Origin of the sequence: Serratia plymuthica NBRC 102599 (assembly GCF_001590925.1) — a bacterium.
GTDB lineage: Bacteria > Pseudomonadota > Gammaproteobacteria > Enterobacterales > Enterobacteriaceae > Serratia > Serratia plymuthica.
Genome location: NZ_BCTU01000027.1, coordinates 1 through 56835 on the forward strand (window position 1 = coordinate 1; position 56835 = coordinate 56835).

The 56835-nt window shown below is 50.3% G+C and carries 55 protein-coding genes and 3 pseudogenes (1 of these 58 only partly in view); 41 read left to right on the plus strand and 17 right to left on the minus strand.

The window, feature by feature from the left end; genetic code table 11:
- Positions 1–780: 780 nt before the first annotated feature.
- From hxsD to SPL01S_RS18555, 7 genes are all read left to right on the plus strand, one after another.
- Positions 781–1056, plus strand: a complete 276-nt coding sequence (gene hxsD, locus SPL01S_RS24800) for a His-Xaa-Ser system protein HxsD (RefSeq protein WP_073972072.1) — start codon at positions 781–783, stop codon at positions 1054–1056.
- Positions 1053–2447: a His-Xaa-Ser system radical SAM maturase HxsB gene (hxsB, locus tag SPL01S_RS18535; protein WP_063202050.1), complete on the plus strand. Its 1395-nt coding sequence runs from the start codon at positions 1053–1055 to the stop codon at positions 2445–2447. The genes hxsD and hxsB overlap by 4 nt, the downstream gene beginning before the upstream one ends.
- The gene (hxsC, locus tag SPL01S_RS18540) at positions 2440–3552 is read left to right on the plus strand and encodes a His-Xaa-Ser system radical SAM maturase HxsC (protein ID WP_063202053.1); all 1113 of its coding nucleotides are present in this window, start codon (positions 2440–2442) and stop codon (positions 3550–3552) included. The genes hxsB and hxsC overlap by 8 nt, the downstream gene beginning before the upstream one ends.
- Positions 3549–4181, plus strand: a complete 633-nt coding sequence (gene hxsA, locus SPL01S_RS24805) for a His-Xaa-Ser repeat protein HxsA (protein ID WP_073972073.1) — start codon at positions 3549–3551, stop codon at positions 4179–4181. The genes hxsC and hxsA overlap by 4 nt, the downstream gene beginning before the upstream one ends.
- A 67-nt stretch (positions 4182–4248) precedes the next feature.
- Positions 4249–5898, plus strand: coding sequence for a DUF6119 family protein (locus SPL01S_RS18545; RefSeq protein WP_063202056.1), 1650 nt, complete (start codon positions 4249–4251; stop codon positions 5896–5898).
- 298 nt (positions 5899–6196) lie between these two features.
- Positions 6197–7042, plus strand: a complete 846-nt coding sequence (locus tag SPL01S_RS18550) for a ParA family protein (RefSeq protein WP_063202059.1) — start codon at positions 6197–6199, stop codon at positions 7040–7042.
- Between the two features lie 2 nt (positions 7043–7044).
- Complete coding sequence (locus SPL01S_RS18555; RefSeq protein WP_063202061.1) at positions 7045–7434, plus strand: hypothetical protein; 390 nt, start codon at positions 7045–7047, stop codon at positions 7432–7434.
- A 180-nt stretch (positions 7435–7614) separates the two neighbouring features.
- Here SPL01S_RS18555 and SPL01S_RS18560 read toward each other — a convergent pair whose 3' ends face one another.
- On the minus strand, positions 7615–8748 hold the full coding sequence (locus SPL01S_RS18560) for a beta family protein (RefSeq protein WP_063202064.1): 1134 nt from the start codon (positions 8746–8748) through the stop codon (positions 7615–7617).
- A 13-nt stretch (positions 8749–8761) separates the two neighbouring features.
- Positions 8762–9991, minus strand: a complete 1230-nt coding sequence (locus SPL01S_RS18565; protein ID WP_063202067.1) for an ImmA/IrrE family metallo-endopeptidase — start codon at positions 9989–9991, stop codon at positions 8762–8764.
- 847 nt (positions 9992–10838) lie between these two features.
- Between SPL01S_RS18565 and SPL01S_RS24810 the strand changes: the two are divergent.
- The 16 genes and pseudogenes from SPL01S_RS24810 to SPL01S_RS18640 form a co-directional block, all read left to right on the plus strand.
- Positions 10839–11146 (plus strand): annotated as a pseudogene (locus SPL01S_RS24810) (tyrosine-type recombinase/integrase); the annotation flags it as partial.
- 194 nt (positions 11147–11340) lie between these two features.
- Positions 11341–11589: a CopG family ribbon-helix-helix protein gene (locus SPL01S_RS18575; protein WP_063202252.1), complete on the plus strand. Its 249-nt coding sequence runs from the start codon at positions 11341–11343 to the stop codon at positions 11587–11589.
- A 3-nt stretch (positions 11590–11592) separates the two neighbouring features.
- The gene (locus tag SPL01S_RS18580; protein WP_063202072.1) at positions 11593–11868 is read left to right on the plus strand and encodes a type II toxin-antitoxin system RelE/ParE family toxin; all 276 of its coding nucleotides are present in this window, start codon (positions 11593–11595) and stop codon (positions 11866–11868) included.
- 213 nt (positions 11869–12081) lie between these two features.
- On the plus strand, positions 12082–12717 hold the full coding sequence (locus SPL01S_RS18585; protein WP_013811336.1) for a carbonic anhydrase: 636 nt from the start codon (positions 12082–12084) through the stop codon (positions 12715–12717).
- 303 nt (positions 12718–13020) lie between these two features.
- Positions 13021–13107: pseudogene (locus SPL01S_RS25880) on the plus strand (RNase A-like domain-containing protein); the annotation flags it as partial.
- A gap of 47 nt (positions 13108–13154) precedes the next feature.
- Entirely contained in the window at positions 13155–13475 is a 321-nt protein-coding gene (locus SPL01S_RS18590; RefSeq protein WP_063202076.1) for a contact-dependent growth inhibition system immunity protein, read from the plus strand.
- A 338-nt stretch (positions 13476–13813) separates the two neighbouring features.
- Positions 13814–14335 carry a hypothetical protein gene (locus SPL01S_RS18595; RefSeq protein ID WP_063202080.1) on the plus strand — a complete coding sequence of 174 codons (522 nt, stop codon included), beginning with the start codon at positions 13814–13816 and terminating at the stop codon, positions 14333–14335.
- Complete coding sequence (locus SPL01S_RS18600) at positions 14332–14712, plus strand: putative T6SS immunity periplasmic lipoprotein (protein ID WP_063202083.1); 381 nt, start codon at positions 14332–14334, stop codon at positions 14710–14712. Before SPL01S_RS18595 ends, SPL01S_RS18600 begins: the two co-directional genes overlap by 4 nt.
- A gap of 181 nt (positions 14713–14893) precedes the next feature.
- Positions 14894–15274 carry a putative T6SS immunity periplasmic lipoprotein gene (locus SPL01S_RS18605; protein ID WP_073972074.1) on the plus strand — a complete coding sequence of 127 codons (381 nt, stop codon included), beginning with the start codon at positions 14894–14896 and terminating at the stop codon, positions 15272–15274.
- A gap of 14 nt (positions 15275–15288) precedes the next feature.
- Positions 15289–15708, plus strand: a complete 420-nt coding sequence (locus SPL01S_RS18610) for a putative T6SS immunity periplasmic lipoprotein (protein WP_063202090.1) — start codon at positions 15289–15291, stop codon at positions 15706–15708.
- A gap of 71 nt (positions 15709–15779) precedes the next feature.
- Positions 15780–16160, plus strand: a complete 381-nt coding sequence (locus SPL01S_RS18615; protein WP_073972075.1) for a putative T6SS immunity periplasmic lipoprotein — start codon at positions 15780–15782, stop codon at positions 16158–16160.
- Positions 16161–16215: 55 nt separating this feature from the next.
- Positions 16216–16917: a hypothetical protein gene (locus SPL01S_RS18620; protein WP_063202097.1), complete on the plus strand. Its 702-nt coding sequence runs from the start codon at positions 16216–16218 to the stop codon at positions 16915–16917.
- A 206-nt stretch (positions 16918–17123) separates the two neighbouring features.
- A complete protein-coding gene (locus SPL01S_RS18625; RefSeq protein WP_004953056.1) occupies positions 17124–17372 on the plus strand; it encodes a helix-turn-helix domain-containing protein in 249 nt (82 codons plus the stop codon).
- A 2-nt stretch (positions 17373–17374) separates the two neighbouring features.
- Positions 17375–18673: a type II toxin-antitoxin system HipA family toxin gene (locus SPL01S_RS18630; RefSeq protein ID WP_063202100.1), complete on the plus strand. Its 1299-nt coding sequence runs from the start codon at positions 17375–17377 to the stop codon at positions 18671–18673.
- 812 nt (positions 18674–19485) lie between these two features.
- Entirely contained in the window at positions 19486–20757 is a 1272-nt protein-coding gene (locus SPL01S_RS18635; RefSeq protein ID WP_232246035.1) for a DNA cytosine methyltransferase, read from the plus strand.
- Positions 20757–21737, plus strand: coding sequence for a DUF4928 family protein (locus tag SPL01S_RS18640; protein WP_063202103.1), 981 nt, complete (start codon positions 20757–20759; stop codon positions 21735–21737). The genes SPL01S_RS18635 and SPL01S_RS18640 overlap by 1 nt, the downstream gene beginning before the upstream one ends.
- Positions 21738–21910: 173 nt before the next feature.
- On the opposite strand, the gene SPL01S_RS18645 is transcribed toward SPL01S_RS18640, so the two are convergent.
- A complete protein-coding gene (locus SPL01S_RS18645; RefSeq protein ID WP_063202107.1) occupies positions 21911–22228 on the minus strand; it encodes a hypothetical protein in 318 nt (105 codons plus the stop codon).
- 84 nt (positions 22229–22312) lie between these two features.
- Positions 22313–22363: pseudogene (locus tag SPL01S_RS25855) on the minus strand (hypothetical protein); the annotation flags it as partial.
- A 313-nt stretch (positions 22364–22676) separates the two neighbouring features.
- On the opposite strand from SPL01S_RS25855, the gene SPL01S_RS18655 reads away from it, so the two are divergent.
- The gene (locus SPL01S_RS18655) at positions 22677–23489 is read left to right on the plus strand and encodes an HNH endonuclease (protein WP_063202113.1); all 813 of its coding nucleotides are present in this window, start codon (positions 22677–22679) and stop codon (positions 23487–23489) included.
- 128 nt (positions 23490–23617) lie between these two features.
- On the opposite strand, the gene SPL01S_RS18660 is transcribed toward SPL01S_RS18655, so the two are convergent.
- Together SPL01S_RS18660 and ascF are read right to left on the minus strand one after the other, a co-directional pair.
- Positions 23618–25048, minus strand: coding sequence for a 6-phospho-beta-glucosidase (locus SPL01S_RS18660; RefSeq protein ID WP_063202117.1), 1431 nt, complete (start codon positions 25046–25048; stop codon positions 23618–23620).
- A gap of 16 nt (positions 25049–25064) precedes the next feature.
- On the minus strand, positions 25065–26510 hold the full coding sequence (gene ascF / locus SPL01S_RS18665; RefSeq protein ID WP_063202120.1) for a PTS cellobiose/arbutin/salicin transporter subunit IIBC: 1446 nt from the start codon (positions 26508–26510) through the stop codon (positions 25065–25067).
- A 285-nt stretch (positions 26511–26795) separates the two neighbouring features.
- Here ascF and SPL01S_RS18670 point away from each other — a divergent pair, with 285 nt between their 5' ends.
- On the plus strand, positions 26796–27818 hold the full coding sequence (locus tag SPL01S_RS18670) for a LacI family DNA-binding transcriptional regulator (protein ID WP_147424924.1): 1023 nt from the start codon (positions 26796–26798) through the stop codon (positions 27816–27818).
- 23 nt (positions 27819–27841) lie between these two features.
- Here the strand turns inward: SPL01S_RS18670 and yjiA are convergent, their stop codons facing one another.
- The 3 genes from yjiA to SPL01S_RS18685 form a co-directional block, all read right to left on the minus strand.
- Complete coding sequence (gene yjiA / locus SPL01S_RS18675; RefSeq protein ID WP_063202126.1) at positions 27842–28804, minus strand: GTPase; 963 nt, start codon at positions 28802–28804, stop codon at positions 27842–27844.
- Positions 28805–28826: 22 nt separating this feature from the next.
- Positions 28827–29030: a YbdD/YjiX family protein gene (locus SPL01S_RS18680; RefSeq protein ID WP_004953088.1), complete on the minus strand. Its 204-nt coding sequence runs from the start codon at positions 29028–29030 to the stop codon at positions 28827–28829.
- A 190-nt stretch (positions 29031–29220) separates the two neighbouring features.
- Complete coding sequence (locus tag SPL01S_RS18685; protein WP_013811350.1) at positions 29221–31401, minus strand: carbon starvation CstA family protein; 2181 nt, start codon at positions 31399–31401, stop codon at positions 29221–29223.
- A 461-nt stretch (positions 31402–31862) separates the two neighbouring features.
- On the opposite strand from SPL01S_RS18685, the gene sfnG reads away from it, so the two are divergent.
- Positions 31863–32954 carry a dimethylsulfone monooxygenase SfnG gene (sfnG, locus tag SPL01S_RS18690; RefSeq protein WP_063202129.1) on the plus strand — a complete coding sequence of 364 codons (1092 nt, stop codon included), beginning with the start codon at positions 31863–31865 and terminating at the stop codon, positions 32952–32954.
- A gap of 1 nt (position 32955) precedes the next feature.
- Here sfnG and SPL01S_RS18695 read toward each other — a convergent pair whose 3' ends face one another.
- Genes SPL01S_RS18695 through SPL01S_RS18705 form a run of 3 tightly spaced genes read right to left on the minus strand, consistent with a single transcriptional unit; the run spans position 32956 to position 35648 of the window.
- Positions 32956–33657, minus strand: coding sequence for a trehalose-6-phosphate synthase (locus tag SPL01S_RS18695; protein ID WP_063202132.1), 702 nt, complete (start codon positions 33655–33657; stop codon positions 32956–32958).
- Positions 33658–33671: 14 nt separating this feature from the next.
- Entirely contained in the window at positions 33672–34211 is a 540-nt protein-coding gene (locus tag SPL01S_RS18700; RefSeq protein WP_063202135.1) for a GNAT family N-acetyltransferase, read from the minus strand.
- 57 nt (positions 34212–34268) lie between these two features.
- Positions 34269–35648, minus strand: a complete 1380-nt coding sequence (locus SPL01S_RS18705) for a glutamine synthetase family protein (RefSeq protein ID WP_063202138.1) — start codon at positions 35646–35648, stop codon at positions 34269–34271.
- Positions 35649–36081: 433 nt separating this feature from the next.
- Here SPL01S_RS18705 and SPL01S_RS18710 point away from each other — a divergent pair, with 433 nt between their 5' ends.
- A complete protein-coding gene (locus SPL01S_RS18710; RefSeq protein ID WP_063202141.1) occupies positions 36082–38502 on the plus strand; it encodes a patatin-like phospholipase family protein in 2421 nt (806 codons plus the stop codon).
- Positions 38503–38559: 57 nt separating this feature from the next.
- Positions 38560–38877, plus strand: coding sequence for a hypothetical protein (locus tag SPL01S_RS18715; RefSeq protein WP_063202144.1), 318 nt, complete (start codon positions 38560–38562; stop codon positions 38875–38877).
- 31 nt (positions 38878–38908) lie between these two features.
- On the opposite strand, the gene yncE is transcribed toward SPL01S_RS18715, so the two are convergent.
- Positions 38909–39985: a 7-bladed beta-propeller protein YncE gene (gene yncE, locus SPL01S_RS18720; RefSeq protein ID WP_063202147.1), complete on the minus strand. Its 1077-nt coding sequence runs from the start codon at positions 39983–39985 to the stop codon at positions 38909–38911.
- Positions 39986–40400: 415 nt separating this feature from the next.
- On the opposite strand from yncE, the gene SPL01S_RS18725 reads away from it, so the two are divergent.
- Entirely contained in the window at positions 40401–40604 is a 204-nt protein-coding gene (locus SPL01S_RS18725) for a hypothetical protein (RefSeq protein WP_063202151.1), read from the plus strand.
- Between the two features lie 62 nt (positions 40605–40666).
- Positions 40667–41287 carry a hypothetical protein gene (locus SPL01S_RS18730; RefSeq protein WP_063202152.1) on the plus strand — a complete coding sequence of 207 codons (621 nt, stop codon included), beginning with the start codon at positions 40667–40669 and terminating at the stop codon, positions 41285–41287.
- Positions 41288–41425: 138 nt separating this feature from the next.
- Here SPL01S_RS18730 and SPL01S_RS18735 read toward each other — a convergent pair whose 3' ends face one another.
- Complete coding sequence (locus SPL01S_RS18735) at positions 41426–42244, minus strand: AraC family transcriptional regulator (RefSeq protein WP_174523965.1); 819 nt, start codon at positions 42242–42244, stop codon at positions 41426–41428.
- Positions 42245–42358: 114 nt separating this feature from the next.
- Between SPL01S_RS18735 and SPL01S_RS18740 the strand changes: the two genes are divergently transcribed.
- From SPL01S_RS18740 to SPL01S_RS18780, 9 genes are all read left to right on the plus strand, one after another.
- Entirely contained in the window at positions 42359–43237 is an 879-nt protein-coding gene (locus SPL01S_RS18740; protein ID WP_004949813.1) for a helix-turn-helix domain-containing protein, read from the plus strand.
- Positions 43238–43411: 174 nt separating this feature from the next.
- Entirely contained in the window at positions 43412–44332 is a 921-nt protein-coding gene (locus SPL01S_RS18745; protein ID WP_063202158.1) for a L,D-transpeptidase family protein, read from the plus strand.
- 291 nt (positions 44333–44623) lie between these two features.
- Positions 44624–46051 carry a non-oxidative hydroxyarylic acid decarboxylases subunit C gene (locus SPL01S_RS18750; RefSeq protein ID WP_063202161.1) on the plus strand — a complete coding sequence of 476 codons (1428 nt, stop codon included), beginning with the start codon at positions 44624–44626 and terminating at the stop codon, positions 46049–46051.
- A gap of 9 nt (positions 46052–46060) precedes the next feature.
- Positions 46061–46288, plus strand: a complete 228-nt coding sequence (locus SPL01S_RS18755; protein WP_063202164.1) for a non-oxidative hydroxyarylic acid decarboxylases subunit D — start codon at positions 46061–46063, stop codon at positions 46286–46288.
- A gap of 286 nt (positions 46289–46574) precedes the next feature.
- Positions 46575–46982: an ExbD/TolR family protein gene (locus SPL01S_RS18760; RefSeq protein WP_004949818.1), complete on the plus strand. Its 408-nt coding sequence runs from the start codon at positions 46575–46577 to the stop codon at positions 46980–46982.
- A 1-nt stretch (position 46983) separates the two neighbouring features.
- On the plus strand, positions 46984–47724 hold the full coding sequence (locus SPL01S_RS18765) for an energy transducer TonB (protein WP_063202167.1): 741 nt from the start codon (positions 46984–46986) through the stop codon (positions 47722–47724).
- A 41-nt stretch (positions 47725–47765) separates the two neighbouring features.
- The gene (locus tag SPL01S_RS18770; RefSeq protein WP_006323436.1) at positions 47766–50009 is read left to right on the plus strand and encodes a TonB-dependent receptor family protein; all 2244 of its coding nucleotides are present in this window, start codon (positions 47766–47768) and stop codon (positions 50007–50009) included.
- A gap of 19 nt (positions 50010–50028) precedes the next feature.
- A complete protein-coding gene (locus tag SPL01S_RS18775) occupies positions 50029–50679 on the plus strand; it encodes a MotA/TolQ/ExbB proton channel family protein (protein WP_004949824.1) in 651 nt (216 codons plus the stop codon).
- The gene (locus SPL01S_RS18780) at positions 50672–51922 is read left to right on the plus strand and encodes a phospholipase D-like domain-containing protein (RefSeq protein WP_063202170.1); all 1251 of its coding nucleotides are present in this window, start codon (positions 50672–50674) and stop codon (positions 51920–51922) included. The genes SPL01S_RS18775 and SPL01S_RS18780 overlap by 8 nt, the downstream gene beginning before the upstream one ends.
- 76 nt (positions 51923–51998) lie before the next feature.
- Here SPL01S_RS18780 and aptA read toward each other — a convergent pair whose 3' ends face one another.
- Entirely contained in the window at positions 51999–53339 is a 1341-nt protein-coding gene (gene aptA / locus SPL01S_RS18785; protein WP_063202173.1) for an omega-aminotransferase AptA, read from the minus strand.
- Positions 53340–53596: 257 nt separating this feature from the next.
- Between aptA and SPL01S_RS18790 the strand changes: the two genes are divergently transcribed.
- The gene (locus SPL01S_RS18790) at positions 53597–54526 is read left to right on the plus strand and encodes a LysR family transcriptional regulator (protein WP_063202176.1); all 930 of its coding nucleotides are present in this window, start codon (positions 53597–53599) and stop codon (positions 54524–54526) included.
- 4 nt (positions 54527–54530) lie between these two features.
- On the opposite strand, the gene SPL01S_RS18795 is transcribed toward SPL01S_RS18790, so the two are convergent.
- On the minus strand, positions 54531–55355 hold the full coding sequence (locus SPL01S_RS18795) for a nucleotidyl transferase AbiEii/AbiGii toxin family protein (protein ID WP_063202179.1): 825 nt from the start codon (positions 55353–55355) through the stop codon (positions 54531–54533).
- Complete coding sequence (locus SPL01S_RS18800) at positions 55309–56328, minus strand: type IV toxin-antitoxin system AbiEi family antitoxin (RefSeq protein WP_063202182.1); 1020 nt, start codon at positions 56326–56328, stop codon at positions 55309–55311. Before SPL01S_RS18800 ends, SPL01S_RS18795 begins: the two co-directional genes overlap by 47 nt.
- Before the next feature lie 100 nt (positions 56329–56428).
- Here SPL01S_RS18800 and SPL01S_RS18805 point away from each other — a divergent pair, with 100 nt between their 5' ends.
- On the plus strand, positions 56429–56835 hold the 5' portion of the coding sequence (locus SPL01S_RS18805) for a metallophosphoesterase (RefSeq protein WP_063202185.1). The gene runs 343 nt beyond the window's last position; only the first 407 of its 750 coding nucleotides appear in the window; it begins with the start codon at positions 56429–56431; the stop codon falls past the right edge of the window.

Here is a 56835-nt window from a genome sequence, read left to right on the forward strand (position 1 = left end):
GTCAGCTGACTCGGCAAACATTTTGACGGATAAAAGCTTCGAGTTCTCTCTACATCCTCTTTTTGTGCTTTAAACCATCGTGATTATGGTTCTATCTTCGTCATAGAACCACATATTACCGAGAATAGACATGTGTTGTATTCCATATGTCGTTGTAAATCCACATAAATAGTGTATCTATTGAATGATGGTGAGTAAACAACCGAATGCGTAGTTTTTTTGCTCTAAGGGGAGTTTGTTATCTGCTTCTATCAAACCGCGTCCACACTACCCAGAATGTATCCCATCAGTAAACAAGAACATGCTTTGTAGTTTCTTTATTTATATATTTCAATGTATTGTAACCATTTAAAAAGTACTGCTGCATCATCTCTGTCTGTGAGTTATGACATACGAAAAGTATGCTGGCAATGGCAACATGTAACCCAATGACCCTTCTAAAGAATTTTAGCGTTTGAAGCTCACATCAGCAAACAAATCAGTTTTTAAAGGCCTAATAGCTGATTACGTCTCACATGTGCGTCTACAGCTCTGCTACCAGCCCGTTCTTTCGGCTAATCACAAAATGTAAAAAAAATTTACAAATTACCCTTTCAAGAGGTAATGTTATTGTATATGGGATAAGTCTTGATTGTGATTCATGTAACTAACTGAATTTAAATAGGTTAAATTTTATTACAGTCACAGAGTCTTACGTCATCTATCCGGAAGGCTTAGAAGATGCTTACAAAAACATAAGCCATTCTAATGGTTATGTTTTATTAACTCTTTGAGACATTTATGTGGAATAAAACGATAAGCAAAACAGCATGTTCTGAATGGGTTTTACGAAACAGTCTTTACTGGATGACTGCCTATACACGGTGGCGATTGGAAGATGACGATGTAAATTGGCATGTCTCTTTTGATACGTGTAGTGAGGAAATACAGTTCGAATTTGAACGGTTGAGAAACGATTTCCAGCTAAGGGAATCTCTTGATAGCCATACGGGAAGAGTTAGAGCAGCGATTATCAGCAATGTCCTGAAGAGTATTGATGAGAGACTCGCTGGATGAAGCTCATGCCGTTTAACTTCGATAGATTAAATGATGGCAAGGTTTTCATCAGTAATCTGGCTGGTTTCCACCACTTCATTGAGGTTGCAGAGCTTTTCCAGCTATCACGCAACCAATTTCCGATAGAGCGGAATGTATCGGGTAGCCTTGAAAGTAAGCTTTTTATTGCTAATGATGACGCAGTTTCACTGGCTTCTTCTGCGTTAAGTTCTGGTTTAGCTAAAAGAATCATGAATGATTTAGCCATCAGGCCAATCTTCATGATAGTTCCTACACTGAGATGTGATCATACCTGCAAGTATTGTCAGGTTAGCAGAGCAGCAGTTGGAGCAAGTGGCTACGATCTTGACCCGAAACTCATACCTGAAATTGTCAGCGCTATAAAGAAATTGGGAACACCGCCATACAAAATCGAAGTTCAGGGGGGAGAACCACTCCTCAGATTCGATCTTGTGCAAATGATTTATAACGAATGTCAGGTTTCACTCGGCTCCGAAGCTTTTGAAATGGTGATTGCTACAAGTCTGTCGCTCTTAGATGCTTCTGTCATCGAGTGGGTGAGAAGTAGGAACATTACTTTCTCTGTATCTCTTGACGGCAATGAACATATCCACAATAAGAATCGAATCTTCCCTGGAGCAAAAGCTCACTCGAGAGCTATCGCTGGTATGCAACTCATACGTGATGAATTGGGTTCTAATCGTGTTGCTACAGTAACTACCGTAACAAAAGAACTTACCAAAAATCCTGTTTCGATAGTGGAGGCTCATTTGGGCTTAGGTCTTACGGATATGTTTATTAGACCTGTCAGCCCATACGGATTTGCCCAAAAGCAAAGCTTTACCTTTTCGATGCCGGAGTATTTCGAATTTTACAAAAAGTTGATGGAAGAAGTGTTACTTCAGAATCAGAAGGGCATACCTGTCGTTGAGCATTCGGCTGCTATCCATATTAAGAGAATCTTTAATCCTGGCTTCAGTGGCTATGCAGACCTGAAATCGCCAAGCGGAGTGGTTCTGAACTGTATCCTCTTCAATTATGACGGTAAGGTTTACGGTAGCGACGAAAGCCGTATGCTACAGAAAGTGAATCCCGAAGCAGATTTTAGTGCTGGTAACTTTTCTTCCCTGTCGTTCAGTAATAGTGAGTTCTACCGGTCGTCATTAACATCTTCATTTAACTTCGCTATGCCTGGTTGTGACACATGTGCCTATCAGCCTTTCTGTGGTGCAGATCCTTGCCAAAATATCAGTGTTCACGGCGAACCAGTCGGTGACAAGAGCCGGTCTACATTCTGCCAATATCACAAAGGTATGTTCCGTTACCTTCTGAACGAGATATCTCAGGATGGGCCTATGGCCGAGATGCTTAAAGGATGGGCTTATGTCTGAGGTGTTGAGAAACGATATTTTCCGGTTTTCGTCTGAATTGCCAGTTCAGCAGGGATTCTATCGCTTGTGCAAGTTTAAGCCAGAAAACCCCCAGTTCTTCCTCCCAAATTTGCTTGTCACTAAGGCAAAGAGCGATTCACAGCTACCTGCATATTTTACTGACAATATTTTAAGCAAAGAGCTTTTCGATTCGATAGAAGATGGTGACATCGGGATCGTCAATAACGGCAACATGCTCAGGGTGATTTTGTCCCGAAGAGCAAATCATAATACGGTTCTGGTAACTGAAAGGTGCAACAACAGTTGCCTGTTTTGTTCGCAGCCTCCTAAGACTGGAAACGATGATTGGCTACTCAGTCAGTCAGCACTTGCCATTGCCTCTTTCTCTTTGAATGGTGTAGTAGGAGTGAGCGGGGGAGAGCCTCTACTGTATGGTGACGATTTCCTGCACTTTATAGATTTCATCATCGAAAACTCGCCAGGCACTTCTTTGCATGTTTTAACAAATGGTCGGAAGTTTTCAGATGTCAGTTTTACTCGTCAGATGAAAGAACGAAGCGATAAGATAAAAATTACTTTTGGTATCCCACTTTATTCTTCAAGGTCATCAGTTCACGACTATCTGGTTGGAAGTGAGGGGGCATTTGATGAGACAGTCAGAGGGTTAATCAATGCAGGTAACTCAGGGATCAACATTGAACTGAGAGTCATCCCTACACAGGCTAACTATACAGAACTTGATGACATCGTTGAGTTCACTGGCCGCGTGTTCTCCAATATAAACCAAATTTCACTGATGGGGCTGGAATCGATTGGATGGGCCCGCAAGAACTGGTCATCAATCTTCGTTGAGCACGACAGCTATAGCGAGAAAATCCTTTCTGCAGTAGACACTGCTCGCAGGTCAGGAATTCCTCTTACAATCTTTAATTATCCATTGTGCCACCTTCCTAAAAGAGCTTGGGAATTTGCTACGCAGTCCATTTCCGACTGGAAAAATTACTATCCAAAAGAATGTGATGAATGCACTCAGAAGTCTTCCTGTGCTGGATATTTCAGTTCATCAAAAGGCCGTTTTCATCAACCTCCGAGACCTATCAAATGAAAAAATTTAACTTCGCAGCATTACTTCCTGGATTTCTTGCTTTGAATAACTCTGTATGGGCTAGTGACTCAGATATAGGCGCAAGTGATATGCCTGCAATGTCTCTCAACGAGCATGATATGGTAATAGCCCCTCTAAACACAGAGGTGCCATTTTATATAGCGGGTCATCGCAGTCACAGTTCACATCGTAGTCATAGCTCTCATAGATCATCTTCTGGTGGTGGATACTATGGGGGAACCTCTACTCCCTACTATCCGAAAACTTACAGCATACCAAGCTCTTCTTCCCCTTCCAGTTCAGGGAGCAGTTCTCCATCTTCGTCTGTCCGTTCACTTCGCTCTAATGACACTGATACCTCCGCCACTACAAACTCAGCAGGAACCACAGGAGCCAATCGTGCCAGTAATGGGTTGACTTCGGATACAGAAAAACGTAAGCGGTTGATCATGCGAGTGCAGTTCGCGTTACTCGATAAGGGGTTCTATAACGGCAATATAGATGGAAGCATGGGACCTGCGACACGAACTGCTATCAAGAATTATAGAATTGCAAACGGACTCCCCACACCGGCAAGGGAAACCTTGGATACACAGTTGCTAAATTCATTGAATATATTGGCTCGGTAAGACATTTTTATGAACTTGCACACTTACGATTTCACTCTTCCACAATAAAAATACAAAAGGCTATATAATGTCAGTGAGTTATAATATTTACAGAATGCCATGGAAGCTCTTGGCTGAGTTGACTAAGAAAATAACTAAAGAAGGACTTGTTGAGCAAAAAACTATATCGCATAAGGCTTATCAACTTAAGTTTTATTTCTCTGATAAATTAAAAGGGAATGAAGTTTGGTGGTGGGAAGTTTTTAGTGATTTTTTTAACGAAAAAAGTGAAAAGCCACATAATATATTTTATTTTGGTCTGCTAATAGGGTTTAAAGAAAAAGACCCTGAAAATTGTTACCTTATTAGTCTTGGTAAATCGCATTTTTATCTTAGCAAATTTATAGAAGCAGATTTCGGATTAAATGTAGCAATGCGTATAGCTAATGATGAGAACATCTTGCTTAAGAAAAGTAGATTCTTTTGTGGAGGCAAGAGTCAGGAGGCGTCATCATATTCAAAATTTGTGCAAGGATCATATTTTCCTGGTGAATCAATTGAACATCTTAAAACGAAGGCGAAAGAGACTGATAAGTGGGGAAGTAATAACATTACTTTTTCAGACTCAATCCAACTAAGTTTAGATGGAGATCCCACTGCATTGGTTGATGTCTTCGACGATATAGATTCGTCTTTAGCAACTAAGGAAATAATTGAATTTCCTAAATCCGAAAAAATAACTGACGAATTAAAAATAGAAGAGCTTGATAAGTGTCTTCTGAAATCAATTCTCACAGGTGACGCGAATGTTATTATAGATGAAATTCAGTCTTTTGGTGCCTCTATTATAATAAATAACGCTTTGACACACTTTAAGTTGCACACAAAAATTGAGGGGAGTAGTAAGTATGATCAATCAGCAAATAAAGTAAATGATATAAAAATAATAGAGGTAAAGGAATTTTTTGATAAAAACGCCATAAATGATATCAATAAAGTTTATGTTAAAATAACCAATGATGCTAATAATGGTCACACTGCATCATTGAAAGAAATTCTTAGCATTACTTACACTGAAGGAAGCGAGCACTACTTCCTTAAACGAGGGGATTGGAATAAATTTAATGCTGCTTTTATGAAATATCTCTCTAATTCCTTAAAAAATATAACCTTTGAAATTAAAAATGATCTCAAGGAAGTTGAATTCAATACATGGCAATCAATTAAAGCACAGCAAATCGCCCAGGGTAGTTCTAAAGATAAATTGGAATACAGGGAGTATTGGTTCAATGAGAAGATGGCCAATGAAGAAGGCTATAAGCTATTAGACAGACAGCTTACAAAAATCACTTCAATAAGTGAGATAGGTAAAGATTATAATGTCGAAGTTGCAGATCTCTATAAAAATGGGGAGTTAATTGCCGTAAAAATATCTGATAAACCTCATGATCTTATTTATAATATTCAGCAGTCTATAACAACCATACAAACTATACAAAGAGGTTCAATAGAATTTAAAAGCTCCATTACCGATGTTGTGTTATGGATTTCCACTACAAAAAAAATTAAAAATTTAATAGATATTAATTCTATTCAATTTTTATTGGCTATACAAACTTGGAAAGAGATTGTTGAAGGGTTTAATTTAAATCCAAAAATATATTACTCCCATCACGAAAAACCTAAAACCCCAAAAAAAACACAAAAAGCAAAGAAAAAGACAGGAAAAAAAGCGTAGGTTCAAAACTTATTTGTCAGATACTCAGGGGGGGCATTGTAAGTGCTATTTTCTTTAACTATTTATAATAGTTACATACCTATATAAAGAAATATTAAAAGTTAATGTAATAATTGAGTGCAATGTTTAACTTTTCATATCTGACCATTGCTCTATGTAAAAATACTCTGGTATAGTGTAATAGTGATAGAGTTGAATATTTATGATAAGTTAATTCCTTGTCACCTCCGCTTCTATGAAGTTCAGATCTTGACATCTTGTTAAGATTAGCTTTTATTTTTCATCAAAAGGAAATGCTATGACAAAAATAGTAAGTTTCATTAATTTAAAAGGTGGTGTGGGTAAAACTACAACATCGGTGAATATTTCGGCCGTTCTTGCAAAGAAGGGATATAAGGTATTGGTCATTGATTTAGATCCCCAAACGAATGCTACCGTTTCTTTAGTCGATCAAAATAAATGGCAAGAGGTTCATGATGCAGGACAAACGTTATATCATCTTTTCAATGATCGATTGAATGGCACAAATGATTTTGATATTGATACGGCAATATTAAAAAACGTTGGTGGGGTTAAAGGATTAGACCTTTTACCATCCAGCATACACTTCGTTGAAATACAGGATAACATACCTGATATGGATACTAAAGCATATGTTAGTCACGTTGATGTGCTTGGTAATACAATTGAACCCATAAAAGAAGAATACGATTACATTATAATTGATTGCCCTCCTAACTTGGGTGCAATTACATTAAATGGGATATCTATTAGTGATTTTTATATAGTCCCGACAGTTCCTGATATCTTGTCTAAAATCGGTATTAGTTTAATCCTTAACCGGATAGATAATTTTGTCTCTAAAAAAACCGCTTGTAAAATTGTGCTTGGTGGTATTATTTTCACTAAAGTTGATTACCGAACTAACTTGCATAAATCTACAATGCAGGAATTGAGATCTGGTAAATTGGGTAACAGTGTATTTGATAATGAATTCCCACAAAGAATCTCAGTTGCAGAAGCACCTACTGACTCCAGACCGTTTATAACTTCAGCTATTGCTCAGAAAAAACAGGACTTTTATGAGACAAAAGCAATTATTGAAGCAATAACGAATGAATTTATCGAATGTGTTGAGGATTGAATATGGCTCAAATTTCTAAAAAAGATATTATAGCTTTTAGCCGGGTTCTTTCTGAACTTGCCGATTATATTGGTAGAGAACCTGAAGTTCTTTTAGATCTTTTAGCTAAAAGAAATGCTGATAAGCGTCTACAAAATACATCCTTAAAGAAAAATGAATTACAAAAAATAAGTGAAAAAGCTGAATTAATAAACTTGTTTGATGATTTTAAAGGAAAAAGCAAAGAGGCTATTTTTGAAATTTTAACTGAATTTTCAAAGGATGATTTATTGTTTTTAATTAAAAAATTCAATTTGGGGTATACTAGATTCAAATCACAGGAGACAATAGCTGATTATATTGCAGATATAATTAGTAAGCGGAACACTGATGTTTTTATCAACCAAAAATGATGATGCCCTCCTCTTTTTTAAAGAGGAGGGGTGAGAATAAATTCATCATCTCGTTTCAATCAAACCCAATAAATATAAAATCATTAGTGCCAAGCATTAATCTACTTGATTTGTTAGCTAGTCAGGAATATCCGGTAAATTAATTAAAAATACCCACAAAGTTAACATGGATATTTATTTTTAATTTTGATGCTCTCTTTGATTCTGGATAATTAATTCGAACTCTCTAATTTCTGCCACAACATGAGTCATATGATGAGTTGTATCAATGGATACCCAATTCGTCGTATTACCGATAAATTCTTCAAGGGCGCATTCGTTAATTTTTTTGTCACCCCAACTAAATTTAGTTCCTTTATAATGTGGGGACGCAACTAAGATTTTGCTCAAATCTTGCATTTGAGCTCCCTTTTTACCGGTGGCTCGAGAGTAACCTCTTACAACGAAAAGACTGTCATCTATAGTGTATCTAATCTTACCGTTAGTATCAGGTGCAATGATATCATCCCCAATGGAAGGATTTACAATACCATAGTCGCCAAATATTAAATTCAATTCAGGATGGAATTTTTTGAATGCTTTCCATACCTTAACTTCCTTACGGATTACGATACCTTCTGAATTGTGAGTGGGAACCATCCCATTAATGTCACTTGTTATAGAACTTCCAACAATTGATATGAATTTAAAATTATATTTATTCAATGCATCTAAGGCTCTTTGCACTTTTTCATTTAAATCAACAATTGATACTTTTGTTATATCCTCGAAATCTATTACTACTGAGCAATTTTCTGGCATTGCACCCAGAGAGGCCAGGATGTCATCTATTGTTTCAAAGAATGGATCTTCTTCTATCATATCTTCAAAAGCAAATGAGTTTAGCCGAATTATAAAATTAGTTTGGCTTGCTCCTAATTGCTGCAAAGTAGTTGCATACTCATCATCTTCCCATCGGTCATAACCGACAACAGGGATGACATTACACCCAGTATTACTTAGGGCGCTAATAATGTGACTTAAAATATGTTCGCCCGACTCAAGCGAAGAATTAGGCGGCCATCTGCTTATGTCTATTCCCATCGGGAATTTTTGCATTTTTTCTGATAATTTTTTAATGCTGTTATTGAGAAAGAATTCAACAGGGTTTCCGATGCTAGAATATTTTTTTGCTAACTTTTGCTTTTTAGAAAGATATGGTATTTCAAAGATTGGAAGCATATCCTTCATTACTTGAGGATAAGGGAGCATAGACTCGATGGCATCTAACTCGCCTTTCTTAGCTTTTAAAATCGGCATATATTTAGGATACATATAGACACCTCGTCTACCAAATATGATTAGGGAAATGCTTTCTTACTTCACCTTGACCTACCAACTCAGAAAATTGATTGTATTTTCCAGTTTCTCTCCTAATTCTTCCTGCGATTATAGCGGGATGAATTCTTAGCTCTCTTGATAGTTCATCAATCGTTACAGTGCAGGGGTTTAAGTAAGCTGAACTTCGCTTCCAAATGACACGAGGGATGAGAGTATCTCTAGCTATTCGATTCGCTTCGGCCTCCATCTTATCCGTGCTATTTTTGAGTGTTTCAAGATCATCAACAAATGTATTATTAGAGTCTGCATGTTTCCAGATATGGACCACCTCATGCAAGAGCGTAAACCAGAAATTATCCAAGCGATCCTGTCTGAGGGTGAGGGCAATAATTGGTCTACCGTCAATATCCTTCAGCGCAGCCCCATCGACAGCCGTGCCTATTAGACATGGTTCAATAACTACACAAATCCCATTTTTTTCCAGGAATTCTACCGCCAACAAAGGCCCATACTCAGACCAACTTAAATGTGCGATTTCTTTCAAAAAATCTTTGGTTATACAATCTTTTTGAAAGGTAATTTTGAGATTTTTTTCTCTGGCTTTCTGAACGACTCTTGCAATCCATGCATGTAATTTATAAACAGTCGTTGGTGAGTAAGCCTCACCATTGAGTGTGCGCTTAAAGGCTGCTGTAGAATAATTTGCCCCCAAACGTTCAATGAAGTTTTTAACTTTTTCTTCAGTGCTTATCTTCGTTTGAGATGCCATGTTTTCTATCCAACCTTTGGAAAGCATTTCTTTTATAGGAAACTTTGACCAATTTACTTCTTCAACTGGCGAGCGATCTGCATATCCAGTTTCTGTTTCTAAGCCTAATAACGTCTGAGGAGACATTCCTAACCCTATTGATAAGGCTTTAATCATGGCAACAGTTAAAGGTCGTTTCCCGGATAACACCTCAGATACACGGCTTTTAGTTCCAAAATATGGGGTTAAATCTGCCTGACGTAAACCCTGTTCCTCCATTCTGAATTTGATGGCGTCGATAGGATCAACAGGGGTTATTGGATAATTGGCGTTTTCATAATTCTCAATAACAACTGTGAGTAAATCAAGCCGTTCTGATTCTTCAGAACCAGCAGGAAGCTCCAATCTGAGTAATCTCTCAACTTCTGAAAGAGACGCATGATATTGTTCTTCAGTTCGAATCACTCGAACTTCAGTAATTTTACTCATTTAGATACCACTTGGTTAATCACAGCAATGCTCCTTTCAAACTGGAACGTAACTTTTATGCCCTGCGATTTAATGCCACGGACAAAAAACACATAGCATAAATTATCAATCTGTTGTGCTCTGGGGAAAGCATCTAGAACGCACTTAGCATCTTTCCAGTAAGCATTTGTTAGCTCTGTAATCCAAGCGGAAAGCCAAACATCCGTTTCCGAGCTAGTGCCGCTTAGTACTTGAAGCCGTTGCTTGCCGATTAGTCGCATCGATGTTCTCCATTTGGGAACCAGAATAAGTGTGGTGATTCTGAATGTCAATACAATGTTCCCATATGTGGAACTTTGCGATTTCAGCTCTTATATCTTTATGGCTGCTGAAGTTATAGAATCAATGAAAATTTTATTAATTCGAACAAAAAGATGATTTAGATCAAAAGCATGTAGTTGTGCCGCAAAATCATGAGTGAGTAATAAATATCTTATTATCAGTTGTTTATGTTACTTGATTTTTGACAGTTTCCAGTTGGAAAGATAGGTATTTTTTGCGCATAATAGGTTTGTTGTTATGCCGTGAGAACCGACATATCAAGTTGGGATTAGATAGGAATCTGATACATCTTTCACACAAGATAAGTTCTGAATTTGCAATGTTCGATAATAACCAATCGGGACTGATGGTATCAATGATGGTATCCTTCCTGATGTTTTTTACATTAATCCAATGGGATCATAAGGATAGTTGCGATGTTCGAGTCCGGCCTTCGCACCATTAGTACAGCGCGAACAAGAAGCCACCGAAAGGTGGTTTTTTTGTGCCTGCGATTTGGCGCTGCGGGTATTTGTGGCTTAAAGCCAGCCCGATTAGGGCCTTTGATGCTAGCGGTAGCACGTCACCGTGCAGCGACTGCAACAGCGTATTACTGCCATCATGCGTTATGCTGTTCAGAACGATTATATTGATTCTAATCCTGCCAGCGACATGGCTTGGGCATTGGCAATGACCAAAGCCCGGCACTCTCCAGCATCATCCCACATCGGTTTCCTGAGTTCTTTGACCGTCTTGCCGCTTATCGTGATCGTCTGATAACGCGCATTGCAGTAGGACTTTCCTTACTCACCTTTACGTTCTTGTGAACTGTGCTTTGCTCGCTGGCGCAGCTACCGACTTTAACGGTCTTAAAGTCCATCAAACAACTCCTTACCGCCCTACGACATACAGGTTCTGTCCCGAAAGCGATATCGTGGCGCATCACTATCTTGGGATGCTGCCGGCAAAATGAGAGGCGATGTTTTTATAAGCAGGGCCATGCTAAAATTAATAGGAGTTATTAAATGTTATTGAACGAGGTAATCCCTATGGGTTCGCTTACTAAACAGACCATCAGCGCACAGATACCCGTTGAGTTGGCTGCTGCTGTCGAAAATCTGGCTATTGAGTTGGATCGTTCTAAAAGCTGGATTATCAAGGAAGCCTTGACCCGTATGCTGGCCGAAAGTGAACGGCGTCACCAGAGCATCCAGACCGGTCTTGCTGATGTGGATGCCGGTCGTGTAGTGAGTCATTCGGACATGGTGGATTTTGCCAATCGTTTAAAGAAAACCTGATAAATGGAAATATACTGGACGCTTAAAGCTCAGGATGACCTGGAGCGTATCTACCGTTTTGCCCTGCAGTACAGCCGCCAGCATGCCGATGACGTTTTAGACCGTTTGATAATCGGCAGCGCCGGTCTTACGATGCACCCGGCAATCGGTATACAGCAGACTCGATATGAACCTCGGGAAGTTCGAAAAGTGTTATTCGATGACTACGAGGTTCACTACGAACTCCGCGACAATGCCATCTACATCGTGGATCTCTGGCATACAAAAGAAGAACGATGAAGAGATAATTTTTCGTTAACGAGTATGCCTGCATTCTGCCCGCGAGTTTTCCTCATTTTACCCAGACTTATCTTCATCAACGGATTGCTGAACTTCTTAACTTGGTTGGCTTGCCCCCAGGCCCTTGAAATGCCCCTTTTTCCTACGAGGTGCTGGACTAACGAGAAGTGATGCTTATCATGTTATCGAGACTACAGACCCAGAGAGCGTGTTATGCAACATATCATTGAAGGTTTCCTCAGCTTCCAGAAAGAGATTTTCCCTCAGCGTCAGGAGCTCTTCCGCAGCCTTGCCTCCAGCCAGAACCCTAAAGCGCTTTTTATTTCGTGTTCTGACAGCCGCCTGGTACCTGAGCTTGTGACTCAGCAAGAGCCGGGGCAGCTTTTCGTTATCCGTAACGCAGGTAACATCGTTCCTTCCTTTGGCCCGGAACCGGGAGGGGTGTCGGCGACCATCGAATACGCGGTTGTGGCACTGGGCGTTACGGATATCGTGATTTGCGGCCACTCGAACTGCGGCGCCATGAAGGCTATAGCTTCTTGCCAGTGCCTTGACCCGATGCCTGCGGTTGCCCACTGGCTGCACTATGCGGACGCGGCAAAAGCGGTGGTAGAGAAGAAAACGTGGGATAACGAGACCGACAAAGTTAACGCTATGGTTGAAGAGAACGTTATAGCCCAGCTAAATAATATTAAGACTCACCCGTCCGTTGCCGTGGGTCTGCGTAACAACGGCCTGCGTCTGCACGGCTGGGTGTACGACATCGAAAGTGGCGAGATCCGCACGCTGGATAAAAATACGAAGAATTTCGTTTCGCTGGCGGATAACCCCGACGTTTGCTTCGAATAACGTGATGCCTGGCCTTGGCGATGAAATTGAATCCACGCTCCGGCGTGGATTTTTTTTAGGGGTAGAATATATCCGCACTGGATATCTGCAATGAATCCCGGCAGATTTCGCAGTGTACAGATGTGCGGATCGACAATATTGAGACCCGGGCACGGACTAGCGACGCGAAGAGCATCGACGAAGGAATTCACAACGAACTGGATGGCTCCATGTCGCACTTCAATATGGGATTGATGACATAACGTACAGAGATAATTTACCATCGCTATTACATGTGTTTTTTCTCAATGGATGCGGTTTCTCATGGATGAAGGTTTGGTTGTTGCACTATCGCCAGTCCAACTGGCGGCGGTCATTTCAGATAAATCAGTTACAGAAGGCGAGACACTAGAAAGATATAATGGCAAACCTTATTATATATTGACGGCATCCTCAGAATGAAAAAAGCCACAAAAGATGATGATTTTAACCAATTAGATCAACTAATTGGTTGTCACTTCAATCAAGACTATCATTATATCAATGATGGTGAGGATGCTATCGAAGGGATTGTCTATTTTTTCAAAAAGACAGCAAATGAAAAGGATCTCCAAGAATTAAAGAATGAAATAGTTAATTTTATTGATATTTATAATGATAGTCTTGATACAGAATTTGAAAAAAGATATGGCTTTGATTTTTCTCCTTCTTTGTGGGAGACGACAGCTTATGATTTTCTCAGGAGCGTACTAAAAGTAATATCAAATCAGAATTCCTAATCTAAAAAAAATCTGCTTTTCCATGAGTGTGGCAGAAATGGGCATAGAGGTGATCTCATTGAATTTTTTAGCACAATCAGTAGATCACAAAACGCTATGCCTGTCTTTTTTCTGGGGATCCCTCAGACTTAAAGGTGGTTTTTTTGTGCGTGCGATCACATCCTGACAAATTCCCCTCACTTTTCTTTCAAAACAACTCAGCCTGCTCAACCCGCATACACACTGCCGTTGTGGGAGCCAATTGGGGGGGTTCTGATCACTCCCTCAGGCTTATCTTATTGACGTAATGAGTTAAAAAAGAGTTTTATCTCTTCTTCTTTTGATCGGGGAGTTCCAGGATGGAACAGCAACAAGAAGGGATAACGCGGGCGTTAACGCTTGGCGAAGTTAATCTGGCACGTTCGGTGTTTGGCAACTCGATTTTCTATAACAGCGTGCTGGTTCACTGTGACAGCTATCTGCCGTTTGGGTTGCAGAATCAGCTTACCGCGATGAGTCCTAATGGAGAGTTATACTTTCGTAAGGCTTTGTATCGCGATGACTTTACGGTGCAGCATTTGGCGCAGCACCTTTTTATTCATGAGATGGCACATGTTTGGCAGCATCAAAGAGGCATGTGGGTGCGTACCCGAGGGCTTCTCAGTTGGGCGGTGAACTATCAATATCGGCTCGATAAACAATTGCTGAGCCACTACAGTATGGAACAGCAAGCATCGATAATTGCAGATTATTTTTATCTCAAGACGTTTGGTATCAGCGACTTCATCAGGTTATACGGTAGGAATTACGCAGGGATAGTAGACAGCAGTACATTGTCAAAATTTCAACCAATAATCAGAAGTGCAGGGCTACCACTATGAAAAAATTTTTCTTGTTCCTTCTTCCCCTTTTTATCTCTGGTTGTCCAATGGGGGATAAGGTTAACTTACACCCAGCAAAAGCGAAGGCTATAGGTAATAAAATCTGCGTTTTTGTCGATAAAAATGACATGGTAAGAGAAGAGTCTATTCTGAAAGTAGGTATATGGAGATATGGCAATGATAATTATGTCTATGAAAAATCATATGCTAACACGCCTGTAGCGTTGGAACCCGAGATGTGTGTGCCAGGCATCGATGAGTATAATTTTATCCCTGGTGAAGGATATAGCGTTATTGTCAGTACACCTTTGCATCCTTATGAAGCCAGGTTTATCGTGTGGAAAAAAGGACAGGAAATCATGTTGAAGCCGGATTAGATTTCAACAAGATGCTGATGCAGATTATTTTCTCGAGAAGGAAATATTAAAAGCCTACAGTTTTTGAGGGGGCGATAATTGTGGGGGGCTTCGGTTTGCCAAATAGGAATTACATAGGGATAGTGGACAGAAGTACATTGTCAAAATTTTAACCAATACTCGGAAGTGCAGCGCTGCCATTATGAGTAAATACTTATTACTTCTTCTGCCTCTTTTTCTTTCAGGTTGCCCCATGGGGGATAGATTCAACTTATACCCAGCGCAGAGTAAGGTTGTAGATGGCAAAGTTTGCGTTTTTTTTGATGAAAATGAAATAGTAAGAGATGGATCTATTTTAAAGATAGCCGTCTGGAAACATGGTGGTGATGACTACGTTTACGAAAAGTCATACGCCTACAGCCCGCTGGCGTTGGAGGCCGGGAAGTGTGTCCCAGGCATCGGCGAGTTTAATTTTATCGCCGGCGAAGGATACACGGTTCTGGTTAGAACACCTCTGAACTCATATCGTTCCAGCTTTATCGTAGGGGCAAAGGGCGAAAATATTGGGTTGAAGGCGGATTAGATTTCAACGAGGGGATGATGCGAATTATTGTTTTATTGACTTCTGCTTTTTTTCTTTCTGGCTGTATGCATATGAAGGATCCAAGGCCGAAGAACTACGTGGCCAGCGTCACGACTCTTGATAATAAAGTCTGTGTGCTAGTCCAACCCGAAGGGGATGAACGGCTATCTGGCGTTATTATCGAGGAGCTCGGCAATGCCACTCATATCTTTGGCAAGAATTTCACTGATAACAAGATGCCTGCAGTGGCATCGGATAAATGCATTCCTGACTTTAACTACAAATTCGAAGACGGGAAGTCTTACGGGGTTTCGGTGACTTTGCTTTCGCAGGATAAACGACGTAAGGGTATTGAGCCTGCTGCTCGAGTGTTTGGGGCTGGGTTTGGTGTGCGCAATGATAATGGGGTAATTGAAGTGACTCCTACGAACTAGATGCCTGTGATTGTTAGATAAGTTTTTTCAGTCATGGATTTTATTCATTTTGACGATTACAAGGACGTTTTATGAAGAAATGTTTTTTATTAGTACTCCCATTTTTTATCTCAGGATGCCCTATGGGGGATAGAGTCTATTGGGAGCCAGCTCAGGCGACGGTTGCAGGAAATAAAATTTGCGTGTTTGTAGGTGAGAATGACTTACGGAAAGATGAGTCTATTTTAAAGGTTAGTATATGGAATGATGGTAACGATAGCTATGTCTACGAAAAGTCATACGTTAATAACCCTATAAAGATTGAGGCCGGTAAGTGTATTCCCGATATTGGTGATTTTAATTTTGTTCCTGGAGGAGGATATAGCATTAGCGTTAGAACACCACTGCATACTTATATGACGGATTTTATTGTTTGGAAGAGTGGGGAGGAGGTTATGTTAGGGTGGTATTAGTAGCGTGAATTTATATAATTAAATCAGTGATATATTAATATAAAAGGAGTTTGCGATGGGGTTAATTAATGATGTGGTTAGTCCTTTTTTAGAGTTGTTGGGGGGATTGCAGTCCAGTGGAGAGTTATCGCAATGGCAGGTGTTTTTCACTTTTATTTCTTCAGTTCTTTTACTTGTTGTTTTCTTAAGAATTAAAACGATTGTCGGTTTTATGAAGGGGATTAAAAATAGTCGATTGGGCGAACTAAAGTGCCTATATCGTTTCTTAGATAAGGATAGTATTGAGGCCAGGTGCATTAATATAGAAATAAATAAAATAGTTAGATACCGTGTGTGTGGCGTTAGTGATGTTGCCACACAAAACTTGATTTTTAAATTGTCAGATAAGAATAGCGATATAATATCGCCTTCTTTTTTTAAAAAATATCGCCTTTGGATAGAAAATAATGACGGGGTTCTGATTTTTAAACAGGGTGCTATGTATTGGATTGAGTGTGCTATTTTTGCTGTTTTTGCATTGCAGTATATTGCTCTTGCTTTTTTGTTCTTTTTCATTTCTATCTATTTGGGTGATGCGTTAGTATTATGGAAGCATATCTTGATTTATACGATGGCAATAATTCTTATTGTTATGTTCGGCTCGTTTTGGGAAATGGTGCCAACGCGTAAAGAATGTCATCTTTTGAAAGATGTACTGGGGAAGCAGTTTGAAGACGCGTGTAGCGAACCTGAACTCGTGGATAAGCCCACCCTATAGCTAAAGCGTGCCATTAGTTATCGTACGAGCAAGAATCCGTCTCAAGGTGATTTTTGCTCATCCCCATTTTTATTTATCTACATTCAATACGTTACGCCAATTTATCCGCGGTAGAGGATACTGCCGTTTCTATCCTCTCTAGAGGATAATATTTGCTTTATCCGTTATAGGGGATAATACTCATTTCATCCGCTTGGGAGGATAAAATGAAAATCACCTCGGCAAAGATGTTGGCGCATGCGCTACGTAATGAACGTAAAAAGCGTAACCAAAGCCAAAGCAAAACTGCTGACAGCATTGGGTTAAAGCAGGCCACGGTTTCCGCGTTTGAAAACAACCCGGACGGCACGCGGCTGGAGACGTTATTCAAACTGCTTGCTGCGCTGGATTTAGAGCTACAAGTGACTCCGCGCGGCAAGCCGGTCGATCCCAAAACCTGGGATCAGGAGTGGTGAGGGTGGACAAGCTACGTGTGGCGCTGAATGGTACTGTTGTAGGGACGCTGGAAAAGCATGCGGGCGGCGCGATGTCGTTTGTTTACCACGAGGAGTGGCTGGCACAAGCCGGTGCGCGCGCCATATCGTTATCCCTGCCGCTACAACCAGAACCGTTTCGCGGTGACGTGGTGTATAACTTTTTCGACAACCTGTTGCCGGACAGCGAGTTTATTCGCAGCCGCCTACAGGCGCGTTTTAGAACGGCAACCAAACAGCCTTTTGATCTGCTTTCCAGCATTGGCAGCGACTGCGTGGGGGCGATCCAGCTTTACCCTGAACATGCCGATATGGCCCCGGTAAAGCAAGTGAACGCCGTGCCTGTGAGTGACGAAGAAATAGAGCAACTTCTGCTGGGGTACCGCGAGGCGCCGTTGGGCATGGTGGCGGGTACGGATGATTTCCGGATCTCTCTGGCGGGTGCGCAGGAAAAGACCGCGCTGCTTTGGTTCGGCAATCAGTGGTATCGGCCACAGGGGAGTACGCCAACCAGCCACATTATAAAACTGCCCATTGGGCATATCGCGCATAACAATCTGGATCTCAGCGAAAGCTGTGAGAACGAGTGGTTATGTTTGCGCATTGCAGAACAGTTTGGCCTGCCGGTAGCGCAGGCTGAGTTGGCGCGTTTTGGTGAACAAAAGGTTCTGATTGTTGAACGCTTTGACCGGCGTTGGGCGCGGGATAACAGCTGGTTGATTCGTTTGCCGCAGGAGGATTTCTGCCAGGCGTTAGGCATTGCCCCTGCGCTGAAATATGAGGCTGATGGTGGGCCCGGTATTGCGGCTGCGATGCAATTGTTAATGGGTTCTCAACAGCCATTACTCGATCGAGACACCTTCTTTAAAAGCCAAATCGTCTTCTGGATGCTGGCGGCCATTGATGGGCATGCCAAAAACTTTAGCCTGTTCATTGAGCAGGAAACGGCCTATCGAATGACTCCACTTTATGATGTGCTCTCGGGTTACCCATTCATGCATGCCCGTGGCATTGCACCACAGAAAACCAAAATGGCCATGGCGGCGATTGGGAAGGGCCGCCATTACCGTTGGAGCCAGATCTTGCCTCGGCACTTTATCTCTACCGCGAGAGCGGTGGGGTATTCCGAAGAGAAAACGCTACAGGTGATGGCTGATCTGAAAGCGCAAACGGAGCAGGCGATCGCTAATGTGGAAGCAATGCTGCCGGACGAGTTTCCCCGTTCTGTGAGTGATGCGATTTTTTCTGGGGTTCGGCGGCAGGCCGAGAGGTTGCTGGGGTAGGGGAGATTGTTTGTTATTGAATGGCGTAAAAATCAAGACACCCGTGTTAGGTGTCTTTTTTATATCTGCCATTTAGATTTTTGCTATCACATCAAAAGCGTGTGCTTGGACAGTCACGGCTGATAAACACGGCCTTCCTGTATCTGCAACAAGTGGCTGTTTGCCTGTTCGCTAAGTTCTAGCAAGGCAGCTATGCCTTCCTCGTCATTTGTCGTTTTTCACGCAGTTGTAAGGCTGGCGTAGAATGAGTCAACACAGAAGGACAGGAGGTAAGAAGTACATTTTCCTGTATGAAAAATCATACTCACCATATATGCACGCCCAATTTGAAACAGGTTAGCTAGGTTTCCTGGAGAATAAGGGTAAATACTGCCGCTGACTGGCACGACGCTTGGATGGGTCTAGTGCAATGCGTAGTTGCGCTTGTAACAGGTTGTTTTCGGTGGCTGCTTTCGCCTATATGGGCTGACGCAAGATTTTATCGACGTCCTCTACCACTTTGAGCGTACACGATTTCGGGTCACAGCTATTATAATGCTGAGATTTCTTCCGATACCAAACTGGAAGTTTTTTGGTTCTTCTTCGCCATGTTCTTGAGTCGAGCTTTTGGTTTGTTAAGGCAAATTAGATGAATGTCTCCGAATCGGATTGACAGATTTTCTGGGTTCGATATCCTTTAAAAAGGAGCCAAAATTTGGCGCCAATTTCAGGGTATATCAATGAGTATAACTACTAACCATCGAACTAGTCTTCGCATCGCAGGCGATAAATATAACGAAATCCTCCGCTTGTGCCAAACTGACGGAGGCAAAATGACTATGAATGCATGGATCGCCCAGGCTATCGAAGAAAAAATCAAGCGTGATAATGAATGCTTGCGCTGTCATTCTGCTCACTCAGCCAGCAAGGGACCGCGGTTTTACGAATTTTTTGCTGGTGGCGGTATGGCTCGTGCTGGTTTGGGGTCTGAATGGGACTGCCTGTTTGCTAATGACTTCAATCCAATGAAAGGCCGTGCCTATCGCGACAACTGGAATGGTGGTGCAGACCTGCTTGTCGAGGATATTAACAAAATCGCAACCCAACAATTACCTGATCAAGCTGAGTTAGTATGGGCATCTTTCCCCTGCCAAGACTTATCATTAGCAGGCGGTTACAAAGGTATTGGTCATGAACTAGATAGCAATCAAACTAGGTCTGGCACATTTTGGCCATTTTGGCGACTGATGCGTGATTTGATTAGCGAAAAACGAGCACCGCAAGTTATCGTGCTCGAAAATGTCTACGGCGTAATGACATCAAACAAAGGAAAGGACTTCGCGTCTATTGGCTCTGTTTTCTCTGATGCTGGCTACCGTTTTGGGGCTATGGTGATTGATGCTCGTCATTTTGTTCCACAATCCCGACCTCGCGTTTTCATCGTGGGTGTACATCCATCTATCGAGTTACCTCACAATATGATCTCCAGTGCACCTATTAACATTTGGCACCCAGATCGGATGATAACTGCTTATAACGGGCTATCAAAACAAGCACAACAATCATGGATATGGTGGAACCTACCGGTTCCCGAAGAAAGGACAACAACACTCACTGATCTTATTGAAGATGATCCGAAAGATGTAAAATGGGACAGTGCAGAAAAAACAAAGCAATTGCTGGCAATGATGACCGACTCTAACCTTTTGAAGGTTCAAGAGGCCCAAAAATCTGGAAAACGCATTGTTGGCGGACTCTACAAGCGCACTAGACGAGACGATAAAGGCGAAAAAATTCAGCGAGCAGAGGTACGTTTCGATGGTATTGCTGGATGCCTGCGAACCCCTGCTGGAGGATCTAGCCGACAAAGCATTTTGATCGTTGAAGGGAAAGAAATTCGCTCCCGCTTATTGTCTCCAAGAGAGGCTGCTAGGTTAATGGGTTTACCTGATACTTATAAGCTGCCAAGTAACTACAATGATGCATACCATATTGCAGGTGATGGAGTGGCAGTTCCTGTAGTACGTTATCTTGCTAAATTTATTTTTGAGCCTCTTTTAGCCGGCTCGAGTGTCACTATGGATGTTGAGAAAAAGGTAGCATAATGAATTTACCTTCCAGCGCAATTGGATCACCATTGGAATTATTTGCTGAAATTAAATCGGTTAACGGTAATAAAGGACCGATAGCAGCCCTTTTGGTAATTAACCGTCAAGCTCTTGATAGGCAAAAATCGGGCAGTCTTACATGGCCATTAAACAATAATGATTGGAAGACTGGTAAACAAGGCCAAGTGAAAGGGCTAGGGGGAGCCGCAACCCAAAAAATTCTGAATGAGTATGGAATAACGCGGGTATTGGCGAGTGAAGGGGGCAGGACGAGTCGCGGTAGCATGCAACTGATGATTGATTATATTGATCTATTGAATCAACAACAGAAAATAAACGGCGATATTGACCTCTACGAATATGAATTCTTTTGGGTCAGCAAGGCCCGAGAGTTTTTTGAGCGAAAGCCGTTTGTCTTAAGTATTGACCCTCAATGGGGGACTCGCCGTGCGATACGTCATATACTATTGCAGGCCCAAAATAGACAAAATGAGGGCGCAGGGACAAAATTTGTTGGTTCACTGATGCAGCACATGGTTGGTGCAAAATTAGAGGTACTTTTAGGCAAAGGATGCATTACTCACCATCATTCCAATCAAAACGACTCGGGTTCTAGTCGTAGCGGTGATTTTGATTTCGAGGATATGAGTATTCATGTCACCAATATGCCCAGCGAAGCCCTGCTTGCTAAATGTATTATAAACCTGGATGGTGGATATAAACCACTCGTAATCACATCGTCTAAGGGGGCGTTAGTATTAGAGGCTATGCTTGAAAACTCGAGAAATGGTGCATATGACGGTCGTGTTGACATTCTAGAATTTGAACAATTTTTGGCCTCCAATGTGATCGAGCTTGGCAAGTTCAATGCAGCTGGACGCAAAGCTACGCTCCATAGAATTATTGAAGAATATAATCACATTATTGAAACCGTCGAACTTGATCTCAGCATGAAAATTGAGCTTGGTGAGAAGTAAATATATAAAAATTGCCCCTGATATTTTGATGCATCTCCTAGTTAATGCGGGGCTAGCCCAACCTCCCTTAATTAATGTATTTATCGTGATATGTCAGTTCTATGGTTTTTGCAAGAGGGCATAAGGGCGAAACTACAGCGGTCTCGCCCATGTAGTACGGTCTCAACCAATGTTTAACCGACAACCCCCTGATACTCCATTTCCCTAAGAGCGAGGCCGTAAAGATTACACAAGGCTGGGAGCAAGTGAGCAGTTGCATTGAGGTAGTGATTCAGCTGTTCCCACTGAGTGTCATCGGGGCGCGGGTTGTTTTGCATAAGGTCACCGCACAGCATCAAGCCATGACATAACCCTTCGGCCTGTTCGGCGGAGAGTGCGGCTAAATCTAAGAGCTGTGAAGAATTGTATTTGCTGAGATTGAGTTGGCTGAAGAGTTCGCGATAGAGAGTGATGGTGTTAGTGGTGGGCTCTGATGTGAAAGTGTTTTCCATGTGCCTGTTCTCCTTAGTGTGGTGCGCTGCTACCACATGAGACGCTAAACCCATGGTGGTAGCCCAAACGGAGTTAGCGTTACCGGACACTAAGGAAACCGGCGCTTCTTGCGAAGCCTCCGCCTGGGCCACCATAATTCTGGATGTTCAAGGTCCCAGCATTATATACATAATGCTGCTTAGTGTATGTGTTCGGAACGCTAACTCCGGCTACGAATTTTGTCGCAGCGAGGAAAATTATATCGTTGTGCCATTGGCGATAAAATAGCCTGTCTAAATTTACAGGTAGTTACTGCCAATATTGGAATAGAGATCGCAGCAATTAATTTATATACCCCATTTACTTATGGTCTCAATATCTTAATCAATGGAAACCCGTTGAAACATTTGCAATGTCGATAGGTTACGATATATTCACTAAAATTATTTTTTTGCTGTGAGTATTCGTATGTTGTATGCCGTAATTGCAGAGATGGACAAATCCAAATGGAATGATAAGCCCGGCGTGGAGTATCACATCCCTAAGCGTTACGCAAAAATGCTCACACCTGGAACTCGCGTGGTCTACTACAAAGGCCAGATTAAGGATAGGAGTTATCGGCCGCTGCGGCTTTCTGATAAACCACATTATTTTGCGATAGCTACCATTGATAGTGTCTATCCGGACCCCAAAGCAAAACGTGGCGATTTGTATGCTGTGGTGACTGACTTTCAGCCCTTCACTGAGGCTGTGTTGGCAAAGAAGGGTGAAAGCTACTTTGAGTCGATTCCTTCTAATCGCGAATCAAACTATTGGTACGATGGCGTACGCCCCATAACCGAAGAAATATTTAACACGATAGTAGAGCATGCAGAGCTTAGTGCAGTAGTAATGCCGGAAGAGAAGGCAGTGGAAGAGGAAGGGGATTACAACGACAGTTTTGAGTCGGAAGCAACCCATTTTGAAGGTGCAAAAATCAGCTACTTCACGACCAAGTACGAACGTAAGCCGCTGTTAAAGAACCAAGCAGTGAAATTACATGGCACTACATGTTGCGTCTGCGGTTTCAACTTCAAGGCATTTTATGGTGAGTATGCAGAGGGATTTATCCACATCCATCATTTGTTGCCGGTCTCGGAGCTTGGCGGTGAGAAACCCGTTAATCCAGCTACAGATTTGGTGCCGGTCTGCGCTAATTGCCACAGCATCATCCATCGTAAAAAAGATAGAACCCTCTCTATTGATGAACTCAAAGAAATGATCCAGCAGCAGAAGGGGTGAGTCTGAGCTTACGACGTAATCTGCGCCAAGGTTGAGCGGTCATACTACCTCAAAACACTAGAGCCAACTCCCCATCAAATCAATAAGGCTGCAAATCTGCAGCCTTATTCAATGAACTTACAAACCCATCACCCCAAATCCGCCCCATTGCTCGCAATCACCTTCTTATACCACCAGAAGGATTTTTTGCGCGTGCGGGCGAGGGTGCCGTTGCCGTGGTCGTCGCGGTCGACGTAAACAAAGCCGTAGCGTTTGCTCATTTCCCCGGTCGAGGCTGCCACCAGGTCAATGCAGCCCCAGGTGGTGTAGCCGATCACCGGCACGCCGTCGGCGATGGCGTCGGCCATGGCGCGGATGTGCTCCCGCAGGTAGCTGATGCGGTAATCGTCCTCAATCTCGCCTGCGGCATTGAACTCGTCGTGTGCGCCCAGGCCGTTTTCCACCAGGAACAGCGGTTTTTGGTAGCGGTCGTACATCATGTTCATGGTGATGCGCAAACCCAGCGGGTCGATGCCCCAGCCCCAGTCGCTGCGCGGCACGTGCGGGTTCGCCAGCGATTTCACCACGTTGGCGGCGCTGCTGTTGTTGTCGTTCATATCGGCAGAGGCGCAGCGCGAGGCGTAATAACTAAAGGAGACGAAATCGACCGTGTTCTTCAGGATCTCGGTGTCGCCTTCCTCCATCGCGATGCTAACGCCTTTTTCGCGGAACACCCTGGCGGAGTAAGAGGGGTAAGCGCCGCGGGCCTGCACGTCGATAAAGAACAGGTTCTCGCGGTCTTTCTCCAGCGCGGCCCACACGTCTTCCGGCTTGCTGGACCACGGATAGAAATTGCCGCCCGCCAGCATGCAGCCCACCTGGTTGGCGGGGTTCACCTCATGCGCGATGCGGGTCGCCAGCGCGCTGGCCACCAGTTCGTGGTGCGCGGCCTGGTATTTTACCTGCTCGGGGTTTTCGTCGGCTTCGAACACCAGCCCGGCGCCGGAGAACGGGCTGTGCAGCAGAATGTTGATCTCATTGAAGGTGAGCCAGTATTTCACCAACCCGTCGAAGGCTTCGAAGCAGGTGCGGGCATAACGGGTGAAAAACTCCACCATCTTGCGGTTGCGCCAGGAGCCGTATTCGGTCACCAGGTGCATCGGCACGTCGAAATGGCACAGGGTGACCAGCGGCTCGATGCCGTATTTGCGGCACTCCTCAAACAGCGCGCGGTAGAACGCAATGCCCTGCGGGTTGGGCGTCAACTCGTCGCCGTTCGGGTAAAGCCGGCTCCAGGCGATGGAGGTACGGAATACGCTAAAGCCCATCTCCGCCATCAGCGCGATGTCGTCGCGGTAGCGATGGTAAAAATCGATCGCGTCGTGGCTCGGGTAAAACTCGTCTTCGCGCAGGGTAAAGCGCTTCTCCAGGCCCAGCTTCACCGGCATGCGGTTGGCGCCATGCGGGATCATGTCGACCGTGGTCAGCCCTTTCCCGCCCTCCAGATAACCCCCTTCAGACTGGTTGGCGGCCAAGGCACCTCCCCATAAAAACCCTTGCGGGAATGTTGAATCAGACATGAAATCCTCAATTTTCTCAATGGGTCGCGTTAGCGGTATTCGCCGTAGGCGCAGTGGCCGCCGGGCTGGTTGCTTCGCTTTCCGGAATGTCTTCGAACCCCAAGACCAGCGTGAGCACAAACGACAGCACCACGGAAAGCAGCATTACGCCGCCCACCCAGACAATGCTCATCGGGTTCGTCGGGTCAAAAAACTGCACGCTGGTGAACAGGCCGGGCGAGGCCATCGAATGGCTGGCCAGCCCGCCGATACCGGCGACGGCACCGCAGACAAAGCCGCTGATCAGGCTGGCGATTAACGGCCGTTTAAGCCGCACCGCCACGCCATACAGCGCCGGTTCGGAAATCCCCGCCACAATGGCGGAGGCAGCAGCGGCCAGCGCGGTCTGGCGCAGTTCGCGGTTCTTGGTTTTAAACGCCACGGCCAGCGAAGAGCCGCCGAGCGACAGGTTGGCGCCGATCTCCGAAGGCATCACCATGCCTTCTTTGCCGGTTTCGGCGATGGTCTGAATAATGGTCGGGGTGAACACGCGGTGCATGCCGGTCATCACCAGCAGCGGCCAGATGGCGCCCATAATGGCGACGGAAAGCCAGCCCAAATAGCCGTGCACGGTGTACACCAGCGCCGAAATACCGCTGCCGATCCAGATGCCCAGCGGGCCGATAAACACAATCGCGATCGGCGCGGCAATCAGCACAATCAGCATCGGTTTGAGGAAGTTTTTGGTCACCGCCGGGGTGATGTGGTCAACCCATCGTTCGATATACGACAGGATCCAGGTCATCACCAGTGCCGGGATCACCGTATAGGTGTATTTCACCGCCGTCACCGGGATGTAGGCGAACTCCACGGCCTGGCCCTGCGCCGCTTTGGCCATCAGATCGATAAAGTTGGGGTGCAGCAGCACGCCGGCAATGGCGATCGCCAGCGACATGTTGGTTTTGAACTTCAGCGCCGCAGAGGCCGCGACCATCACCGGCAGGAAGAAGAACGCGCCGTCGCCGATCACGTTCAGGATGATCAGGGTCGAGGAGCCTTTTTCGAACACGCCGGCCATATCCAGCATCATCGCCAACAGCTTCACCATCGAGCCGCCGATAATGGCGGGGATCAACGGCGACATGGTGCCCACCAGCGCATCGAGAATGCCGGCGCCGATGCCTTTCAGGGTGATTTTGCGTTTTGCGGGCGCGGCGGCAGGAGTGTTACCCGGCAGGCCGAGTGCCAGCACCGCCTGGTAGGCTTTCGATACCTCGTTGCCGATGATCACCTGGCACTGCTCGCCGCTGTGCACCACGCCCAGCACGCCATTAATCGCTTTGAGCGCGGGGATGTCGATCAGCGCCTTGTCTTTAACAACGAATCTCAGGCGGGTCATGCAGTGCGTCACGGCGTCGATGTTGCCGGGGCCGCCCACCGCATTCACGATTGCCTGCGAGATCTCTGTGTAGTTCTTCGGCATGAAATATCGTCTCTTAAGATATGAATTCGGATTGCCCAAAGGCGAATTTTTACTGCCTGGGCGATCCGCCGTTCCATCTCAATGAAACGCCCATAAGAAACCGGTTTCACAAAATCATGAAGGTGTATTTTATCGTTGGCAAGAATTATGATTTTTTGGTTTTTCGTTTCGTGAAGCTGGTCACTTTTAGATCAGGAGCGCTCGCACCGGCGGGCGTGAAAACATTTCAAACGGGGGGCGTCTTGGGTAGACTGCGCTCATCCAATGGATTTTGACGGCGCACAGATGGCAACAATACTTGAGGTGGCTAAAAAGGCCGGCGTTTCTAAGGCGACGGTATCCCGCGTGTTGTCCGGCAGCGGCTATGTCAGCCCGGAGAAGCGCGAGCTGGTGGATAAAGCCATCGCCGAGACGGGTTATCGGCCCAACCTGCTGGCACGCAATCTGGCGACGAAAACCACTCAGACCATCGGGCTGGTGGTCACCAACACGCTGTACAGCGGTAACTACTTCAGCGAGCTGATGTCTCAGTCCGCCCGCATCATGGAAGAAAACGGCCGTCAGCTGATCCTGGCGGACGGCAAGCACACCGCAGAAGAAGAAAAGGCCGCCATTCAATTCCTGCTGGATCTGCGCTGCGACGGGGTGATCATCTACCCGCGTTTTCTCTCTATCGCGCAAATGGACGAGATCATCTCCCAACACAAACAGCCGATCCTGGTCATCAACCGTCGCTTAAGGCTGAACGACAGCTACTGCATCTTCAGCGATCAGCACGCCACCAGTGCTGCTGCGGTGGCACACCTCATCCAACTGGGGCATCGCGATATCGCGTTCATCACCGGCTCGCTGGATTCGCCCACCGGGCTGGAGCGGCTCTCCGGCTACAAAGCCGCGTTGGCGGAGCAGGGCATTGAGGTCAACAACGCGTTGATTGTCGAAGGCAAGTGGAATGCGCAAAGCGGCATGGCGGCGGTCGATGCGCTGCTGGCCGGCGGCCACGCGTTCAGCGCCATCGTCGCCAGCAACGACGAAATGGCCATCGGCGCCATGAAGCGGCTGGCGGAATGCCAAATCCCGGTGCCGTCCGCCGTGTCGGTGATAGGGTTCGACGATATCCCGCTGGCGCCTTACACCATTCCCTCGCTCTCCAGCATGAAAATGCCGGTAACCGAGATGATTAAGGAAACCATCAACCGCCTGGTGTCGATGCTGGACGGCGGCGAGCTGAGCAAACGCCCGACCTTCCCGGCGAGCCTGATCCTGCGCGACTCGGTGGCGGCGGGGCCGCATTTGCAGAAGGGGTAAGGCGCAGCCTGGTGAACTTAAGGTTATGCCAGGTCGGCAAACCGTCCCCGAATCTCCTCCTCCGGCAAATCCACGCCAATAAACACCAGCGTACTGCGGCGCTCTTCCTCGGGCAGCCACTCGCGGTCCCAGTCGGCGTTATACAGCCGTTGCACGCCCTGGAACAGCAGCCGGCGCGGTTCATCCCTGATCGACAAAATGCCCTTGTAGCGTAGCAGGCTGTCGGCGTATTCCAGCAGCAGGCCTTCCATCACTTCGGAAATCTGCATCAGTTCCAGCGGCTGGTCGTGGTACACCACGATCGACCGAATGTTGTTCTGCGGCTGCGGAATGCGGCGGAACAGCGGGGCGGGCGGCGTCAGGTTCAGCCTGTCGTTGAGCGTAAAGCCTTCGATGCCGAACAGCAGGCTCAGGTCGATATCGCCGTGCGTCACGGTGTAAACCGGCGCGCGGGCGTTCATCAGCTGCAGGCGTTGGGTCAGCGCCTCGCAGTCCGGCGCTACGTCGGTTTTGCTCAGCAGAATGCGGTCGGCGTAGCCCACCTGCGCCTGCGCGATGCTGAACTGGTTCAGTTGTTGATCGGCATGCGCGGCGTCCACCAGCGTGATGATGCCGTCCAGCAGGAAGCGTTCGCAAATGAGCTCATGCGAGAAAAAGGTCTGGGTGATCGGGCCGGGGTCGGCCATGCCGGTGCATTCGATGATTAGCCGGTCGAATGCCAACTGGCCGCTGTCTACGCCGTCCAGCAGATCCAGCAGCGCGTCGGCCAGTTCGTTGGCTTTGCTGCAGCAGATGCAGCCGTTGCTCAGGGTGGTGATGCGGCTGGCGCGGTCGCCAATCAGCGCGCTGTCGATCGGCACTTCGCCGAACTCGTTTTCGATAACCGCAATCTTGTAGCCGTGGTCGGCGTTCAGAATATGGCGCAGCAGGGTGGTTTTGCCTGCGCCCAAAAAGCCGGTCAAAATGGTGACGGCGATGGGTTTCATGTCGGGTCCTTATTGACTCAAATCAGCAGCAGCGCATGCCGCCTTTGCCGTCGCCGCCGTAGCGGGCCTGCTGGCGTTCGCGGAAAAACTCTTTATAGGTCATCACCGGCTTGTCCGGGTGGTTGTCTTTCATGTGCTGGACGTAGGTATCGTAGTCAGGCACGCCCACCAACATGCGCGCCGCCTGCCCGAGATATTTCCCCGCCTGGCCGAGATTTCCGAACATGGCCTTCTCCCAAAAAATTACCCTGCGTACCCGTCGTCTTTCGAGCCGCAGCGGTGTTGGCTGCACTCACGAACCCCAGTCACTTACTTGTGTAAGCTCCTGGGGGGCGCTCATTTGCCGCCTTGTTGCGGCTCGAAATCCATTGGGTACTACTTAGCTTTCATTATGCAGGGTATCCGTTAAATCACCATCAGTGCTGCGGCGAAACTTTGACGTCCCCCTCAGTTACGCCGTGGGATGGCGCTTCTTCGGGCACCGGCACGTACGGCGTTTCCTGGTCGCTGCGGTTCGGGTTTTTATACGCCGCCATCGCGGTTTTCACCCCGTAGAAGATGATGCTGTACACCACCAGCAGGAACAGAATGCTCAGCCCGGCGTTGGTGTAGTTGTTCACCACGATATGCTGCATGTTCGCCACCTGTTGGGCGCTCAGCTCGGCGCCGCCCTCGGCGATTTTGCGTTTGTACTCGCCGGCCTGGAAGAAGAAGCCTTCCAGCTGCGGGTTGTCGCTAAACAGCTTCAGGCCCAGCGCATAGGTGGTGCAGATCAGCAGCCACACCGCCGGCAGCACGGTGACCCAAATGTATTGGGTGCGCTTCATCTTGATCAGCACCACGGTGCCCAACACCAGCGCCACGGCCGCCAGCATCTGGTTGGAGATGCCGAACAGCGGCCACAGGCTCTTCACGCCGCCGAGCGGATCGACCACCCCTTGGTACAGCAGGTAGCCCCACAGCCCCACGCAACCGGCGGTGCCGACGATACCGGCCACCAACGAGTCGGTTTTTTTCAGGAAGGGCGCAAAGTTGCCCAGCAAGTCCTGCAGCATAAAGCGGCCGGAACGGGTGCCGGCGTCCAACGCGGTCAGGATAAACAGCGCTTCGAACAGAATGCCGAAGTGATACCAGAAGCCCATATTGGCGCCAGGGATGATCTGGTGGAACACGTGGGCGATGCCCACCGCCAGCGTTGGCGCGCCACCGGCGCGGTTCAGCACCGAAGGCTCCCCGATGTCCTTGGCGGTTTGCAGGATCTGTTCCGGGCTGATGACGAAGCCCCAGGAACTGACGGTCGCCGCCGCGTGGGCGGTCACGTCTTTGAGCGACGCCATGATCATCGGCGCGTCTTCGGTGCCCAAACGGTGCAGGTCCGGCATGGTGATGCCCAATGCCGCCGGTGGAGTGTTCATGGCGAAGTACAGGCCCGGTTCGATGATCGAAGCCGCCACCAGCGCCATGATGGCGACGAAGGATTCCATCAGCATCGCGCCGTAACCGATAAAGCGCGCGTCTTTTTCATTGGCCAGCAGCTTCGGCGTGGTGCCGGATGCGATCAACGCATGGAAGCCGGAAACCGCGCCGCAGGCGATGGTGATGAACAGGAACGGGAACACCGAGCCTTTCCACACCGGGCCGGTGCCGTCGACAAACTGCGTCACCGCCGGCATTTTCAGCTCAGGGTTGAGGATCACGATGCCAATCGCCAGCCCGACAATCACGCCAATCTTCAGGAAGGTGGCCAGATAATCGCGCGGCGCCAGGATCAGCCACACCGGCAGCAAGGCGGAGACGAACGCATAGCCAATCAGCGTGAAGGTGATGGTGGTGTCTTTAAAGGTCAGCGCCGGGCCCCAGTACGGGTCCTGGGCGATAACGCCGCCGAACCAGATGGACGCCACCAGCAGCACAATGCCAATCACCGACACTTCACCCACCCGGCCGGGGCGCAGGAAGCGCATGTAAATGCCCATAAACAGCGCGATCGGCACGGTGGCGCAGACGGTGAACACGCCCCACGGGCTTTCCGCCAGGGCTTTCACCACGATCAGGGCCAGCACCGCCAGGATGATGATCATGATCAGGAAGCAGCCGAACAGCGCGATGGTGCCCGGCACCGGGCCCATTTCCTTTTTGATGATCTCGCCGAGCGAAGCGCCGTTGCGGCGCGAGGAGATGAACAGCACCATAAAGTCCTGCACCGCCCCCGCCAGCACCACGCCACCCAGCAGCCACAGTGTGCCGGGCAAGTAACCGACCTGCGCCGCCAGCACCGGGCCGACCAGCGGGCCTGCGCCGGCAATGGCGGCGAAGTGGTGGCCGAACAGCACGTTCTTGTTGGTCGGCACGTAGTTCAGGCCGTCGTTGTTGACCACCGCCGGGGTGGCGCGGAAGGCGTCCAGCTTCATCACCTTGGTGGCGATATACAGGCTGTAATACCGGTACGCCACCAGATACACCGCCACCGACGCGACGATGATCCACAGCGCACTGATGTTTTCGCCACGGCGCAGCGCCACCACGCCCAGGCAGGAAGCACCGAGTATCCCCAGTAGCATCCACGGAATGTGTTTTAAAATCCCCTCTCGGTTCATGAGGTGTCCTTAATATTCTAATCTGCAAAAAAATGAGTGAGTTAATCCGCTTATAAGATGTTTCAGGCGCGTGGCCCGGGTGCGAATAACGGTGGAGCCGTAGGTTTGGCAACAGCTCATCATTGCGGGTTAGGGAAAGGGAAGACATGTGAATTTCAGTCAGCGGTTCCCTGCGCTGGGTGAACGGTTGAAATGGGCAGGTGAGCGGTTGGGGGGCGTGTCGGCAAACCTGCTGCATGGGCAACACTTACCCGACAGCCGCTGCTGCCAATGCAGCAGTCAGCGATGGGCTTACGAATCTGGATTACCAAATTTTTCAACCACATCCCGTGCCACAAGCCTTGGCACGCATCCTGCTAATCGGTTTATAACCAAATTGCGTTATTCAATATCTATAAATCAATAATGGTTATATAAACGCCGCATAACGGCACCGACATTCAGAAAAAGGGAGAGGAAGCATGTCCAAATCGAACGAGCAGCAGCCCATCCAGTTTGCCTACTGGGTGCCGAACGTGTCCGGTGGGCTGGTGATCAGCAACATCCCGCAGCGTACCGGCTGGGATATCGGCTACAACCGCAAGCTGGCGCAAATCGCCGAGCGCGCCGGTTTTGACTACGCGCTGACCCAAATCCGCTTCACCGCCGGTTACGGGGCGGATAATCAGCATGAATCGGTAGCGTTCTCGCAGGCGCTGCTGGATTCCACCTCAAGGCTCAAGGTGATCGCCGCGCTGCTGCCGGGGCCGTGGAACCCCACGCTGGCAGCCAAGCAGATCGCCACCATCAGCCACCTGTCCGATGCGCGCATTGCGGTCAATATCGTCAGCGGCTGGTTCCGCGGCGAGTTCAAGGCCATCGGCGAGCCCTGGCTGGATCACGAGGAGCGCTACCTGCGTTCGGAAGAGTTTATCCGCTGCCTGCGCGGCATCTGGACCGAGCCCAGCTTCACCTTCGCCGGCGATTTTTATCGCTATCGCGACTACTCGCTCAAACCCAAACCGCTGGATCCGCTGCCGGAGATTTTCCAGGGCGGCAGCTCACGGGCAGCGCGCGACATGGCGGCGCGGGTGTCGGACTGGTATTTCACCAACGGCAACAGCGTCGAGGGCATCAAGCAGCAGGTGGACGATCTCCAGACCAAGGCGACGGCCAACCATCACCGCGTGAAGGTCGGGGTGAACGGTTTTGTCATTGCGCGCGACACCGAGCAAGCAGCGCAGGCGGTATTGCAGGAGATCATCGACCACGCCAATCCGGCGGCGGTGAAAGGCTTCGAGCATGAAGTGAAGAACGCCGGGGCGGCGTCGCCGGAGGGCGAAGGCAACTGGGCCAAATCCAGCTTCGAGGATCTGGTGCAGTACAACGACGGCTTTAAAACCAACCTGATCGGCACCCCGCAGCAGATCGCCGAGCGCATCATCGCGCTGAAAGACGCCGGGGTGAACCTGATGCTGCTGGCGTTTCTGCATTTCCAGGAAGAGGTGGAGTTCTTCGGCAGAGAAGTGATCCCGCTGGTGCGTGAACTGGAACGCCAGCGGGCGGCAGCCTGAATCAGTAAATCTTTCTGGCGTTGATCCCGGCCGGGAAGAGGCCGGTGGCGAAGATGTGCCCGTTAACCTGCAACTGGTCGTCGGGCAGCATCTCCAGCGGGTACTCGTTGGCCAGATAGCTGAGGAAGTTATTACGGTCATCGAGCGCCTGAAAACCGATCAGATCATAGAAAAACAGCGACTCGATTAACCCGCGGTGCTCGGGGATCTGCCTGAGCAGCGCCGCCGACGGGAACGGCAGGTGAAAGAAGAACGCGCACGGGTTCAGCAACCCTTGTTCCTTCAGCGCCTGGCCGCAGGGCAGCAACTGGTAATCATCGATGCAGATGATGTCGCTTGGGCAAACATACTCGCAGGCGATGTCGGCGAAATGCAGGTTGAGCTGCCGGTAAGCCCGGTAATTCTCCGGCGTGAAATGCGCTTTCTCCGGCTGGTTGTGGAACACCGGCCACAGCCCATCGTGATAATAGCCCTGATAGTGGCGGCAAAACTCATCGACAGACAGCGGGAAAGTCACCTGTTCATAGCCGGCATTGTGCCGATAGCAGACCGGGCGCTCGCCAAAGTTCTGCACGTCGCCGTTCCAGCCCAGCCACAATCCCCGATCCGCCTCATTCGCGCCGTCGGGCGAAAGGGCCTGCGTGGCGCAGGCCAGATCCTTGCTGTCACACTGCTTATTCGAGATCAAAACCAAACGGGACATGGTGTTTTCCTTACTCAGTGCACAGACTGGGGGATATTGAGTGCGCCGCAGGGTTGATCAATCGCGGGCTGCGTGATGGTCCACACCCTGTCTGGCTGGTTGACCGGTTCATAGCCCACCTTGGCGTACAGCCACGGCGCCTGGCTGGCGTAGAGCATGATGCGGTGCAGCCCGCTCATGAGCGGATGTTCCAGGCAACTGTGCATCAGCCATTGCCCCAGCCCGTTGCCGCGGTATTCGGCAGTGATAAACACGTCGCTCAACCAGGCGAAGGTGGCGTGGTCCGTCACCACCCGGGCAAAACCGATCTGGCGTTTCTTTCGATACAGGCCGAAGCACAGACTGTGGCGAATGGCGCTCTCCAGCGTGGCGCGGTCGATCCCCTGCGCCCAGTGCGAATGACGGAGAAAGTGATGAATAAAATCGATGTCTAATAGCCGGCGATCGGTGCTGATCGTCAAGGCACCTTTATGCCAGGAGAAGAGCGGCCCATCATTTACTGCGTTCGGCTGATTATTATTGTCGGCTACTACCGACCGAGGTTGATGCTTCATCGTCGTCCTCTGTGCATTGCCAATAAATAAGGTCGTCACCGTGACGAAACCACGGCGTTACAGCATCCAGCTTATTTCCGCCTCGGTGACCTGTTCTTCGAAACGGCGCAATTCGGCGGTTTTGCAGGTGTGCCACAGCGCGGTAAACGCCGGGCCGAGCGTTTCGCGCAGCGGCAGGCTTTGCCGGAACAGCGTTAGCGCTTCTTGCTGGTTCAGCGGCAGCGCCGCCGCGTCGTCGTTTTCATACCCGTTGCCGCAGGCCGCCGGGGGCAGCGGCAGTGCGTGCTCCAGCCCGTACAGCATGCCGCTCAGCATCGCCGCCACCGCCAGATAAGGGTTGGCGTCGGCGCCGGCCAACCGGTATTCGATCCGCTGGTTGGCGCTGTCGGCGCAGGGCAGACGCAGCGCCACCGTGCGGTTGTTGTGGCCCCAGGAGGCGCGCAGCGGCACGTGCATGCCTGGGCGGAAACGGCGGAACGCATTGATGTTCGGCGCGAATATCGCCATCGAGGCCGGCATCAGCGCCAGCATCCCGGCGATCGCCTGCGTCATGGTGGCGCTCAGTTCACCCGGTGTGCCGGCCAACAGGTTGTGGCCCTGTTCATCCTGCAGGCTGATATGAAAATGCAGACCGCTGCCGGCGGCCTGCGCGCAGGGCTTGGCCATAAAGCAGGCGTGCTGGTGGTGTTTTTCCGCCATCTGGCGCGTCAGCCGTTTCAGGGCCAGCACCTGGTCACAGGCTTCCAGCACCCGCGCACTGTGGTGCAGGTTCAACTCATACTGGCCGGAGGCGGCCTCGGCCACGATCCCCGTCAGCGGCAGCACCTGCAGCCGGGCCTGCTGCTCAATCTCATTGAGCAGCGCATGGTGGCGCTCCGGGGCATCGACAGAAAAACTCTGCGTTGGACAGGGGTTGGCCCCGGCGGGCTGTTGCTGCGGATCGTGCAGATAAAACTCCAGCTCGGCCGCCACCACCGGGTAATAGCCTTTGGCATGCAAGCGCGCGAGCACCTGTTGCAGCACCACGCGCGGTTCCAGCTCACAGGCGTCGCCATCGGCATTTTGCATCGTCAGCAGCAGTTGAGCATGGCGTTGCGGATCGCGGGCACAGGGCCGCAGCGTACCGGGTACCGGCAGGCACAAGCGATCCGGTTCGCCCGCCTGCTGGCCCAGCCCGCTTTCTTCGATCACCCGCCCGCCGAGATCCATGGCGTAAATCGACAACGGGAAATAGCAGCCCTTATCCAGCGAGAACAGTTCGGCAACCGGCAGCCGCTTGCCGCGAAACTGGCCATTCAGATCGTTGAGATAAATATCGACGTGTTCGGTCTGCGGATAGCGCTGTAAATACTGTTCGACTTCTTTGCGAAACGAGCGCGACCGCGAGGCGGGAATATCCGCCAGCAGAGGGTTGAAACCAATAATATTAGAATACATGGCGGCCCCCGAGCTTAATGAAAAACGCGGGTTCAGTCATAAACAAGGTAGGGTATAAACACATGAGGCATCCGTCTCGTGAGGCCATATTGGCGATGTAATGATGTTATCCGTGGCCCTGAAAACTGTCTGTAAAAACGCCGTAACTTTACCTGTCGTCGAGATAAAAATGGCGTAAAAATACCGTTTTTCGATGTTTTTAACGTGGAAAATTGTAGTGGGAAGGTCATTCGGTATTTGTGTTTTTTATTCCTTTGCTAATCTATATCTTGCTACTAAATCTAAGATATTGAATTGCCTTTCTGTGCAATATTTCATTGGCGGTTTTTTGCTGTTCTGGCGGTATTTTATAACCTTGTGCCGAGATTTTTTACTTTTCATCGCTAAAAGCTATGTTTGTTGTTATGGCAAGGTGAGTAAGGAGTGCATAATAATGAGCCCCGTTTACGAGCAAGAAAATAATAAGCTACCTCAAGAAGAAATAAAGTGTGATGAGCTGGCGGTGAAACTGCGTAGAAAAAAAGCTGGAATAAGTGAAGATGCGCCTGTCTGCGCTATTGCACTTTCCGGCGGAGGTATTCGCAGTGCGACTTTCAGCCTCGGTTTGTTGCGAGCGTTGGCAAAAAATAAACTTTTACACCGTTTTGATTATATGTCGACAGTGTCTGGCGGGGGTTATATTGGTGGTGCTGTGGGGCGGCTTTATGACGATCAACAGGACGCTGAGAAAGTCGAGGAGGGGTTGAAAGACGATCACTCGTTGCTGCTGTGGTGGCTAAGGAATAATGGTCGTTATCTGATACCCGCCGGGCTTCGCGACACGGGTCAGGCTATTGCGTATATGCTGCGCGGGTTACTGGCATCTCATTTTGAAGCGGCGACGCTGATCCTGTTGTTAGCGGCTCTGACGCTTTGGCCGACGTTGTTTGCAAATCTGATCGAGCCAAATAAATTTTCTGAAACTGGTATCTGGCACGGGTTAGCCCTATTACCTGCATTTTTCGCCGCCTATCAAATCTCGGCTTATTGGCTGGTGCGCCCCCGGGGGAAAGAAAAAGGGAAGGAGAGGCAGTATGTCGACGGCCATATTAACGCTGCTGATGCTTTTTTGGTGGGGCTGGCTACGCTGGTTGGTGTTATTATTGTGTATTATCATTTGTGGGGCTTTTTGGGGGTGATTATTGGCCTCTTCCTCATTATCCCTATGCTCGCGGCAATACGGCATTTATTATTTTATCGCCAACGGCAAGAAGTAACGGCTGCCGAGATGCGTTTAAAGCATACGGAGAGACTCTCTTATGCGCTGGGTGTCATTTTCGTTTTTTTGTTGTTGTACTCTGTTGAAATCTCTTCCTATTGGTTGAAAAATCATTTTGCCTATTCATCGGGGTGGCTTTTTTCTGCACCTGCGTTGACTGCCCTTATTTTTCGGTTTTCTTTGTTAAAGAAAACCGGCTTCTTAAAGTGGCTAAAAAAGGTAGGCATATTCCCGGTGCTCAGCATTGTGGGTTACGCCGTTTTGTTATTGATGCTGATTGGCTGCGCAACCTTATTGCGGGTGCTGCTGTCTGATATCGCCGGCTTAAGTATCTCGCTGGAGCTACATTGGATTATGTTTGCCGCAGATACGTTATTTATCTTGATGATATTGCTGTTTTTCTATTTATCAAAACAGAATATTGCCGTGCTGAATCTCTCTTCAATGCACAATCTATACCGTGCCCGGTTGGAGCGAGCCTATGTTTCCGTCGGCAATTACACAGGCAAAGCATTCCAGGAGCCGCGTTTCCCATGTTCTCCACTGATGACATATGACCGAAAGTGGGTTGAAGGAAGCAGTCGGCTCACCGAGACGCGTTCGGGCGATGATGTGTCCTTGGAGCAATATCAGCCACATCTTTACGGTGGGCCTATTCATTTGATCAATTGTTGTATTAACCAAACTGTGGATGATCGTACCGGCAATTATAATGCCGACCGTAAAGGCGTCTCGCTGACGCTCAGTGCTCTGGGAGTTGAGATCGGAACGTCTGATCCGCAGCCTCATGACCCTCAATATTTTAAAGATGAATGCTTGTCGAAATGGCTGGCTATCTCCGGTGCAGCGGCGGCGACCGGAATGGGATCTCGCACCAAAGGGGGGATTGCAGCGTTGCTGTTTATCTCGGGGTTGCGTTTGGGTTATTGGAATAAAAGCCTGCTCCCCGCGCCAGGGAAAAACGAACAGGGCGAAGAAAAGGGAAGAAAAAGAACAAAATTTGAGGAATGGGCGAGTCGCTTCCCACGGCAATCCGCCATTGTCGGCGAAATGTTTGCGCATTTACCCGGCTTGAACAGTGAGAATTGGTATATTTCAGATGGCGGCCATTTTGATAACACTGGCGTCTATGCATTGCTGAAACGCAGGGTGTCACTTATCGTCCTGGCGGATTGTGGTGCAGATCCGGCATATGGCTACGAGGATGTGGAAAACTTGGTGCGAAAGGCGAAAATAGATTATGCGACCTTTATCGAGTTTGTGGGTAATACCCGGGTTCAGGCGTCGTTTTCACATTTATTTACCACCCCAGAGACGTTGACTACGGAACCGAACCCGGCTCCCTTTTTGCTTGCCAGGGTGGTTTACCCCGACAGGCCACAACCTGGCGTGCTGATCGTGGTTAAACCGCATCTGGTAGGCCAACTGCCGCTGGATGTTGATCAATATGCGAAGAAAAATAGCGTATTCCCGCAGCAAACCACGGGGGACCAGTTTTTTGACGAAGCACAATGGGAGGCTTACCATCAATTGGGGCTTCTGTTGGGGGAACAGTTAACCGAAGAGGTGATGGCGAAAGCGCATACCTGGATTTAATCAAGCCAGTGCTATCCCTGCGGGGATTATTATTCATCATTATCGTGCGGGAGCATTATGTCAGCGTTCAAGATGCTTATTATTCTCGCTTCCCTGGTTGCCTTCAACGCGGCCGCTTCGTCCGAAGCGGCCTGGGCCAAGGGCGATAAAGCGATGCAGGCTGCCTGCCTGAAGGCCAGCGGATTGAAAGCGGCCAAAGCTGCCGGGGCGATCATTCATTATGATGACGACGTCGGCTACTCGGCGTTGTTGATCGGCGGGCGCTACCCGCAGCCGTTTATGAAGAACAAGCCGGGCAAAGAGCTGTGCCTCTACCAGCGGGCGACCCAAAAGGCGGTGGTTCAGGAAGCCGATGGGTTTCTGGGTAAGCCGTAGAGGCGGGGGCGCCGAGCGCCCCCGGTCTTGATTATTTCAACGCGATACGAATCACGTCATCCGGTGCCGTGGCTTCTTTTTCGCGGCTGGAAGCCTGTTTGACGCTGACGTACAGCGTCTGGCCATCCGGTGACAGCGCCAGGCTGTTCGGGTGGGTCGGCGTCTTGAGGGTGTTCAGCAGCTTGTAACTTTTGGCGTCAATCACGCTCACTTCGCCCGCCTTGCGGTGGGTCACGTAAACTTCATTGCGCGCCGGGTTGAACAGCACCGCCAGCGATTCCGGCACCTCGATTTTGCTCAGGACAGTACCGTCGCGGGTATCGACAACCAACACCTGCGCCTGTTTGGAGTCGGTGATAAAGGCACGGTGGGTGGCCGGATCCAGGCTGAGGTTCAAGAAGAAGTGCTCTTTGGCTTCATCCAGCTTTTTGCGGGTGAGCACCTTGTTGGTTTTGGTGTCGATAGTCACCAGCTCGCCGTCGGCGTTGGTCACATACAGGCGACCGGCTGCGGCGTCCAGCGCCAGGCCAGTGCCGTATTTGCCGGTATCGGTGATGGTGGTGCGCAGGGTGAGATCTTTACCGTCCACCACCCAGACCACGCTGGATTCGCCCAGCCCGGTAATGTACAGCGTGTCGGTCGCGGCGTCGGCCACCAGCTCACGCGGCGCCAGCGGTTTTACCGTCTCGGTGCGTTGGCGGGCATCCAGCACCAGGCGGCCTTTCACTTCGCCGGTCTTGGCGTCGATAGCGGTCACCGAGTTGTTTACCGTGTTGCCGAAGAACAGCGTATCGGTCTTGCCGTTAATCGCGGCGCCAAAGGGTTTGATGTCGTTGTGAATCACCTGGGTGATGTCCAGCGTCTTGGGATCCAGCCGATAAACCACGCCGCCCTTGTCCAGCTTACGGCTTTGCGAGGTCGCCAGATACAGCGCGTTTTCGCCCTGGCTGTACACCATCTCGTAAGCGCCTTTACCTACCGGTTTGCGCAGCAGCTCAGGCTCGCCCTGGGCCAGCAGCGGGGCGGAAAACAGCATTGACGTGAGCAACAGCAGCGGGAAGGTGGCGCGTGCGCCAAAGCGGCGGCTGGTGGTGGTTGCAGAATTCATAACCTCTCCATGGAGTTAAAAAAGCCTATCGCCACAGGGCGGTTGCCCTGGAGCCAGGAACGCTCAACATTGAATAAAGGGGACATTCGGCCGGTCGCGTCGTGGCGCGCCGATCCTGTATTTGCGAATAATAATCATTATTCATGTCGGAGGGGAGCTATTTCGGCAAGGGGTGGGGTGAAAATCACAGTGTGAAGGGGGACGCTGCTCCATTTTTCTCGATGTACTCCAGAAGGCCAGCGGTGTAGTCATAAGGGAAGAGGGAGGGGGAAATGACCTTTTATGTCATTATCCCAATATATATGGGGTCGGGAGAACTGTATTACGTATATATAGTATCTGGTTGGCGATATTTAAAAATGGGGGCCTGAAGAAGATTTTATGGTAGAATTAGATAATAAAAGGGAGGGATTAAATGAAATCCAAATATACAGTAAGCCGTATGAGTAAGTCTGAACGCCGCGAGATTCTTCGTAGTTTAGACAGCAGTGCGCCTGTTAAGACCCGTACCTTTTTGAATCTGTTGCCGAAATTCAAACAAGGTAAGCTCAGGACCGAGCGCCGCACGCAAGAAGACATTAACAAGATGTTCGCGATCGCGTTTAAAGCCGTTCAATAGTCAATTTTCTTCGAATTACGCCCCGCAGATGCTATGGGGCGTTTTTATTGGCAGGAGCCAACTTGTCTAAGCAATGGGTATTCAGAAAACTTGTCGATAAGAATAATAAAGATAGTTACTATCGCGATCTTATTGCCTATGCCATTTATAAAGAAGCTAAAGATGACTATGCGACTGACTTAGCCAAGCAGAAATTATCCGCAGAATTGCTGGAGCAAAAACTTGATGGGTTTCATGAGATGTCGGTGACCGATGCTCAAATATCAGGCTATCGTAAAAAGGCGGATACTGTGATGAACAGCCTTATTACTCAATTAGATGAAAAGGTTAGCGCGAAACATGAAAAAGCCCTTAAAACGCTTCAGGAGCACCATGCAAAAGAGCTTAAAGATATAAAGGGTAAAGCGAAAAAAGAAGCCGTTAGCGAATACAAAACACAAATTGAAAATGCCAGCAATGCCAGATCGAACCTGCTATCTCGCGGTATGCTTTGGGTGTTTACCGGTTATCAAAGCATCGTGGCTACAGCCCTGTTGATCATCATCGTGGGTGGGATCGCTGTTTGGACCGGACCTAAAGAACAGCAGCGAAACATTGTAGAGGCTTTTATTGGTTTATTTACCACTGCACCAATGCCTGATATGAGTGTTAAAAATGATACAAAATCTGAATCTCAAGGTTGAGCCTAAGTATTTATATTATTAATTGCTCCTAATCGATTATACGGTTTATTTAATTTTAAGATAAAATTATCGATATTATTCGCCTGCCAAGATTATATATCTAATCAATAGATTTATTGCGCGAATAAAGTATCCATTTCACATAGCGATGCCGCTCCCCGCCATTTGGCCTGCGGCATTCCTTTCCGCCAGAAAGCGCGCCGGCGGTTTGCCTACCGCTTTGCGGAACATGGTGACAAAGCCGCTGGCGCTCTCATAGCCCAGATCCAGCGCTACCTTCTGCACGCTGTCGCCCTTGGTCAGCCGTTGCAGCGCCAGCATCACGTGCAACTGGCGGCGCCAGTGGCCGAAGCTCATGCCCATTTGCTGCTGCAGAGTGCGGTTGAGGGAGCGTTCGCTCATGCCGATGCGCTGCGCCCATTGGTTCAGGGTGGCTTTGTCCGCCGGATTGGCCAGCAGCCGCTCGGTCAGTTGGCGAATGCGTGCGTCTTGAGAGACCGGCAAATGCAGGTTTTCGATCGGCGCATTAACCACCTGATCCAGCAGCACTGCGGTCAGCCGCCCTTCCGGGCCCTGCTCGTCATAGAGCGGATCGAACCTGCTGGCCTGCAACAGCAGCTCGCGCAGCAACGGCGATACCGCCAGCGTGCAGCAATGGGTGGGCAGGCCGGCGATAGCGTCCTGATCGACAAACAGACAATAGCATTCGGTGTCGCCGGCCCCCTGGGCGCTATGCAGCACGTTGCTCGGCATCCAAAGCGCGCATTGCGGCGGCACCAGCCACAGGCCGTTTTCCGCCTCGCAGCGGATCATGCCGCGCACCGTATAAATCAGCTGCGCCTTGCGGTGCCGGTGATGGGCCATCTCCCAATCGCTGCTGATGGTGGAGCCCTGTACGGCAAAAATCGCCCGCGCTACCTGATCGATATCGAAACGCGGTTCGGTGATAACTGGCATGAGAATTATTCTCAGTTTGGCGTGATTGAAAAACATTATGTCCTGATTGTGCAATGTGGTCTAGCGCGTTAGTCGATAAAGTAAGCGCCAGATTTAGCACTCTGAGGGGGCGCAATGTATCAGCAACAGGTAATCACTCAACTGCTGGCCTGGATTGAGCAAAACCTCGACCAGCCGCTGACGCTGGACGATATCGCCGCCAAATCCGGCTATTCCAAATGGCACTTGCAGCGGCTGTTCAAGCAGTTAACCGGCCACGTTCTGGGGACCTACGCCCGGCGCAGAAGACTGAGCGCCGCCGCGCGCGAGTTGCGGCTCACCCACATCAGCGTGGCCTGCATTGCCGATAAGTACCAGTTTGATTCCCAGCAGACCTTCACCCGCTGTTTCAAGAAGCAGTTCGGTTTGCCGCCGGCCGGTTATCGCCGCAGCCCGGATTGGGCCAGCCACGGCATGCAGCCGCCGCTGCGTTTGAGCGAAGGGCCGTTGCCGCAGGCGGACATCGTTACCCTGCCTGCCATGCAACTGGTGGGGCGCTCCCAGCGGGGCAACTGCACTCTGGGGCAACTGCCGCATTCTAAACACGAGCTGCGTCAACACGCCTGGCGCCAGATGGTGCGCACGCAAGCCGAGCCGCCGGCGGTGGTGTATGGCCTCACCAGCCTGGAGGCGGACAGCCGCCAACGCGGCGGCAAGCGCATTGTCTATACCGTGGCGCTGGCGGATGAACAGGCGGAAGGCGAGAGGGTGCTCATCGAGCAAGGCGACTACGCCAGTTTTGTTTATCAGGGCAGGGTGGAGGAATTACAAAACTTTATCGCCCGCCTGTACGATACCGCGATCCCGATGATGAAAGCGGTGCGGCGGCCGGGGCAGGATATCGAGCGCTTTTACCCGGCGGCGGGCGGCGTCTGCAACGGAGCAAGCACGGCGATCCGTTGTGAATACCTGATCCCCATACGCCGGATGACGCCGCCAGACGTCGCGCTTTAGCGGCGTTTTTCACAGTAAGTCATCTTCATACCGCAGCAGGTTACAAAAAAGTGCGTCATGACACAGGGAATGTTTCGCACTTAGGTCAATGTGCACATATAATGCGCATCCGGTCATTTATGGCCGAAAATAACCTATATCAATAATCTGCCAGTGGCCACGACCAACACGAAGATGAAAATGAACATTCGCGCGTTATTAACCCTGTGTACGGCGCTGGTTGCATTCAGCCAGTCTGCCTTCGCCGTCGTATACCCTTTGCCTGCCAAAGACAGCCGTCTGGTCGGTGAAAACATCCAAATCACCGTACCCGAAGACAGCAAGCTGCCGCTGGAGAGCTTTGCCGCTCAATACCAGATGGGCCTGAGCAATATGCTGGAAGCCAACCCGGGCGTGGATCCGTTCCTGCCGAAAGCGGGCAGCACCCTGACCATCCCACAGCAGTTGATCCTGCCGGACGCACCGCGTGAAGGCATCATCATCAACAGCGCCGAGATGCGTCTGTACTACTACCCGAAAGGCACCAACACCGTGATCGTGCTGCCAATCGGTATCGGCCAGTTGGGTAAAGACACCCCGCTGAACTGGATTACCTCGGTACAGCGCAAAAAAGATGGCCCAACCTGGACGCCAACCGCCAAGATGCGTGAAGAATACGCGGCTGACGGCGAGATCCTGCCTGCGGTGTTCCCGGCCGGTCCGGACAACCCGATGGGTCTGTATGCGCTGTATGTTGGCCGCCTGTATGCGATCCACGGCACCAACGCCAACTTCGGTATCGGCCTGCGCGTGAGCCACGGTTGTGTGCGTCTGCGTGCTGACGACATCAAATACCTGTTCGACAACGTGCCGGTCGGCACCCGCGTGCAGTTTATCAACGAGCCGGTGAAAGCCAGCGTTGAGCCGGACGGTTCCCGTTACATGGAAGTGCACAACCCGCTTTCCGCTAACGAAGAAGAACTGAAATCCAAAGATCCGGTGCCGTTAACCCTTTCTGCCGCCGTGGGCAAAGTGGCGATGGATCCTGCCGTTAACCAGAGCGAAGTGGACGCGGCGATTAAGGCCCGTTCCGGTATGCCGGTTAAAGTGAACTGATAGCCCCGGGCTTCAGTGGTTGCGATAAAAGACGCCTGCGGGCGTCTTTTTTTATGCCTTTCGGCCGCCATCCTCGGTAATCAATATCGCATGGCGAACTCATCTTTATTATTTCCCAATCATCGTCTTCAATACTAAAAGCGCGGACTCGTAATGGGATTTATCGGCTCTTTCAATATACCTGTTATCGCACGGGGTCCGGATCAATTCGTATTGATTGCAGCCAGGCAAACGCTGGGCTGGATTAAAAGAGAACGGCAAAAAAGAAGCTGACAGTGAGGAGGTTTAAAGATGGCTTATGATGATCTTCGAAGTTATTTATCTGCGCTGGATGAGGCCGGACAATTACTCGAAATTACAGAGGAGGTTCAGGCGGAACCGGATATTGCCGCGGCGGCAAACGCAACCGGAAGAATCGGTGAAGGCGCCCCGGCCATTTCATTCAGGAACATTAAAGGATTTGAACATGCTCACGTGGTAATGAACACCATGGGATCATGGCAAAACCACGCCATTTCCCTGGGGCTCCCGCCGACAACGCCGGTGAAACAGCAAATCGATGAGTATATTCGCCGCTGGGATCGTTTCCCTGTCTCTGTGGAACGCCGCGATAATCCGCCCTGGGCTCAGAACGAGGTCAACGGCGAGGATATTAATCTGTTTGAGATCCTTCCGCTGTTTCGCTTAAACGACGGTGACGGCGGATTCTATCTTGATAAAGCCTGCGTGGTTTCCCGTGACCCTGAAGATCCCGGGCACTTCGGCAAGCAAAACGTCGGCATTTATCGTATGCAGGTGAAGGGAAAACGCAAGCTTGGTCTGCAACCCGTACCAGTGCACGACATCGCACTGCATCTTCATAAAGCCGAAGAGCGCGGAGAGGATCTTCCTATCGCCATTACGCTGGGTAACGACCCGATCATTACGCTGATGGGGGCGACGCCGCTGAAATACGATCAGTCGGAGTATGAAATGGCCGGTGCCCTCCGTGGAAGCCCGTACCCGATAGCGACGGCCCCCTTGACCGGCTTCGATGTACCCTGGGGTTCTGAAGTCATCATTGAAGGGGTGATTGAAGGCCGCAAGCGCGAGCTTGAAGGCCCTTTCGGTGAATTTACGGGCCACTATTCCGGTGGCCGCAACATGACGGTGGTGCGCATTGATAAGGTTTCTTACCGCTCACGGCCGATTTTTGAATCCTTGTATCTGGGCATGCCCTGGACAGAAATCGACTATCTGATAGGGCCGGCAACCTGCGTGCCGTTGTATCAACAGCTGAAAGCCGAGTTTCCGGAAGTGCAGGCGGTGAATGCGATGTATACCCATGGGCTGCTCGTCATCATTTCAACCAAAAAGCGTTATGGCGGTTTTGCTCGTGCGGTGGGAATGCGGGCAATGACCACGCCGCACGGTCTTGGTTACGTGAAAATGGTGATCATGGTCGATGAAGATGTTGATCCCTTTAACCTGCCGCAGGTCATGTGGGCGTTGTCCACCAAGGTCAACCCGGCCGGCGACCTGGTGCAAATGCCAAACATGCCTGTGCTGAAATTGGATCCCGGTTCCAGCCCTGCGGGTATCACGGACAAATTAATCATCGACGCGACAACGCCGGTTGCTCCGGATACGCGTGGCCACTACAGCCAGCCGGTCAAAGACTTACCCGAAACCGCCCTTTGGGTGGATAAATTAACCACCATGCTGGCTAACCGCCATTAAGGAGCTCATATGATTTGTCCTCGTTGCGCCGATCAGAAAATAGACGTCATGGCGCATTCGCCGGTCAAGGACGTATGGACGGTATATCAGTGCCAGCACTGCCTCTATGCTTGGCGAAACACCGAACCCGCCCGCAGAACGGAACGGGAACATTATCCGCTCGAATTTCGCATGACTCAGCACGATATCGATAATGCGCCGGAAGTGCCGACCATTCCTCCCCTTCTGACGAAATAAATCCGAAGGCGGGTAAAAGCCCGCCTTTTTATCCCCTCCGTCCGATCGGTACACCCTGTCACTATTTTCACATTTATGGCTCTGCCATCAGTACGGCGATAGGCCTGAATCGCAGTTATTCCGATAAAAAATAGCGTTAATTAATGGGTTATATATCCCCTGTCGCACCTGCGATTGAGATAATTTTCGCAAAAAATCCACGCTGTGAGAATAAGATCACAAAAGCGTAACGAAAGGTAAACAAAGGCCTCCTATATTGGCTGCTTTGCTTTTGGGAGGGAGTGCCATGCGTAACTGGAACGAACCGAAAAAGAACAAGGCGCACATCGAGTTGATCCCCATGATCGACGTGATGATGTTTTTGCTGGTGTTTTTTGTGCTGATTAGCCTGAACGTGATCCCGGCGCTGGGGCTGAAAACCCAGTTGCCGTCTGCCGGCAGCGCTCAGCAACTGAAGCCGCAGAAGAAAGCGATCATCACGCTGGGGGCTGAAGAACAATTGCAGCTGGACGGCCAACCGGTGGCGCTTAACGCGCTGGTCAGCACGCTCAAACAGCAGCAGCAGGAAAACCAGACCACCACCATTATCGTCAACAGCGACAAGGGCGTTGCGGTGGAGCGACTGGTGGCGGTGATGGATAACCTGCGCCAGGGCGGATTCTATTCCGTCTCCATCGCTACACGGAAGCTGTGACATGTATCTGCTCTATCGTTCACGTCACCTTTTCAGCTGGCTGCCGGCGCTGATCGTGGCGGGCTGTTTGCTGTTCGCCAGCCAGCAGGCTGCGCTGAAAATCCAGCCACGCTATGACGACACCACCATGGAACTGGCGCTGGTCGAGCCGGAACCTGAACCTCAGCCGGAACCGCCGGTGGAAACCCCACCGCAACCCGAACCCCCGCCACCGGAGCCACAACCCGTTCCTGAACCCGTGGTGCCGGCCCCAGAGCCGATTATCGAGGCCAAGCCGGTTCCCAAACCGCAGCCAAAACCCAAGCCCAAACCGGTGAAAGAGAAAGCCAAACCGGTAGAAAAGGCCAAACCGGTATCCGCGCAGCCTGCGCCGAAAGCGTTGGTCAGCAAGCCTGCGCCCACGCCGGCCGCACCTGCCGCGCCGAAGGTCAACGCCCAGGCGATCGAAAACGGTTATTTGCAGGCACTGCGCCACGAACTGGAACAGCGCAAGCGCTACCCGAGCGGACGGCAGGCTTCGCTCGAACGGCCGCAGGGCAACGTCGAGGTCTGGCTGGAGGTCGATCGCAGCGGCCGCGTGCTCTCTTCCGGCATCGCCAACAAGGCTGCCAGCATGCTGCTGAACCGCGCGGCGATGAGCAGTTTACAAAGCATCAGCCAGGTGAAGGCGTTCCCGAGCGACGCTTTTGCCGGGCAAACAACAAAACGATTTTCAGCCACGTTCAATTATCAGGCGCCGTAGCGACCTGGCATAACAGTTTGATTTTTTAGGGGATGGAAACAATGAAGTCTTTCAATCGATCTGGGATTTATCTGGCGGTGATGTCGGCGATGCTGCCGGGCGCGGCGCTGGCGGCGGACACCACCGACGTCGGTACCATCAGCGTGAAGGGGCAGTCGCTGGGCGGCGGCATGATGGTGCAGGACGACAGCGCCAAGGCGCGCTCCACCGTCACCAAAGAGGCGATGGACAAAATGCCCGCGGCGGCCAACGCCATCGACAAGCTGAAATACACACCAGGCCTGAACGTCAACAGCAACGACGCCAGCGGCCTGAGCGGCGTCGATTACACCATGCGCGGCATGAACTCGGATCAGATCGGCCTGTCGATGGACGGTATCCCGATCAACGACTCCGGCAACTATGCCGTCTATCCGAACCTGCTGGGCGATTCGGAGAACCTGGAGGAAGTGTTCGTCACCCAGGGATCATCCGAGGCGGACGGCCCGCACATCGGCTCCAGCGGCGGCAATATCGGCATGGTGACGCGCCGCCCGGCAAAAGATTTCGGCGGCTTCGTCAAGCAGACGCTGGGCAGCAACAACCTGAGCAAAACCTTTGCCCGTTTGGAAACCGGCGAGTACAACGGTTTCAGCAACTGGTTATCCTACTCGCACACCGAGGCGAAAAAGTGGCGCGGAGAAGGGCGCGAATATTCCAACAAGTTTGAAATGAACTCGCTGTACGAAGACGGCAACGGCAACAGCAGTAATCTGATCATGAAGTACAACCGCCAGCAGAACGTCAACTACAACACCCTGAGCAAGGCGCAGTTCGAAAACGACGGGCGCGATACCGACTACGCCACCACGCCGGAATACAACAGCAAGGGCCAGTTGAACAAGTACTACAAACTCAACCGCAACCCGTTCGATACCTTCACGCTGTCATTCACCCAGAAGCTGCAACTGCGCGACAATCTGTCGCTGACCCTGCAGCCGTATTACTACTGGGGCAACGGCGGCAGCTTTACCGGCCAGACGGCATCGGTGCTGTCCAATACGTCGGATAAGGCCGGGCAGTACGATCTGAGCAATCTGAAGTCCAACACCTATTACCGCCCTTCCTGGACCCAGACCTGGCGCCCCGGCATTACCACCAAGCTGAAGTGGGACATCAACGATCAGCACAGCCTGGATATCGGCTACTGGTATGAACGTGCGCGTCAGTTGCAGACCCAGCCGTTTATCGGCATCAAGGATGACGGCAACCCGGCGCAGATTTCGGGCAAACCGGGCGGTTCCGATCAGGTGCAGGACGCCAACGGCAAGACCGTGCAGGGGCGTAACCAATACACCATCACCCCAGCGCAGAAAGTGTGGCTGCAGGACACCTGGTACGCCACGCCGGACTGGACCTTCGTCGGCGGGCTGGCCTATCAGTACGTAGAACGTAAAGGGGACAACCGCGGCAGCCTGTATAACGTGCCGGAGAAGCGCGATGCCACTTACCACGAATTCCTGCCGAACTTCAGCGCCAGCTACAAGCTGAACCAGGAAAATCAGGTGTTCTATAACCTGACGCGCAACATGCGCACCCCACCGAACTACGTGCTGTACAACGTCGGCGACTCGATCAGCACCAAGCCGGAGCTGAGCTGGAACCACGAGCTGGGCTGGCGTTTCCAGCAGGAAGACATGCTGATGAGCGCCACGTTGTTCTATATGCGCTACAGCGATCGTCAAGTCTCCACCACCAACTCGTCCGGCGACTACGAGATGATGAACATCGGCAACGTGGAGAACAAAGGGCTGGAGCTGGAGTGGAGCGGCCAATTGCCGCACAACTTTAACTACTACACCTCATACACCTATACACAGTCGAAGCAGAAGAACGACATCGTCAGCAACGGCGGGTTGCCGCTGCCGACGTCCGGCAAAGAGGTGCCGAACGTGCCGAAAAACCTGCTGAACATGACGCTGGGCTACGACGACGGCCTGTATTACGGCAGCGTCAGCGGCAAATACGTCAGTTCGTTCTACGGCGATCTGACCAACGACGAGAAGATCGGCGGCCGCACGGTGTTCGATCTGGCGGCGGGGGTGCATTTGCCGGTGGACAAGAAAATCATCAAAAGCGCAGCGCTGCGCTTTGGCGTCAGCAACCTGTTTGACAAGGAATACCTGACCTCGGTGCGTACCACCACCTTCAACGCCGCGCCTTATGGCGGCGTGAAAGCCAGTACGCCGTATTACAACGTCGGGGAAGAGCGCACCTTTAGCGTGTCGCTGGAAGCCACCTTTTAACTAATCCGAGGGGTATGTTATGAATGCCAATTTATTGCACGACATTATTTTCTACGTGATGTACGCCGCGCTGGCGATTGCGCTGGTGATCATTATCGAACGCGCGCTGTATTTCGCTTACACCCAGCGCCAGGCCCGTCGGTTGGAGCAGGCGCTGACGCCGGACGTGCATCGCGCCGCCGATCTGCCGGACGAACTGACCCAGCGCAACAGCCTGCCGCTGGCGGTGATCGCGCCGGTACTGGAGCAGAAGCACCGCGCCGGTGACCGCGAAGCGATAGGCGATTTGGTCGACGCGCAGTACCTGTTGAGCAAACCGCTGATGGCGCGTGGCCTGTGGCTGTTGGAAACCATCGTCACCGCTGCACCGCTGCTGGGGCTGTTGGGCACGGTGATGGGGATTATCGAAACCTTTAAGGCGCTGGCCGCTTCCGGGGTGTCGGAGCCGAGTCTGGTGTCCGCCGGCATGGGCACCGCGCTGTACGCCACCGGGCTGGGGATCGCCATTGCGCTGCTGTGCCTGGTGGGCAACAACTACCTGCAAAGCCGCATGGAGCGCATCAACGAACTGTTGAAGGTGCTGTTGATCCGCGCCGGTGCGCCGGCCAGCCGCCCGGAAAACGGCAGCCGCGAGCAATGGGTTGACAGTGAGGCACCGCGCTATGCCTAATGGCCGTCAACCACGGCGGCCATTAGGCCGCCTTTATACTGCGTTATGGGGTGGCTGTCTGTTGATGTTGAGCCAGAGTGCGGCGGCGCGTTTTGCTATTCCCGGTTACGAGCTGGTGTATACCGCGCCGGTGGAAACCGCGTTGCAGGCGGATGACCTGCGTAACACCGCCGAGGTGTGGCAGCAGATGTTCGATGCGGCGAAAACCCGCATCGATCTGGGTCAGTTCTATGTGGCGAACCAACAGGGTTCGCTGCTGGACGGCGTGCTGCAACACCTGAAAGCGGCGGGCGAGCGCGGGGTGAAAATCCGTTTTCTGATGGAAGAGAAGGGGATTCGTCTCTCCACCCCGGAGACGCTGGAACAGCTGAAGGCGATCCCCAACCTGGAGCTGCGGATTATTCCTTACCAGCGGCTGAGCGGCGGCATCCTGCATGCCAAATACCTGCTGGTGGACGGCGAGCAGGCGTTTGTCGGCAGCCAGAACTTCGACTGGCGGGCGCTTGAACATATTCATGAAACCGGGCTGCGCATCAGCGATGCCGGGGTTGTCGGGCAGATTCAGACGATCTTCGAGCAGGACTGGCGGGCGCAGGCGTTGCTGATGGCGGATAAACCGGTGCCGCAGTTGGCGTATCAGCCCACGGCGGCAACGCCGCAGGGCAACTATCTGGTCGCCAGCCCGCGCGCCTATAACCCGGCCGGCGTGATTGACTCGCAGGTTGAGTTGCCGCGTCTGCTGGCGAGTGCCAAACAGCGGGTGCGGGTGCAGGTGATGGACTATGCGCCGTTGTCCTACGGCCCTGAACGCAGCCGGCCTTATTACGCGGTCATCGACAATGCCCTGCGCAGCGCCGCCGCGCGGGGCGTGCAGATCGAGCTGATGGTGGCCAACTGGAACACCAAAAAGCCCGATATCGCCTGGCTGAAAAGCCTGGCGTTGGTGCCGAACGTGCAGATAAAAGTGGTGACCATTCCGCCGGCAAGCCAGGGGTTTATCCCGTTCGCGCGGGTGATCCACAGCAAGCTGATGACTATCGACGGCGAAACCGCCTGGGTAGGCACCAGCAACTGGACCGGCGGCTATCTGGATAACTCGCGCAACCTGGAACTGGTGCTGCACAGCCCGGCGATGAGCCAACGGCTGGACACACTTTACAGCCAACTGTGGGACAGCGTTTACGCCGAACCGCTGAAACTGGATTACGACTATCCGCCGCCCAAACCGGGCGGCGAATCCTGATTTATCGTGGGCTGCGGGTGCCACCGGCGGCGGGCTGGCCGTTGATCCAATGTGAAATGGGCATGGCATTCGCTCCTTATTCGGTGGCGTTGAGGGCGTCGCCCAGGGCGTTGATCAGCGAGTCGATCTGCGCCTCGCTGCTGATAAACGGCGGTGCCAGTTGGAGGGTGTCGCCGCCATAGCGGACGTAAAACCCGTTTTCCCAGCAGTGCATCGCCGCTTCATACGGCCTGCGCGCCGCTTCCCCTGGCCGCGCCGCCAGTGTGATGCCTGCCGCCAGGCCAACATTGCGGATATCGGTGACGTGCTTGCAGCCTTGCAAGCCATGTACCGCCTGTTCGAAATAGGGGGCCAATGCCTGTACCCGTTCGATCATCTGTTCGCGCTCAATGATATCCAGCGTCGCCAGCCCCACGGCACAGCTGACCGGGTGGGCGGAATAGGTATAACCGTGCGGGAATTCGAGCAGGTACTCCGGCTCGTCGGTGTGCATGAAGGCATCGTAAATCGCCGGTTGGACCACCACCGCGCCCATCGGCTGCGCGCCGTTGGTCACCTGTTTGGCGATGTTCATGATGTCCGGCGTGACGCCGAACGCCTCGGCGGCGGTCAACGCGCCACAGCGGCCGAAGGCGGTGATCACTTCGTCAAAAATCAGCAGAATGTTGTTTTGGCTGCAAATTTCACGGATACGTTGCAGATAGCCGATTGGCGGCACTATCACCCCGGCGGAGCCGGAGAAGGGCTCGATAATCACGGCCGCGATGGTCGACGCATCGCGCAGCGCGATAATTCGGTTCAGCTCTTCCGCCAGTTCGGCACCCTGCGCGGGCATGCCGCGCGAAAAAGCGTTACCCGCCAGCAGAGTATGCGGCAGGTGGTCCGCTTCCGCTCCTGCGCCAAAAGCCTTGCGGTTACCGGCGATGCCGCCTACCGAAATACCGCCAAAGTTAACGCCGTGGTAGCCCTTTTCACGGCCGATAAAACAGGTTTTTCCTGCCTGGCCTTTGGCCCGCCAGTAGGCGCGCGCCATTTTTAACGAGGTGTCCGCCGCTTCGGAGCCGGAGCCGGTAAAAAATACATAGTCCAGCCCGGCCGGCGTCATGGCCTTAATTTTATTCGCCAGTTCGAAAGACAATGAGTGGCCGAATTGAAACGCCGGGGAATAATCCAACCGAGAAAGTTGACGGTGGGCCGCATCGGCAATTTCCTGGCGGCCGTGGCCTAATCCGCAGCACCATAGGCCGGATAAACCGTCAAAGATTTTACGCCCATCCTGGCTGGTATAATAGGCGCCTTCAGCGTGACTTATCATTCGCGGGTTGGCTTTAAAATTACGGTTGCCGGTAAATGGCATCCAATGTGCTTCTAACCATTCACGATCGGGTTTATTCTCGCGGTGATTTAAATCAGCCATTTTTCCCTCCAGGTAGGAGAATAGGGACGGTTAATTAAATATACCCGTCATCTTTTAAGTTACAGCGTTGTTATCTGCACGCGCTCACCCATTACTTACTTGAGTAAGCGCCTGGGGATGAGTGGCTGGCCGCCTGGCCGCAACTTAAAAGCTATAGGGTATAAATAAACGTGTTAATGAATTGTTGAGTGAAATTGACTATGTTCCGCTTCTTCACTAATGTGAATAATCATATGTCGAAACTTACTTAAGGTTTTATGCAAGTAAAAAAACGCGCGCTTTTAGGGCAGTTGTCGGATATGGATCTGCGGTTGCTGCGGGTGTTTAAAGCGGTGGTCGATTGCGGAGGAATGAGCGCCGCCGAGCTGGAGCTGAATATCAGCCTGTCGACCATCAGCAAACATATCAAGGATCTGGAGCAAAGGCTGGGGCTGACGCTGTGCCAGCGCGGGCGGGAAGGCTTCGCCGTCACCGACGAAGGGCTGTTGATTTACCAGGAAACCATCAACCTGCTGGCGGCCACCGAGGCTTTTCGCCGTGGGGTGGATGACGTGCATCGACGCATGGGCGGCCAGCTGCACGTGGCAATATTTGATCATACGGTCAGTAATCCGCAGGCGCACATCGGCCGGGCAATTGCGTTATTCAGCGAGCGTGCGCCGGACGTGTCTTTGCAAATGTACGTGGAGCCGATAAATACCATTGAGCGCGGCGTTATTGACGGACAGTTTCAGATTGGCGTTATTCCCATGCACCGCAATGCGGAAAGTTTATCTTATAGTTCTTTATTCAATGAGAGGATGTTCTTATATTGCGGTGCGCAGCATGAGTTATTTTCCGCTCATCACGACATGCTGAATTGGGATCTGTTGCACAATTATGCCTTTGCAGGATTGGGCTACCATTCGCCGAATATGGCGTTAAGTTTGCAGCAGCATTTGCAGCGCAAGGCGACGGGTTTTGCTCAGGAGTCGATAGCGACCTTAATCCTCTCCGGCAAGTATGTCGGCTTTCTTCCCGACCACTATGCGGCGTTTTTCGTCGCGCAGAATATGATGCGGGCGATAAAACCGGCGCTGTTCCGCTACCACTGTGAATATTCCTGCGTGGTACGGCGTTCACCCAGCCCGCAACGGGTGGTGAAGGTATTCCACGACTGCCTGCTGGCGGCGCATGAGGGGGAATAAACGCTTATTCCTGGCTTTCGGCGCCTTGCCAAAAATCGCCTATCAGTTGCTCAATTCGCTCTGCATCATCTCGGGTAGTCTGTCGAACAATGGCATCAATGAGTTTTTGGTTATCGAGTTGCGGCAATGGTGATGCGGTCCCTCTTGTCGTACTGTGCTGCAAAAGAGAGATAACATCGGTACCCAACAGGAAAGCGCCCAATCTGTCGGGATCTGAATCGAAATTTTCTATGTCGACGGGAATCTCGTAAATTCGCTCGTCTTCGATATGACCGTATTCACTGATTAGGGTGAAAAGATCGACGGCATCTTTCCCATTTTGATTACCCCGATCGCGCCAGGCAAACAGCTTAAGTAGCGCCAGGCCCGGTAAAGAACAGAAAAGCAATTCGCAGCTATTACTCAAACGCACCGCTACCGCCTGTTGGAAAGCTTCCTGGAACCCGTCAACCGCCATGACAATGGCACGATCGGGTGGCCAGGCGATGGTATTTTCTACCGCAATATTTCCGAAAGGAATGATATCGAGTTCGTTGTCTTGCCACAGTAGGCGGTGAGCATTACCGGTGATTGCTTTCGCGCCTTGTGCTATCAATTCCTTTTTCAGCGCATCGAATTGCTGCCAGTCATCGACAAAAATGGCGATATCGATATCACGCGTTTTTCGCCCTATTCGGCGGCCGTGGACATGATGCAGCAGCACTTCTCTTGCCGTCGCGCCGGCAACAAAGAATTCGATGGATTGCCCTGTGCAGATGTCAGTGATTTGTGCGAGTAGCCTTTCAGTTTCTGAAGAGAGCGCTGTCTTTAAGTCCAAGATATTTGTCATTAACGAGCCTCGCGACTTCAAGATTACGATCATCTCGGCCGGCAAGTAATTCACCGATGCTGAGCATTGCTTTAGCCAAGGCCGTCAATCGCCACTCATTGCCCCAGAAGGCGGTGACCAGTTGCATTTGCCCCTCCCGTTCTGGCCGCAGGCCGAGATCTTTTCTGCGTTGTTGCAGCGGTTCATGAGTAAACAATATTAGTTTTTCAGGAGAAAGATACCCATCCGTCAACAGTGAGGCTGCGGCTTCCCCTCCCCAAGTTTCATTGGATTGCAGAGGAATGCGTTGCCAGTCCGCCGGCGCCTCCAGATGGATGCTTTTTTGTTTTGGGCGCAGCATAACCGCATACTCACGTAACCATAATGCCGTTAGTGCCCCTGGCTCCAGCAACCTGCGCCCGTCTTGCGACTTGCGGTAATAGCGTTGTGCTTCAAGGTAATCGAAGGCTTTGCTGACCATACCTAAAGAGATCCCTGCCGCGTTGGCTAATTCGCGGTAGGTTGAATCAATGGCATTTGTGTCAGAAAGTAACACAAACAACAGCTTGAGCGTGCCTTCGCTGATTCTTGCAGTACTATCCTCAAAATGCTTGGCGGTTTTTGGCGCTTTTTTGCCGGATATCTGTAAAAAAAGGCCCTCGGTATTGATACTGGCGTTACCCGCCGCATCAATAAAGTTCAGTTTCAGCTCTTCGCAAATTTTGGTTTGCGCGGGGGTTAATGGGGAACAGAGTAAGAGGCGCTCATCTGCCGTTCTGTTCTGCCATGATTTTCGCAGCAAAAAGAGATTTTCTTTTCGACGGATAATCTTTATATCCATCTTAAAGGTAAATGTTTTATTGTTGCTGACAGATAAGCAGGCATAACCATCAGCGTCGCCGTTCGGTTGCAACTTTGTCGTCAGGTTCATGCCAACGGGTAAGTTTGCTCTTACCGACGCTAACAGTTCTTCTTCTGTATCAAGCATAGGCATTTGTTCACACTCTTTGTTTGTTCATGCATCATGAACGAAATCAGTTTATGAACAAACCACAAGTAATGCAACGTCGAGTGTATGACTATCCAGAGGCGCAATGATTATCGAGTTAGCCGCCAATACTTTGGGCCGGGATTTTGTCGTAGGGGATCTTCATGGCTGCCTGAATGAACTCCATGAGTTACTTGAACATGTTAGTTTTGATAGCCAAAAAGATCGCCTGATCGCTGTCGGCGATTTAATTGATCGCGGAACTCACAGTTTGGGATGCCTGAAGTTACTTGATAAACCGTGGTTTTTTTCGGTGTTGGGGAATCACGAAAAGCTTTTGATTGACTATATGTGTGCACACAAAGGTGAACAACAAGATGCTATAGCCCGGAAATGGTGTTCGGCAGGGGGAGAGTGGTTTTTCGAGTTGGATAGTTCGCTACAACATCAATGTTATCGCAATGCAGTAGTGCTTCCGTGGGCGATCCTGATCGGTGCAGGACAATATCACTA

What these genes read in the sequence shown, in the direction of transcription:
- hxsD (WP_073972072.1), top strand. Translation starts at nt 781, where the DNA reads ATGTGGAATAAAACGATAAGCAAAACAGCATGTTCTGAATGGGTTTTA.
- hxsB (WP_063202050.1), top strand. Translation starts at nt 1,053, where the DNA reads ATGAAGCTCATGCCGTTTAACTTCGATAGATTAAATGATGGCAAGGTT.
- hxsC (WP_063202053.1), top strand. Translation starts at nt 2,440, where the DNA reads ATGTCTGAGGTGTTGAGAAACGATATTTTCCGGTTTTCGTCTGAATTG.
- hxsA (WP_073972073.1), top strand. Translation starts at nt 3,549, where the DNA reads ATGAAAAAATTTAACTTCGCAGCATTACTTCCTGGATTTCTTGCTTTG.
- SPL01S_RS18545 (WP_063202056.1), top strand. Translation starts at nt 4,249, where the DNA reads ATGTCAGTGAGTTATAATATTTACAGAATGCCATGGAAGCTCTTGGCT.
- SPL01S_RS18550 (WP_063202059.1), top strand. Translation starts at nt 6,197, where the DNA reads ATGACAAAAATAGTAAGTTTCATTAATTTAAAAGGTGGTGTGGGTAAA.
- SPL01S_RS18555 (WP_063202061.1), top strand. Translation starts at nt 7,045, where the DNA reads ATGGCTCAAATTTCTAAAAAAGATATTATAGCTTTTAGCCGGGTTCTT.
- SPL01S_RS18560 (WP_063202064.1), bottom strand. Translation starts at nt 8,748, where the DNA reads ATGTATCCTAAATATATGCCGATTTTAAAAGCTAAGAAAGGCGAGTTA.
- SPL01S_RS18565 (WP_063202067.1), bottom strand. Translation starts at nt 9,991, where the DNA reads ATGAGTAAAATTACTGAAGTTCGAGTGATTCGAACTGAAGAACAATAT.
- SPL01S_RS18575 (WP_063202252.1), top strand. Translation starts at nt 11,341, where the DNA reads ATGGGTTCGCTTACTAAACAGACCATCAGCGCACAGATACCCGTTGAG.
- SPL01S_RS18580 (WP_063202072.1), top strand. Translation starts at nt 11,593, where the DNA reads ATGGAAATATACTGGACGCTTAAAGCTCAGGATGACCTGGAGCGTATC.
- SPL01S_RS18585 (WP_013811336.1), top strand. Translation starts at nt 12,082, where the DNA reads ATGCAACATATCATTGAAGGTTTCCTCAGCTTCCAGAAAGAGATTTTC.
- SPL01S_RS18590 (WP_063202076.1), top strand. Translation starts at nt 13,155, where the DNA reads ATGAAAAAAGCCACAAAAGATGATGATTTTAACCAATTAGATCAACTA.
- SPL01S_RS18595 (WP_063202080.1), top strand. Translation starts at nt 13,814, where the DNA reads ATGGAACAGCAACAAGAAGGGATAACGCGGGCGTTAACGCTTGGCGAA.
- SPL01S_RS18600 (WP_063202083.1), top strand. Translation starts at nt 14,332, where the DNA reads ATGAAAAAATTTTTCTTGTTCCTTCTTCCCCTTTTTATCTCTGGTTGT.
- SPL01S_RS18605 (WP_073972074.1), top strand. Translation starts at nt 14,894, where the DNA reads ATGAGTAAATACTTATTACTTCTTCTGCCTCTTTTTCTTTCAGGTTGC.
- SPL01S_RS18610 (WP_063202090.1), top strand. Translation starts at nt 15,289, where the DNA reads ATGATGCGAATTATTGTTTTATTGACTTCTGCTTTTTTTCTTTCTGGC.
- SPL01S_RS18615 (WP_073972075.1), top strand. Translation starts at nt 15,780, where the DNA reads ATGAAGAAATGTTTTTTATTAGTACTCCCATTTTTTATCTCAGGATGC.
- SPL01S_RS18620 (WP_063202097.1), top strand. Translation starts at nt 16,216, where the DNA reads ATGGGGTTAATTAATGATGTGGTTAGTCCTTTTTTAGAGTTGTTGGGG.
- SPL01S_RS18625 (WP_004953056.1), top strand. Translation starts at nt 17,124, where the DNA reads ATGAAAATCACCTCGGCAAAGATGTTGGCGCATGCGCTACGTAATGAA.
- SPL01S_RS18635 (WP_232246035.1), top strand. Translation starts at nt 19,486, where the DNA reads ATGACTATGAATGCATGGATCGCCCAGGCTATCGAAGAAAAAATCAAG.
- SPL01S_RS18640 (WP_063202103.1), top strand. Translation starts at nt 20,757, where the DNA reads ATGAATTTACCTTCCAGCGCAATTGGATCACCATTGGAATTATTTGCT.
- SPL01S_RS18645 (WP_063202107.1), bottom strand. Translation starts at nt 22,228, where the DNA reads ATGGAAAACACTTTCACATCAGAGCCCACCACTAACACCATCACTCTC.
- SPL01S_RS18655 (WP_063202113.1), top strand. Translation starts at nt 22,677, where the DNA reads ATGTTGTATGCCGTAATTGCAGAGATGGACAAATCCAAATGGAATGAT.
- SPL01S_RS18660 (WP_063202117.1), bottom strand. Translation starts at nt 25,048, where the DNA reads ATGTCTGATTCAACATTCCCGCAAGGGTTTTTATGGGGAGGTGCCTTG.
- ascF (WP_063202120.1), bottom strand. Translation starts at nt 26,510, where the DNA reads ATGCCGAAGAACTACACAGAGATCTCGCAGGCAATCGTGAATGCGGTG.
- SPL01S_RS18670 (WP_147424924.1), top strand. Translation starts at nt 26,796, where the DNA reads ATGGCAACAATACTTGAGGTGGCTAAAAAGGCCGGCGTTTCTAAGGCG.
- yjiA (WP_063202126.1), bottom strand. Translation starts at nt 28,804, where the DNA reads ATGAAACCCATCGCCGTCACCATTTTGACCGGCTTTTTGGGCGCAGGC.
- SPL01S_RS18680 (WP_004953088.1), bottom strand. Translation starts at nt 29,030, where the DNA reads ATGTTCGGAAATCTCGGCCAGGCGGGGAAATATCTCGGGCAGGCGGCG.
- SPL01S_RS18685 (WP_013811350.1), bottom strand. Translation starts at nt 31,401, where the DNA reads ATGAACCGAGAGGGGATTTTAAAACACATTCCGTGGATGCTACTGGGG.
- sfnG (WP_063202129.1), top strand. Translation starts at nt 31,863, where the DNA reads ATGTCCAAATCGAACGAGCAGCAGCCCATCCAGTTTGCCTACTGGGTG.
- SPL01S_RS18695 (WP_063202132.1), bottom strand. Translation starts at nt 33,657, where the DNA reads ATGTCCCGTTTGGTTTTGATCTCGAATAAGCAGTGTGACAGCAAGGAT.
- SPL01S_RS18700 (WP_063202135.1), bottom strand. Translation starts at nt 34,211, where the DNA reads ATGAAGCATCAACCTCGGTCGGTAGTAGCCGACAATAATAATCAGCCG.
- SPL01S_RS18705 (WP_063202138.1), bottom strand. Translation starts at nt 35,648, where the DNA reads ATGTATTCTAATATTATTGGTTTCAACCCTCTGCTGGCGGATATTCCC.
- SPL01S_RS18710 (WP_063202141.1), top strand. Translation starts at nt 36,082, where the DNA reads ATGAGCCCCGTTTACGAGCAAGAAAATAATAAGCTACCTCAAGAAGAA.
- SPL01S_RS18715 (WP_063202144.1), top strand. Translation starts at nt 38,560, where the DNA reads ATGTCAGCGTTCAAGATGCTTATTATTCTCGCTTCCCTGGTTGCCTTC.
- yncE (WP_063202147.1), bottom strand. Translation starts at nt 39,985, where the DNA reads ATGAATTCTGCAACCACCACCAGCCGCCGCTTTGGCGCACGCGCCACC.
- SPL01S_RS18725 (WP_063202151.1), top strand. Translation starts at nt 40,401, where the DNA reads ATGAAATCCAAATATACAGTAAGCCGTATGAGTAAGTCTGAACGCCGC.
- SPL01S_RS18735 (WP_174523965.1), bottom strand. Translation starts at nt 42,244, where the DNA reads ATGCCAGTTATCACCGAACCGCGTTTCGATATCGATCAGGTAGCGCGG.
- SPL01S_RS18740 (WP_004949813.1), top strand. Translation starts at nt 42,359, where the DNA reads ATGTATCAGCAACAGGTAATCACTCAACTGCTGGCCTGGATTGAGCAA.
- SPL01S_RS18745 (WP_063202158.1), top strand. Translation starts at nt 43,412, where the DNA reads ATGAAAATGAACATTCGCGCGTTATTAACCCTGTGTACGGCGCTGGTT.
- SPL01S_RS18750 (WP_063202161.1), top strand. Translation starts at nt 44,624, where the DNA reads ATGGCTTATGATGATCTTCGAAGTTATTTATCTGCGCTGGATGAGGCC.
- SPL01S_RS18755 (WP_063202164.1), top strand. Translation starts at nt 46,061, where the DNA reads ATGATTTGTCCTCGTTGCGCCGATCAGAAAATAGACGTCATGGCGCAT.
- SPL01S_RS18760 (WP_004949818.1), top strand. Translation starts at nt 46,575, where the DNA reads ATGCGTAACTGGAACGAACCGAAAAAGAACAAGGCGCACATCGAGTTG.
- SPL01S_RS18765 (WP_063202167.1), top strand. Translation starts at nt 46,984, where the DNA reads ATGTATCTGCTCTATCGTTCACGTCACCTTTTCAGCTGGCTGCCGGCG.
- SPL01S_RS18770 (WP_006323436.1), top strand. Translation starts at nt 47,766, where the DNA reads ATGAAGTCTTTCAATCGATCTGGGATTTATCTGGCGGTGATGTCGGCG.
- SPL01S_RS18775 (WP_004949824.1), top strand. Translation starts at nt 50,029, where the DNA reads ATGAATGCCAATTTATTGCACGACATTATTTTCTACGTGATGTACGCC.
- SPL01S_RS18780 (WP_063202170.1), top strand. Translation starts at nt 50,672, where the DNA reads ATGCCTAATGGCCGTCAACCACGGCGGCCATTAGGCCGCCTTTATACT.
- aptA (WP_063202173.1), bottom strand. Translation starts at nt 53,339, where the DNA reads ATGGCTGATTTAAATCACCGCGAGAATAAACCCGATCGTGAATGGTTA.
- SPL01S_RS18790 (WP_063202176.1), top strand. Translation starts at nt 53,597, where the DNA reads ATGCAAGTAAAAAAACGCGCGCTTTTAGGGCAGTTGTCGGATATGGAT.
- SPL01S_RS18795 (WP_063202179.1), bottom strand. Translation starts at nt 55,355, where the DNA reads ATGACAAATATCTTGGACTTAAAGACAGCGCTCTCTTCAGAAACTGAA.
- SPL01S_RS18800 (WP_063202182.1), bottom strand. Translation starts at nt 56,328, where the DNA reads ATGCCTATGCTTGATACAGAAGAAGAACTGTTAGCGTCGGTAAGAGCA.